Here is a 57671-nt window from a genome sequence, read left to right as displayed (position 1 = left end):
TTCGGTCCACAGCAGGTGGTTAAAGCGGTGGACGGTGTTTCTTTTGAGATTATGCCTGGTGAAACACTTAGTATTGTTGGAGAATCTGGCTGCGGTAAATCAACGACAGGTCGCTCTATTTTAAGATTAGACGAACCTACATCTGGAGAAGTGTTATTATTCGGCAAAAATTTAGTAACGATGAATAAAAAAGAGCTGCGAGTAGCGCGCAAGGACATTCAAATAATTTTCCAAGATCCGTATGCATCTCTGAACCCAAGACGCACTATTCGCAAAATGTTAACAGAGGCCATGTCTATTCAAAAAATAGTTTCTCCAGAGCAGCAAGAGGCACGCATGATCGAATTAATGTCACTTGTCGGACTGCGACCAGAATATTTGGAGCGTTATCCACATGAATTCTCTGGTGGACAACGTCAACGTATTGGGATCGCAAGAGCACTTGCCGTCAATCCCAAAATTATTATTTGTGATGAATCGGTTTCTGCCCTGGACGTATCTATCCAAGCACAAATTTTAAATTTATTGAAACAGCTACAAAGAGATTTAGATTTAACCTTTTTATTTATCTCACATGATTTAAGTGTAGTGCGCCATATATCAGACCGGATAATGGTTATGTATCTTGGAAAAGTCGTAGAAATTGCTGATAAGCAATCCCTTTTCACCCAGCCGCATCACCCTTATACAAAAGCACTGTTTTCGTCGATTCCAGTTATTGATAAGGAGCATCGTAAGGAGCGTATTATTTTAAAGGGAGATCTACCATCACCGTTAAATCCCCCTACAGGCTGTAGCTTCCATACACGTTGTCCGTTCGCTACAGATAAATGTAAAGCAGAGGTGCCCGCTTTACGGGAAATTACGGCGACCCATAAGGTAGCTTGCCATTTTGCAGAAAATTTAGTTTAATGTAACTTACACTTATAAATTCAATGGAGAGGTCATTATGTTACAACTAGAAACCTTCAACATATATATTCTCCTATGTGTAATCGCTCCAATTATTGGAGCTTTTCTGCTTACTTTTATATTTATTTTCGAAAAACAAATTGATAGCCTAGAGGAAGAAAAAAGAAATTTAGAGCTAAAGCAAGATTTACAAAGAGCCAATATTCTTCAGCTAAATCAGCAAATACAGCCCCATTTCTTTTTTAACGCATTAAATTCATTACTGAGCCTAGCCCGCATCAATCGAAAGGAAGATTTGGTAGCGGGCATTGAGGCCTTAGCAACGTTTTTTAAATTTAAATATAATAATCATGAGGTGTTAATTGCTTTAAAAAACGAGGTGCTATTTGTCGATAGCTATTTAAATATTCAACAGCTACGCTTTGGACATCGTTTGACGGTCCATAAGTATGTTGATGATGCAGCATTATCTGTACAAATACCACCATTTATTCTCCAGACCATTATTGAAAATGCATATAAACATGGCTTTGAAAAGCATATAGGACCTGCTGAACTTTTCATTTATATAAAGAAAATGGACAAGTTTTTATTAATAGAAATAAAAAATACACAACCATCAGAAAAGATAGAATCGGCTATTGAGCAAGTAGAAGATGAATTGCAGCAAGGTTATGGTCTTGAAAATATTAAAAAACGTCTCGAGCTTATTTATGGACTCGAAAGTATTTTATTTTCAATTCAAAACGATCAACATTTTTACACTGTAACGATCCATGTTCCCGCTTAGGCTTTCTACTAATTTGAATATGAAAGGAGAACCTCAACATGAATATATTAATCGCAGATGATGAGCCTTTAGAGCTTGAGCAAATGATTTATTTATTAAAGCCACATTTCCCTAATTGGACATTCCATACTGCTCAGGACGCTTCACAAGCTCTGCAATTAGCTAAAAAGCACCGTATGACTATCGCCTTTTTGGATATTCAAATGCCTGGGAAAGATGGAATCACTTTAAGTAAAGAGTTAAAAGAACTTTATGATGTAGATATTATAATGGTAACAGCCTATCAAACCTTTGAATATGCGCAGCAAGCGTTACGTATTGGAGTAAAGGACTATCTAACAAAGCCTGTTATTGCTAGTGAATTAAATGCTATTGTGGAGAAATATAAAGTATGGAGCTCTAACCATGATGCGATCCAAAGCGCTCTTTCCTATATTCATGAAAACTTTCATGAAAAACTGAGTTTAAATATTATTGCTGAAAAAATCCATTTGAACCCTAGTTATTTAAGTCGTAAGTTTTTGGAGGAGCAATCCATCGGCATTAATGAATATATTAATAATTATCGCCTAGAGATGGCCGTGAAGAAAATAAGTGAAAATCTGGATGCTAGTATGTCAGCAATTGCGGAGAGCTGTGGTTTTAATAGTCAACACTATTTTAGTGTAGCTTTTAAGAAAAAATATAATCAATCACCTCGTCAATACAAATCCTCTAAAACGAGTAAAGGTAATTGAAGATATGCTAAAGAAATTTTCATTGCTCGTACCATTTGCAAGTTTAAGCACAGCAGCAGGTGTCATCATACTTTTAGCGAGATGGATTAATGGTAATTTACTATTGTCCTCTCCTTCTGCCCTAATTTCGTATGGCTTTATGGCGGGCATTTGTTATACATTAGCGACAGCTATTTCATTTGTCATACTGGGCTCATTATTAAAAAAGAGTGATTACACACAAAACCAGCATACCCAAAGCTTTTTACTCTTTACGATACAGAAAAAATTGAGTGGTATGAATTTAAAAGTCATACGATTTTTTTACCTTTTAACAGGCATTGAACTTTGGTTAATACAATTAATAAGCATTAGTGTGTTATCTGAAATTATGTTAACCATACCAGTCCCCATCACCATTTTTTTATTTTTGGTGGGAATGTTACTTCTGGATCGCATGATGTCAGTGAAAAGTATATTGTGGCTAGAAATATTATTTATCATCGCTTTATTTTCTTTACTTATTTTTATCCCTATTTATTATTTTGTACAAAATGGTGCTAGCACCGTTTATGAAGGTATTCGCTTGTATCACCCTTATTTATTTTATTTTAAAAATAGTGAAATCCTGCTGTTCTATGTCATTATTCAACTAGCCGTTTTAGGACAAGTTCTCTTTGATAAATCCACATGGTATTTAATCGCCTTTATTAAGCCAAAAAAAGTACGTCGCAGCCTGTTTTCTTCAGGTGTGATTTTAGCTTTATTAACGCTATCCTTTACAGCAATTTTAATGATTGCTTTATACAGTGGCTCATTTGGTCAGTTTCAAATTCTAATTTTCACGTTTTTATATGAAGTACAGCCCGGGTTTCTGACATTTGCTTTCCTTGTCATTGTACTGTTGGCCATTGTCACAACCTTACTTGTAGATTTGCGGGCAACCAAACGATTTTTTGTGAAGAAAAGGCCCTATTACTTTTATTTAATTGGTCTACTCATCCTTTTATTTACATTTTTCTTATCTATCGATTTAACGATTTTAGGAGTTATTTATTCTTTCGCATTTCTTCATATTACCATGCTACCATTTATGTTTATTCTTTTATTTACGAATCGTCATATTCATAAACATAACTGGCTTGTCATACTGTTTTCCATCATCATAGGGATCGGTGTTGGTTTAAGCTTCAATGCCCTTTACGGATTAGCAGCTAGCTTTATGATATCTAGTATTTATCAATTAATGCTACAAACAGAAACGGAAGATAAAAACGCCTGAATTCGCAAAATAGCGTGTTCAGGCGTTTGTCTTCTTTTAACTGATATAAATAATGAATATGCCAAATAATAGTAGACTAACAATGGCTGAACTAATGGAAATATAATGTCTTTTTTCTTCTCTACCATAGTAATAGTCAATGAAAATAGAACTGAAAACTATAACAGTTAGATAGCCTATTATTACGACGGTCAATAGGATCAACCCTTTCAGTACGAACAAACAGACCAAAACAATATTTACAATTTTAATGATCCAACTGACTCGCTGATGACCTTTATTAACATACCCTTTTGGAATGTTGAACTTTTTTCTCATTAATTTTTCGACAAAAAAATGACTAACGAATAAGACTACTAGAAATATAGATAAGCCCTTCATTCCAAAAGCTATATCATCTTCTTTTAGGGCAAGGTCTAAATAAGCCTTTGCCAAATCTTCATTATTTACTCGATAAAAGGATTTATTGTGATAATCCTCTATAACGATATATTCCTCGTTTAAAAATATTTTCATTTTAATTACTTGGCCATTTGCAAACTCTGCCCATACATCACGCATGGCTCCAAATCTAAATGGATTATCCCCATACATCTGTGTCACAGTGGCCTGCTGTAATAACTGTTGTAATAAATCCTTGTCATCATTCAGCTCAAATATTTTCTGGCCAATCGTCCATCCAGGTCTCCCTGCCATAAAGGTCTCCATATCCGCGTTGAAAATCATTGTATACCTTTTTATTGTTTCTTGCTGTGCTAACTCTACAAATGAAGTTTGTTTAGCTTGTTCGCCCCGTCCTAGTGGACCGAGTTCTATGATAAACAATAGTATAACAATCGTACCTAAAATAATTAATGGATATTGCCAGCGTCTTGTTGTAGGATTTACTCGGTGTACCTGTTGTGAAATATTTTTCTGTAATGACTGTGTAAATCGTGGCGTTGTGCCAAGCTCTTTATCCAACCTCTCCTTAAAAGCTGTCATCCATTAACACCTCCCAATCACTAGGGTTTAATTTAGACTGCAACATTTTCCTTGCTCGATGGAGCCTAGTTTTAACTGTATTTTCTGCACATAAAAGTATGTCAGCTATCTCTCGAACCTTTAATTCTTGATAATAATAAAGAATAATGACTTCTCTAAAAGTAATAGGTAAAGCAAATAATGCTATCGTTAATGTATTTTGCTCATCCTTCGCTAATAATGTCATTTCTGGTGTACGTTTATTTGCCCCTATATGTATTTTTTCAAATAATTCATGTCGCTTATTTTTCCAACTTCTTAAATAGTCATGACTTTTATGTACAGTGATTTTTACTAAATACGTCTTTAGAGAAGATCTTTGTTCGAAGCGATCCCGTTGACGATAATAGGCAAAAAATACATCTTGAACAATTTCCTCAGCTATCGCCCAGTCCTTTACATATAAATACGCCACTCGTAAACAATATTCTCCATGCTCCTCCATGACCTCCTCTAAATGCTCACTCACTGTAACACCTCCCATGTATATTCACTTTATAGTCGTAGTGAAGGGCCATTTGGTTTCCAAAAAAGAAATAATCTTTTCAAAAACTATGTTTCATTTAAACGATGGACATAATATTTCAAAAACATCACACAATAAAATGTGTTTCAACATTTGAAGGTGATGTTATTTTGAATAGATGTGAATAACTTATGCAAGAAGTAGTTTTGAGTTCATCCATTCAGGGAAATCATCATGTAAATAAGTATTATAAAGATTTGATTTAGTTGTTTTGATAGTGGATTTGTCCTTTTCGTATGCCAAGTCGCATACTTTTTTTCTTTTAACTCTTGAATAGCTAGTTAAAAAACTGTTATAGTGAGATTGTTTGTCTGACGTCTGACAAATTAAGTTCTTTGGTTGTTCTGCAAATTTTTAGATAGAACATAATGAACAAAAGAATATTTGTTGTCTTGAATTCAAACGCCCTAAATTATACTTATGGAGGAATTTATGAAATACTTAATATCCCTTTGTGGATTGCTACTTGTTTTTGGTTTAGCTCTGTTAATGAGTAAAAACAAAAAAGAAATAAAATATAAATATATATTGATTATGTTAATCATTCAATTTATATTAGCGGCTTTACTTCTAAATACAACGATTGGTTATGTTCTAATCAAAGGTATAACAAATGTATTTGATCATTTATTATCCTACGCAAATACAGGTATATCATTTGTTTTTGGTGGTTTAGCGAATGAAGGAGAATCCCCATTTTTCTTAGGTGTTTTATTACCAATTGTCTTTATATCTGTGCTAATTGGGATTTTACAGCATTTCAAAATCCTTCCTTTCCTCATGAGATGGATCGGTTATTTTTTAAGTAAAGTAAGTGGCATGGGAAAATTGGAGTCCTATAATGCTGTTGCTTCTGCAATGGTAGGTCAATCTGAGGTATTCATTACAGTCAAAAAACAACTAGACAAGGTCACTCCTCAGCGTATGTATACATTATGTGCATCCGCGATGTCGACCGTCTCGATGTCAGTTGTTGGCGCGTACATGACGATGATTGAACCAAAGTATGTCGTAACGGCGATTGTTTTAAACTTATTTGGTGGTTTTATAATTGTTTCCATCATTAATCCGTATACGGTAAAAGAAGAGGAAGATATCTTAACCATTGAAGATGAGCAGAAGCAAGCTTTCTTCCAAATGCTTGGTGAATATATTATGGATGGCTTTAAGGTAGCCATCATTGTTGGAGCCATGCTAATTGGTTTCGTAGCATTAATGGATTTAATCAATTCATTGTTTGATATGATTATCGGTGTTTCCTTCCAAGAAATATTAGGCTATATTTTTGCACCAATAGCTTTCCTAATGGGTATCCCATGGGCAGACGCTGTTTCAGCTGGTGGAATAATGGCCACTAAATTAGTAACGAATGAATTTGTTGCTATGATCAACCTTGGAGAAATTGAGAACACAATGAGTGAACGTACGTTAGGTATTATTTCTGTATTCCTAGTATCCTTTGCTAACTTTTCATCCATTGGTATTATTTCTGGGGCAGTCAAAGGGTTAAATGAAAGACAAGGAAATGTTGTTGCACGTTTCGGCTTAAAGTTGCTTTATGGAGCGACACTGGTAAGTATTTTAACGGCAATAATTGTTGGCTTGATTATTTAAGTGGATAGTCATTTTATTGCTTACACTGCACCTATCTTGTAGGTGCAGTTTTTTTATTGCCTTATGATTTTCTCCAACATAAAAAAATGTACATCACTAAAATTTAATTTAGCATGTACATTTTTAACATTTATATCTCTTTATTTAACGACAATATTTACAAGTTTGCCTGGAATAACGATAACTTTTACTAAGTTCTTTCCAGCCATATATTCTTGTACTTTTTCATCTGCTAGCGCTATTTTTTCAATGTCTTCTTTTGAAGCATCTTTAGCTACGACGATTTTTGCACGAACTTTACCAGCAACTTGCACCGCTACTTCCACTTCATCATCTACAAGTTTTGACTCATCGTATGTTGGCCATTGCTCATACGAAAGTGTTCCTTCATGACCTAATAGCTTCCAAAGCTCTTCTGCGATATGAGGAGCCATTGGTGCCAACATTTTAACAAAGCCTTCCGCATAAGCTGTTGGGATTACTTCAGCTTTATAGCAATCGTTGATAAATACCATCATTTGTGAAATAGCCGTATTAAAGCGGATACCTTCATAATCCTCTGTCACTTTTTTCACTGTTTGGTGGTATGATTTTTCTAGTGTTGTATCATTAGACACTTGAATTTTCGCTGAAATCGTTCCATCCTCTTCATTGACAAGTAGACGCCAAATACGATCTAAGAAGCGACGTGCCCCATCTAAACCATTTGTAGACCAAGCTACAGAAGCCTCAAGTGGCCCCATGAACATTTCATAAAGACGTAATGTATCTGCACCATGTGACTCAATGATTTCGTCTGGGTTCACAACATTCCCCTTAGATTTAGACATTTTTTCATTACCTTCACCAAGAATCATACCTTGGTTAAATAATTTCTGGAATGGCTCTTTCGTATGAACAACGCCTAAATCATATAACACTTTATGCCAGAAGCGTGCGTATAGTAAATGCAATACAGCATGCTCTGCTCCACCAATATAAATATCAACTGGTAACCAGCGTTTTAGTAATTCTGGGTCTGCAATTGCTTCTGTATTGGTAGGATCGATATAGCGTAAGAAGTACCAGCTAGATCCTGCCCATTGCGGCATTGTATTTGTTTCACGGCGTCCTTTTTTACCTGTCTCTGGATCTACAACATTGACCCATTCTGAAATGTTTGCTAATGGTGATTCACCAGTGCCTGAAGGACGGATATTATCTGTTTTCGGTAGCATTAACGGTAATTCCGATTCTGGAACTGCTGTTATCGTACCATCTTCCCAATGGATCATTGGAATAGGCTCTCCCCAGTAACGCTGACGAGAGAATAGCCAGTCGCGCAGACGATAAGATATCTTCTTCTCTCCAACGCCTTTTTGCTCTAACCATTCAATAGCTTTAGCAATACCCTCTACTTTATTTAAGCCATTTAGGAAATCAGAGTTAATATGTTGCCCATCACCTGTAAATGCTTCTTTACTAATGTCCCCACCTTCAAGAACAGGAACAATGTCTAAGTTGAATGCTGATGCAAATTCATAGTCACGCTCATCATGTGCAGGAACCGCCATAATAGCACCTGTTCCATAAGACACTAATACATAGTCTGCAATCCAAATTGGCACTTTTTTACCGTTAATCGGATTTACTGCATAGGCACCTGTAAATACGCCAGTTTTTTCTTTTGCTAAATCTGTACGCTCTAAATCAGACTTCATTTTAACTTTTTCTAAATAAGTTTCAACCGCTTGACGCTGATCAGCTGTCGTTATTTGTTCCACTAATTTATGCTCAGGTGCAAGCACACAATATGTAGCGCCAAATAATGTATCAGGGCGAGTTGTGAACACGGTAAAGTTCTCATCAGTCCCATCGATACCAAATGTTACTTCTGCTCCTTCTGAACGTCCAATCCAGTTACGCTGCATATCTTTAATAGATTCTGGCCAATCAACTTCCTCTAAGTCATCAATTAAACGATCTGCATAGGCAGTAATTTTAAGCATCCATTGCTTCATTGGTCGACGTTCTACTGGATGCCCACCACGCTCTGATTTGCCATCAATTACTTCTTCATTCGCCAATACCGTACCAAGCGCTGGACACCAGTTAACAGCTACTTCATCCACATAAGCTAAACCTTTGTTATAAAGCTGAATAAAAATCCATTGTGTCCATTTATAATACTCTGGGTCAGTCGTGTTAATTTCACGATCCCAATCATAGCTGAAACCTAGCTCTTGAATTTGACGTTTAAATGTTGCAATATTTTTCGCTGTAAATTCCGCCGGATCATTGCCCGTATCAAGTGCATATTGCTCCGCTGGTAAACCAAACGCATCCCAGCCCATTGGATGTAATACATTATAGCCTTGCATACGTTTAAAGCGTGATAGAATATCTGTCGCCGTATATCCTTCTGGATGTCCTACGTGTAGTCCAGCGCCAGATGGATATGGGAACATATCTAATGCAAAGAATTTAGGCTTTTCTGTTTCATTTTCAGTTTTGAATGTTTTGTTATCAGCCCAATATTGCTGCCACTTTTTTTCAATTTGTTGATGATTAAAACTCATTTTTTTTCCTCCTTCAATGAATCTTGCTGCTCTTCATTAGAATTAACAAAATATTTAAAAAATAAAAAAACTCGCCCCTTCCTTATAGAAGGGACGAGAGAATTTGCACTCCCGCGGTACCACCCAAATTAGTGATTACACTCGGCTCAAGCTTCCTTAACGCGGAAGAAACGACACGCGCTATTTCACGCGGGCAGACTCAGTAGGCGAGTTCGATTTGCTTTCCTACTAGCTTTCACCAGCCGCTAGCTCTCTAAAAAGACCAACAAATCTACTATTCCTCATCACAGTCTTTACATGATATTGCATTTATTCTAATGGAAAGTATTGAAAAGCACAAGCCTTTGTTTACAGCTTACCCATTACTGAACAATTAATTCCTTTTTTTCCTCAGATTTAGAGAATTCTTTGCATTCATGAAAAGCAAAATGCTGACATCCAATACATCGATTTCTATCCAAATAGTTGAAGGCTCTTGTAATCGCTTCTCCTGTATGCTGATAAAAATGATGGGCTCCTATTTTATTGTAAAGGCCATTTTGCTGAAGGGCTATCTTTAAGTCATCCTGTACCCCTGTTACCAAAATGTTGCCACCCTGTGCTGTAAAATTGTCAATGATATTGCTAAAATATGCTTCACCCGTAGAGTCCATAAAGGGCACTTTCCCCATGCGTAATATCAAAACTCTAGATTGCTGTTGCAAAGTGCTTGCTATCGTCTGTTCAAATCTTTGTGCTGCACCAAAGAACAGTGGACCTTCAATAGTATACAAGCTAATTTGTGGACAATCATGCTGTTGGTGAACGACATGAGGCTGTACCTTCTCGCTTTTATTCGAATGGTCTGGTAGTACCTTTGTCACAACAAGCTTTTCACTCATTCGTTTTGCAAACAATAGCACGGCTAACACAAGCCCTATTTCTACAGCTAATGTAAGGCTAGTAAATACGGTTAATAAAAAGGTAATTAATAATACGAGCGAATCACCCGATTTCAATTTTATAATATGAGCAAAATGCTTACGTTCACTCATATTCCAGGCGACTACCATTAATACGGGCGCCATACTTGCTAAAGGTATATGGGAAGCATATGGTGCTAATAACAATAAGGTGATTAATACAAACACACCATGGATGATACCCGACATTGGGGATACTGCCCCTGTTTTAATGTTAGTTGCAGTACGAGCAATCGCTCCTGTCGCAGGTATTCCTCCAAACATCGGCGTTACGATATTGGCAATCCCTTGACCGATTAGCTCTCGATTACTATTATGCTTGCTATTCGTCATCCCGTCTGCCACGACTGCAGATAATAACGACTCGATACCTCCAAGCATCGCGATGACAAATGCAGGTCCAATAAGCTGTTGTAGGCGCTCGATTGTAATAGTAGGTATTGCGAAATTGGGTAATGTATTAGGTATTTGACCATAGGCTGTGGCAATCGTAGCCACTTGACCTGAAAAAAAGAAAGTCGCCACAAGAGTGGAGACTATAATCCCCACTAATGCACCGGGCACCTTTGGAAACAATTTAGGTGTCATCATTATTGTTATGAAACAAATGACTGCTGTTAAAATACTGAAAATATTAGTAGTCCCAATTTGCTTTCCTATCTCTTGAATATTCGCTATAAAATACTCATGTCTTATCATATTGGTTAGTCCTAAAAAATTGGCAATTTGACCTGTAAAAATAATTACTGCTATACCTGCTGTAAAACCAATTGTTACAGGACGGGGAATAAATTTTATTAAGGTCCCTAGCTTAAAAATGCCCATTAAGCAAAGCAATACCCCCGCCATTAAACCTGCCAGTAATAAATCCTCATAGCCATACGTTAGGACAATTCCTAAAAGAATCGGCACAAAAGCCCCTGTAGGTCCTCCAATTTGATATTTTGACCCACCAAAAATGGAAATCAAAACACCTGCAATACAAGCCGTATAAATACCATATTCAGGCTTTACACCTGATGCAATAGCAAAGGACATAGCAAGTGGAATAGCAACGATTCCAACAATGATTCCGGACAATAAATCCTTTTTAGCATGATGGACTGAATACCCTTCAAAACGTCCTGTAAACAGTGACTTCATAGATAAATCTTCCCTTCCCAATAATAAGCAAAGCATAACTTTTCCACATTATGGAGGTTACTTATTTTCTTCGTCACTATCATTACTTGTCATTTCCTCTAATCTTGAAATGGTATGAACTAAATGGTTATTAAAAATATCCTTGGCCACACCAAGTAATTCACCAATCATCGGATCGCTTAAAGAATAGTAAACTTTCTTGCCTTCTTTCACTCCATAAACGATATTTTTAGCGCGTAATACACTTAGCTGCTGAGAAACGGCGGATCCCTCTTTCTCTAAGCAATCTTGAATCTCATTGACACTCTTCTGACCTTCTACAAGAAGTTCCAGTATTCTAATACGCAATGGATGTGCTAACGCTTTAAAAAAATCTGCCTTAAACTGCTGCAATCCTTCTTCCATAAAATAAATCCCCCCATACAACTACATATTCAAATATTTGAATATGTATGATTGTAAGCCTATATTAATAATTTTTCAATATCCACTATGAAAAAAAGAGCAAACCAAGAGTGTAACACTCGATTTGCTCTTTGCATTTATTCACTATGAATCTACTACTATGTTGTTCTTCTTGAGAGGATAATCATAAATAAGACATGGTATAATCGCGAACAGCACAATGACTACTAAAGTTAAAACGAGAGGAATCATGCCATATTGATCCACCATAATTCCGCCAAACAAAGGACCGATCATACGTCCACCAGTCGCAGCACTGTTAATAATACCCTGATAGAAGCCTTGTCGACCTTTTGGCGCAAGTTGATTTGCAATAGTTGGTAATGCTGGTGTATAAAACATTTCTCCGAAAGTTAAGACAAGCATGGCTACACCAAACATTTTAAAATCACTCGCAAACGCGATAATACCAAAGGATATGGCGATTAAGATGACACCAAAAACCAATTGACGTTTTAACTGATGCTCCCAACGTTTGATAAGCGGTGCAATGAGCGGCTGCCCTATCACAATTAGCAGACCGTTAATCGTCCATAGTAAACTATACTGCTTTAATCCTAAACCTAAATCTTGCGTATAGGATGAAATTGTTGCACTCCATTGCGAATAGGCTAGCCAACATAAAACGGAGGATGAACTAATAATTAATAAGGCATAGAATGGTGCCTTGTTAATGATTCGCTTACTTTCACCAACCACATTCTTCGGTGCAATACTCCCTACCTCTAAACGTTTAAATGTCAGCAAAGCAATAATAAAGAATAAAATATACATCCCTAAATTGACCTTAAACACGTAGTCAAATTGATAATCGGCCACGATACCTGCAAGTGCAGGACCTACAGCTACACCGACATTTTGAGCCAAATAGATGGCATTAAAGGCCTTGCGTCCACCCTCTGGCCAGGCTGCCCCAGCCAATGCAAACATACTAGGAAAAACAATCCCCCCACTAAAGCCTAATATCGTTAAAAACCATACATAATGCGGCCACCCGTGCCAAAGCGTTAAACCTATTAATGAAGCAATTGTTAAAAGGATTCCAAGCATGATGGCTTTATAGCCACCTATTCTATCAAATAGATAACCACCTAATAGATTGCCTAAAACACCTGCAGCAGAATTTAGCATCAGCACAAAGCCAGCCATCGCCAGCGTTTTCCCTAAATAATCATGCATATATATGGCATTTAAAGGCCATAAAAATGAGTTGCCTGTTGTGTTCACAAGCATTCCGATAATTAAAAACCAAACACGTTTTGGCATTTGATGTCCTCCATTATTTCGCGTCTCTAAATAGCTAGTTTATGCTGAAATACTTAAAAGTACAAGGAAAATAATTTTACCCTTTTTACAATTTATTAACGGCTATAAATAGCTATAATTCACTAGATCCAAGCGAAAATTGGAGCAACATCTTTCATGATATATCCTTACCCCATGACGGAACGAGATGCTCATGATAAAATAAGGCGTTAGAGGAGTGAAATAAATGACAGAAATAAATTTTCCTTTTCCTTCTGAAGGGAAAAGATACTATACATGGAACCGCTATTTACGCGATCAATTTGGTCACAAAGTATTTAAAGTAGCATTAGATGCTGGCTTTGATTGTCCAAACCGTGATGGTACGGTTGCCTTTGGCGGCTGTACATTTTGCAGCGCTGCAGGCTCAGGTGATTTTGCAGGCAACAAGGTTGATCCGATTGAAGTTCAATTTGCTGAAATTCGGGACAAAATGCACCAAAAATGGAAAGATGGCAAATATATGGCTTATTTTCAGGCCTATACGAATACACATGCCCCGCTCCCAGTGTTAAAGGAAAAATTCGAAGCTGCTTTGGCGCAGGAAGGTGTTATAGGTCTTTCTATTGCTACACGACCTGATTGTTTACCAGATGATGTTGTAGAATATTTAGCAGAATTAAACGAGCGTACGTACTTATGGATTGAGCTTGGTCTTCAAACCGTTCATGAAAAAACTGCCAATCTTATTAATCGCGCACATGATTATACAACCTATGTGGAGGGTGTTGAAAAACTTCGGAAGCATGGTATTCGTGTTTGCTCACATATTATAAATGGTCTGCCGCTTGAAGATTATGACATGATGATGGAAACTGCACGAGCAGTGGCAAAGCTAGATGTCCAAGGTATTAAAATCCACTTACTTCATTTATTAAAAGGGACACCAATGGTGAAGCAATATGAAAAAGGGATGCTTGAGTTTTTAGATCAGGATGTTTATACAAAACTAGTCGCTGATCAGCTAGAAATTTTACCACCTGATATGGTCATTCATCGCATTACAGGTGATGGACCTATAGATTTAATGATTGGTCCAATGTGGAGCGTTAATAAATGGGAAGTATTAAATGGCATTGATGCCGAATTGGAGCGCCGTGGTAGTTGGCAGGGGAAATTTTATAAGGCTGAGGTTGCTAAATGAAACTACAACGAGTTTTACAATATGCTCAACAGCTATTAAAAGATAGTGTGGGAGATGGAGATACAGTTGTTGATGCCACTGCCGGCAATGGCCACGATACGCTATTTTTAGCTCAGCAAGTCGGGGATGAAGGACAAGTTTATGCTTTTGATGTTCAAAAAGAAGCAGTCGACGCAACACTACATCGTCTACTAGACCATGGTTTAGAACATCGCGCCCTTGTTTTAAATAAAGGGCATGAAGAAGTAGCCAATTTCGTACACAAGCCAGTAGCCGCAGCCATCTTTAATCTCGGCTATTTGCCGGGTGGCAATCATGATATTATTACCAAGCCTAGTACAACGATTCAAGCTATTGAAGACTTGCTTAAGCTTTTAAAGGTTGGCGGTTTAATCATCCTTGTAATTTATCATGGTCACCCTGGTGGCAAAGAAGAGCGAGATACTGTAATAGACTTTGTCAGCCAACTTCCACAAAAATATGTCCATGTCTTAAAATACGAATTTCTCAATCAGCAAAATGACCCTCCATTCGTCATTGCATTAGAAAAGATGAAGGATTATCCTAATTTATAGACAATTTTAAAAGGCTAACTAATAGTATAGTAGGAACTATTAGTTAGCCTTTCTCTTTACCTATTTATTTTTACGTTTTTCATTATAGTCTACCCAGAAATCTGCGCCTTTAATGCCTAGTTTACGAGGATCAAAGACAGGGTCTTTTCCTTCTTTTTTCTGCTTCTCGTAATCTTTTAAAGCAACGATAGCTGGTTTCATAATAATTAAAATCGCTAGAACGTTAATCCATACCATCAGACCAAGGCCTACATCTCCCATAGCCCAAGCGAGTCCAGACGTACGGATTGTGCCATAGAATGCTGCAATTAAAATCGCTATTTTCGCAATCCAAATGAAGACCTTTTCGGTACTACCTCTAAATAAATACGCCACATTTGTTTCAGCGATATAGTAATACGCCATAATCGTTGTAAAGGCAAAGAAGAATAGTGCGATAGCTACAAATGGTGCACCAAGTCCAGGTAAGGATGATTCAACTGCATATTGCGTATACGCAGCACCTTCCTGAATACTCTTAGCAAATGTCATTTGCTCATCACCCGTTAAGCCGCCTTTATTGAATTCCCCAACATGGATAAATGGATCTGTTCCTTCGGCTGCTTTTTCATCTTGTACATTATACATACCCGTAAATAAAATCATAAAGGCTGTAGCTGAACAAATTAATAAGGTATCAATGTATACTGACGCTGCTTGGACAATCCCTTGTTTAGCAGGGTGGGATACTTCTGCTGCGGCAGCAGGATGCGCCCCAGTCCCTTGACCAGCCTCATTTGAATAGATTCCTCGTTTCACACCCCAAGCAATTGCGGAGCCAATAATACCTCCAAATATTTCTTGTGCGCCAAATGCACTTGAGAAAATTAAAGCGAAGACAGATGGTACCTCTGAAATATTCATAGCGATAATAATAATAGCCATAATAATATAGGCTATCGCCATGAACGGTACAATTACCTGTGCAGCGTTGGCAATCGATTTAACGCCCCCAATAATGATAGCACCAAGTAAAACGACAATAATTAGTCCTGTAATCCAAGTTTCAATACCGAAAGCGTTTTCAACAGCCCCCGCAATGGCATTCGATTGCACACCTGGCATAAGTATTAACATAGCAATCAAAGCAGCTACAGCGAAAATCACTGCAAACCATTTTTGACCCATTCCTTTTTCTATGTAATAGGCCGGTCCACCACGATATTCAGTATCTTTCTCTTCTTTATAGATTTGTGCTAATGTTGACTCTACATATGCGGTTGCCGCACCAATAAAAGCAATTGCCCACATCCAAAAGACAGCACCAGGTCCACCCATCCCAATAGCTGTTGCAGTACCGGCAATATTCCCTGTACCTACACGTCCTGATAGTGCGATAGACATCGCTTGAAAGGAGGAAATCCCTTTTTCTGATTTCTCCCCCTTAAACATTAACACAAACATATCTTTAATAAGTCTTACTTGCAGGAATCTTGTAATGACTGAGAAAAAAAGCCCAATCAACAAGATACCGTAAATAAACCAAGGTCCCCATAATATGTCATTCAATTTGCCAACAACTACATCCATCTTACCCCTCCAATTTGAATTACCTTACTTTAAGTCACTATATTATTACACTTTTCAGAAAATTACAATATTATATTCAAGTAACAATATTTAAGTAAGAACCCTATTATTTGGAAGGTGTCAAAACTATTTTATTATATATCCAATCCGTCTAAGAGCATTATTGATAAAATCTCGAATATACATAAAAATCTCTTCACGCTCTACTTCATGAAATAAATTATGATAACAATTTGCCCATTCTTTAAATTGAAACTCGGTAAGCTCTTGTTGATGAAGCCAATTGCGCATTTGTCGAGTTTCCGTTATTTTATCTTTTTCAGCTGTCATAATTAACATAGGCATATTAGGAAATTCATGCTTAGGTAGCATAACTAAATTTTTCATCATCTGTTGAAGCTCCCGATACCATTTTACTGAAACAACAGACATAAATGGGATATCATCCTTCATTTCCTCTCTCCCCTCAACACTGCGCGTTAATGTCTCAAATGTCACCTCATGCGTCAATTTAACATTTGCTGTTAAAGCACTCAAACTCGTTAAAGCATTTGATAATTTACCTGGTAAAAGCTTCAAATGTAGCCAGGGTGATGTCAAAATAATACCAGCACATTCATACTTTTTCTTTTGCATGGTATGAAGAACTAAAGTAGCGCCTAGTCCATGCCCAATTACAAAGGTTGGTAAATTATATGAAAAGGCATTCTCAATGAGATTTCTTGTATATTTATTGTACAATTTGAAGTCCTCATCATGGACACGCGCAAATCTTGCATTGATGCCATGATTCGGTAGATCCCCCATGACTATGTGGAAGCCTTCCATTCTTAATTTTTCTATAAGCCATGCATACCAACGGTGGTTTTCATAAGCACCATGAAGAATAGCAATCACAGCCTTTGCTTGTCCATCAGCTTCCCATTTCCACATTCACATAGTCCTCCTAAAAAATAATTACAATTTGATTATATCGAAATAACAGCACATTTTAATTTTATATTTCCTTAAAGTTGCGTATTTGATACGATAATACTATATCTACAGAAAGAAAAGAGGCGATTCTCATGATTTATCCATTTAAAGATAAAACACCAAAGATCGATCCATCTGTTTTTATTGCCGATTACGCAACTGTTACTGGAGACGTAACAATTGGAGCTGAAACAACTATTTGGTTTAATACCGTAATTCGTGGCGATGTTTCACCAACCATTATTGGTGAACGGGTAAGTATCCAAGATCTTTGCTGCTTACATCAAAGTCCTAGGTTTCCACTCATTATTGAAGATGAGGTCACAGTAGGACACCAAGTAACTTTACATAGCTGTACCATTCGAAAAAATGCCTTAATCGGTATGGGCTCCATTATTTTAGACGGAGCAGAGATTGGAGAGGGTGCATTTATTGGAGCCGGAAGTCTCGTGCCTCCTGGTAAAGTCATACCTCCAAATAGCTTAGCATTAGGTCGTCCAGCGAAAGTTGTCCGAGAATTAAACGCTGAGGATAAAAAGGATATGGAGCGTATCGTACGTGAATACGTAGAAAAAGGTCAGTATTATAAATCTCTACAAAAATAAAAGCTTATAAAGAATTTATTCATTATAAAAAATCCCTCGCTTTCCATGACCATTGTTCAAGGATACAGGCGAGGCATTTTTGCAAAAAAACAAAAGGGGCAGAAAAGCCCCTTTTGTTCATCATACATTAGAATAATTTTCTAACGACTTCAGCACTTTAGCACAATAGTTTACAGACGTGCTTTTACGCGTAATGCGTCAGCTTTATCAGTTTGTTCCCATGGTACATTTAAATCGGTACGACCGAAGTGACCATAGGCTGCAGTTTGTTTATAAATTGGACGACGAAGATCTAGCATCTTAATAATACCTGCTGGGCGTAAATCAAATAGCTCACGAACCCATTCTACGATTTCGCTTTCCTTCACTTTTCCTGTACCAAATGTATCAACCGCAATGGAAACAGGCTGTGCAACGCCTATTGCATACGCCAGTTGTACTTCCGCGCGTTCTGCTAAACCAGCTGCTACAATATTTTTAGCTACATAACGTGCCGCATAGGCAGCTGAACGGTCAACTTTTGTGGCATCCTTACCTGAGAACGCACCGCCACCATGTCGTGCATAACCACCGTATGTATCAACAATGATCTTACGGCCCGTTAAACCAGCATCTCCTTTTGGCCCACCAATGACGAAACGGCCAGTTGGATTGATAAAGTATTTTGTGTTTGAATCTAATAATTCGCTTGGCACAACAGGAGCAATCACGAATTGTTTTAGATCAGCCTGAATTTGTTCAAGTGTTGCTTCTTCATCATGCTGTGTTGAAATAACAATTGTATCGACACGCACAGGTACGTTATTGTCATCATACTCAATTGTTACTTGTGTTTTACCATCTGGACGTAAATAAGCTAGCTCACCAGATTTACGAACTTCCGTTAAACGACGTGCTAACTTATGAGCTAAGCTAATTGGTAATGGCATTAACTCAGGTGTTTCATTACATGCATAGCCAAACATTAAGCCTTGGTCCCCTGCACCAATCGCTTCAATATCTGCATCTGTCATAGAACCTTCACGTGCTTCTAAAGCTTGGTCAACACCTTGAGCAATATCTGGAGATTGCTCACCAATTGCTACAAGTACCGCTAAGTTTTCAGCATCAAAGCCATATTTTCCACGTGTATATCCGATTTCCGCTACCGTATCACGTACAATACCTTTGATATCTACATAAGTAGAAGTAGTAATTTCTCCCGCTACTAATACTAATCCTGTTGTTACAGTTGTTTCACACGCTACACGTGCATTTGGATCTTCTGCTAAAATAGCATCTAAAATGGCATCCGAAATCTGGTCACAAATTTTATCTGGATGTCCTTCTGTTACACTTTCTGATGTAAACAGTCGACGGTTTGTCATTTAGTTTTCCTCCTATTACTCTTACAAATAGTATTTGAATACGGTACTCATTACCCATGTCAAGTCCGCTCCTAAGGATTGAACTCTCAAGCCGCTGTTGTTGTCATTTCACTTTACGTGAAAAAATAACTGCTACTTTTAACACGAGGATTTCGAAAGATCCGTCATTATAATAAGGAAAGAACTACATATACTTACCTTTACATTGATTTTTAACAATAAAAAAATCCTTTACTCACGTTACTATACATGAGGAAAGGAATAATGACTTCGCTACCTTTCACTCTTATCGTTCAAGGGATTTTCCCTTGCATCAGGTTGGCACCAACGCATGACGTGAAATAGTTCATGCAGGTTGCCGGGTTTCACAGGGCCTGACCCTCCACCAGCTCGGGATAAGAGTATCCGTTCAATTTTCATGTTACTGAAAAGGTCGAACATTGTCAAATATTTTCTTATGTATTACTGTATAGAAAGGAAGGAACAAATAATCATCATAAAACTTTTCATTCTTGGGTGATGATGTAAATAGAAGAAAATTAATCCCTACAACATACCTAGCATCTTGTGGTAACATATGTGTGGCTCAAATTTTAGACAATTTACTGTAGCATTGAATGTTTTCTACTCGAAAAACATTATTTTTTGTCAGTTTATTGAAAAGTAATAAAAACTCTAAAATAATTTCTTAATTAGTATAGATTATTTAACCAATTGTGTTATACTATTTTTGAAATTAAGAAAAAATCCCTCTAAATCAAGGGAATACTATAAAAAAGGATGGTATTTAATCGATGAATTCAGTAGAAATTGCAAACGAACTGAAGGAATTATTAAGCGGCGGTAACATTAACGTTCAACTTTCAGTACCACAATTAGCAGAAAAAGCTACTTCTCGTGGTGAGGCAATGTTAACAGTAGATGGCGCAGTTCGTGCAGAAACTGGCAAATACACTGGTCGTTCACCTAAAGATAAATATACAGTAGAAGAAGAAAGCACAAAAGATCAAATTGACTGGGGTAAGGTCAATCAACCAATTTCCTCTGAAGTGTTCGATAACCTGTATGTAAAAGTAATAAAATATTTAAAAGAACAAGATGAATTATTTGTATTCAAAGGCTTTGCTGGTGCTGACAAAGATTCACAATTAAGCATCCAAGTTATTAATGAATACGCTTGGCACAACCTTTTCGCTCATCAATTATTTATCCGTCCAACTAAAGACGAATTAGCTTCGCATGTTGCAGACTTCACTGTCATCTCAGCTCCTAACTTTAAAGCAGATCCTGCGGTTGACGGTACTGCTTCTGAAACATTCATCATTGTATCACTTGAAAAGAAAATTATCTTAATTGGTGGTACTGAATATGCTGGTGAAATGAAAAAATCTATCTTCGGTATTATGAATTACTTACTACCACAACAAGGTATCCTTTCTATGCACTGTTCAGCAAACGTTGGTGAAGCTGGCGATGTAGCATTATTCTTCGGTCTATCTGGTACTGGTAAAACAACATTATCCGCTGATCCAGACCGTAAGCTTATCGGTGACGATGAACACGGCTGGTCTGATAATGGTGTATTCAATATTGAGGGTGGTTGCTATGCAAAAACGATCAACCTTTCTGCTGAGAAAGAACCAGAAATCTACAATGCAATCCGCTTCGGCTCTGTTTTAGAAAACGTAGCTGTTGATCCAGAAACTCGTATTTGTGATTATGATGATGGTTCATTAACAGAAAATACTCGTGTAGCTTATCCGATTCAATACATCGAAAACATTGTTGATCCTTCTGTAGCAGGTCATCCAAAAACAATCATCTTCCTAACAGCTGATGCGTTTGGCGTATTACCTCCTATCAGTAAATTAACAAAAGAGCAAGCTATGTATCACTTCTTAAGTGGTTTCACTTCAAAACTTGCTGGAACTGAACGTGGTGTAACAGAGCCAGAACCAGTATTCTCTACATGCTTCGGTTCTCCATTCCTTCCACTTCCTGCAACAGTTTATGCAGAAATGTTAGGTCAAAAAATTGACGAACATGGCGCACAAGTATTCCTAGTGAACACTGGTTGGACTGGTGGAGAATATGGTACTGGTAGCCGTATGAAACTTTCTTATACACGTACAATGGTACGCGCAGCTATCGATGGTAAATTAACAAATGTTGAAACGACACAAGATGCTGTATTTGGTTTACACATCCCAACAGCAGTTGAAGGTGTACCTTCACAAGTGTTAAATCCTCGTGAAGCATGGGCAGATAAAGCTGCATACGATGCAAAAGCTGCTGAACTTGCAGGCTTATTCAACGAAAACTTCAAGAAATTTGCAAACGTTTCTGAAGCCATCACTACACTTGGTGGCCCATTAAAATAACAACTAGAACAAGAAAAGGGAACGAGATAATTCGTTCTCTTTTTCTTTCCCATAAAACATAAATGAAGCTAATATAGGGAGATACATATGAAAAGAAAATACAAATTACTAGTAGCAATCATTACTATATTATTGGCATTATTTACTGGTGCTGGTTTTTTTGCAGGCAACTACTTTTATAATCTGGCATTAAATCCGAATACTGATAAATCAGCTGTTCTAGATGCCCCCCATAATTTAATTGATAGCAATTCAAGTGAAGCTCAAGAGAAAGAGGATCGTGAGCAATGGTTTAACAAGCATTATGAGGAGAAGGCGATTCAATCCTATGATTCTCTTAATCTGCATGCATACGCTATCCAAAACAGCCAGCCCACGGACAAATGGGCAATTATTTTCCATGGCTATTCAAGTGATGGTACACAAATGACTAAGTATGCTAAACAATTTTATGATATGGGCTACCATGTGCTCATTCCCGATGCAAGAGGACATGGTCAAAGTGAAGGTGATTATATCGGCATGGGGTGGCATGATCGTTTGGATGTTGTTTCATGGATTGATGACATTGTAAACAGGAATAAAGATGCTGAAATTGTGCTATTTGGGGTTTCAATGGGAGGCGCCACTGTGATGATGGCTTCAGGCGAGGATTTGCCGTCAAATGTAAAGGCTATCATTGAGGATTGCGGCTATTCTTCCGTATGGAATGAATTTTCCTATCAATTACAAGCAATCTTTCACTTGCCTTCATTCCCAATTATGCAATTCTCTTCAGTCGTAACTAAACTAAAAGCAGGCTATACGCTGGGAGAAGCTAGTGCTCTTGATCAAGTGGCAAAATCAAAAACCCCTATGCTGTTTATTCATGGAGACAACGATACTTTTGTCCCTTCGACCATGTTGAATAACGTATATGAGGCAGCAAATGGTCCGAAGCAAAAATTACTTGTCGAAGGTGCTGGTCATGGCGAGGCGGAAAGCGTAGCTGGCGAGCTCTATTGGGAAACGATTCAGTATTTCTTAGAAACTTATATGAAATAATAAAGTGCCCCGTCCTTTAAAACACCTATTCATCTCCAGATGATAGCTATTTAAGGAAGGGGCTTTAATAATTTCATTTTCTAGTGTTGCTTCATCCATTCACAAAGAGCACGTACGGTTTCACGATTTTTAGCTGGCGGGTATTGATGTGCATAATGAAGGTCATACCATGTTTCGTAAGTTTTATTAGCATCCTCTAAGAAAAATGCCAGTTGTCTAGCATGCTCTATATCCACATTCTCATCCTGATAGCCATGAATAATTAACACTGGAGCTGTTATATGCTCTACTTCAAACAAAGGTGTACGAGCATCATAGGCTTCCGGTACACGGTTTGGTGTTCCTCCGATAACGCGTTTCATCATCCGTCGCATATCTGTACGTTCCCAGTAAGTGGCCGTTGCATCAGAAACCCCAGCCCATGTCACAACGGAAGTAATATCCCTTCGTAAAATTGCTGTCCATAGAGCCATGATGCCTCCACGCGAAAAGCCAAAAACATGTATATTATCATTACAAAATTGCTTCAGTACATCGACTGCAAAAACAGCATCATAACGGTCTGCCCCTGCAAACTCATCTTTGCCCTCGCCACCTCTATTTCCACGATAATAGGGTGCAAAGACGATAAAGCCTTGAGCGGCAAATTGGGCAATACGTGAGGGTCTTACCATACCTATGCTTTGCATACCCCCTCTTAAATATAAAAAGCCATCATATGTACCCTCAGTCTTCGGCTCTGCTAGAAGTCCTTTTATCCGCAAACCCTGTGACATATAAGTGATTTCTGTTAATCGTATTGCTGGATTGGGTGAAGGATAGGCACGCTTTTCAACGATATCACCATTTTTTGTCACGTCGTTTCAACTCCTCCAGCATTTTCTTCATCCCTTCATCCTTCATATGAAAGCTCAAGTTTGGATGACGGGTAAATTCCTCATCAGATAACCACAGCATACCGGATGTTTCTAAATCAAATTCAATGTCCTCCTGCCCAGCAAATTGTGCAGTAAAAACGGTTTTACAAAATAATATGTCATCATGAACCGCATATTCTGCAAACCATTGAAGATTTTTCACACGGACACCAGTTTCTTCAAATACTTCCCTTATAGCTGCATCCTCTAGCGTTTCGCCTTGCTCCAATTTGCCTCCTGGCACCTCGACACCACGTCGTTTATGAATAGTACATAGCCACTTATTTTGATGCTTTAAAAAAACAAGGACGTGTTTGGGTTCTACGGTAAATTCCCCTCTCGTAAAACTCAAATCTACGCGCAGGCCATGTAAATCTGTAAATGTTAACATATCTTCAACCTCACGTTCTTTCTTGCTGAATAACAGTAGTCATTTTTCACTGCCTTCACTTACAGGCATCGCGAATTCCTAATTTCTGTTTAGTTGGGATTGGATTTTTCACTAGGTGCAAAATCATTTAATTCCCTCTAGCTAATCTAAGTTAACTATAGAATAATCATACAGAAACAAGCAACTTTAATATAGTGTAAGCAAGCAAAAAAGCGCGCTTCAAATGAAGACACGCTTTTCATTAAATGACTCGTTCACCATCGAAATAAACAACCGGATTTTTCACTACACAATCAATATGGACATCCGCTGCATTTGCTCCACCGAATGGGACATTGCTACCGAATGCGATATGGATTGTCCCATAGACCTTCTCATCTTCTAGTACATTCCCACATAACATAGCACTTTTATTAGCTCCAATACCGAACTCTGCGATGATCCGACCATTCTCTTCGCCAAGTAATTCCAGCAATCGAGGACCATCAGGACCAATTGCTTCTACTAATCGTCCATTAGAAATTTTCAATAATAATGGTTCCTTTAAGACACCAATATTAGCAATAGAACCATCCACTAAAATTTCACCATTTGCAGATGACTCTATTGGCGCAATATAGGATTCACCGGAGGGAATATTACCATGCTCTCCTGCTTGGCGAATAACGCCAGTCGAACGAATGCCTAAACGGTTTTCTACACTAAATGTTAGCTCATGACCATCCTTAACAATTCGAATTCCTGCCGCCTTATCGAGAAGCTGGACATATTTTTCTACCATTTCCTCAATCTCTTGCGCATCTGCATGAAGCGCACCTTGTTCAAGCATCTCCAACGTAATACCTGGCATAGTCGCTACACGTCCACCTTTTTCACAGGCATTTTTACGAGCCGCTGTATGTGTCAAGGAGTGAGAGGTCAAACAAAGTGAGACATCAGCATTTGCCATCAGCGATGAAACTGCATGAATAGGCTCCTGCCCTGATTTTTCCAATAACGGCATAACCATAAGCATGGTATTAGCCGTTATTGTTAGTCCAGCCTCATAAAAGATTGTTGCTAAGTCTTGCTTTTGAACATCTGTCAAAATTAAAAGCGTTTCTGACGATTGAACATTTAAATGATCTTTTAATACCTTCAGTGCAATATCATGTAAATGCTGCATTGTAGCACCCCTTAATTAAAATTCAAATGATATCTACGAATGATTCCTTCTATTTCAGTTCTAGCCTCCGTTAAAGGCCCTAAAAATTCTGGTACTCGTTGTTCAGTAAAACGGTAGATGGGGCCAGAAACAGTGATAGAGGCTACGACCTTTTCATCACTATTAAATATAGGCATAGCGAGTGCCAATACATCAACGGAATATTCACTGTTACTGAGCGCATAACCACAGCTACGTATTTTTTCAAGCTCCAACCGTATGTCATTTGCATTCGTCATCGTATTGGTCGTATAAGCGGTTAGCGGTTCATCAATAACTTTAGAAATTTGCTCATCACTTAGGAAAGCAAGCATAGAACGATAGGAAGCACCTACATAAAGCGGAGATCTACTTCCTCTTGAAACAGTAAACTTCACCTTATTCACTGGCTCTGCTTTTAATAAAGTTAACGCTTCCAATCCATTTAAAACTGTAAATATGGCGGTTTCACCAGTAACATCCTTTAAGTTATCAAGAACAGGCATACATAGCTGATCTATGTTTAATGAATCATACATATTCATACCAATTTCCCATAATGCAATACCCAAGGAGTACTTTTTGGTTACAGGATCCTTTGTAATAAACCCATTATTCTCAAATGTTTCGAGAATGCGATACAAATTTGTATGATTCATGTTCATCGCCATCGCTAACTCTCGACCACCCCATACTGGCTTTTCCTTTGTAAACATCTTTAAAACTGCAATTGATAAATTTAACGTCTTTAGCATATCTCTCATCCTTTTGATCTATTTATCTGTACAAGCGGCTGCAAATCCCTCTCTTAAGGGGGATTAATTGAAAGATTTAACAGCCGTCAGCACCTGATATCACTTTATCAAAAGTAAGAGAGTAGCTAATCTCTTACTTTTGATAGAGGAAATCAATCGCAGCCGTAATATATACTTTTGCACAGCGTACGATATCCTCAACACGCACTTTTTCATTATACCCGTGTATGCTTGGTAAATAGGCCGGCCCGTATTGTAAAACCGGAATATCATACTGTCTGAAATGTCGAGCATCACTGCTTGCCCATTGCATAACACCATAAGCTTCTAATCCTGTTACAAATGAAATATTATCCACAATCGATTGGCAAACGGGATTTTCAGCTGGTGTATAATTGGCTACACTTTTGAAACCAAAACGTCTGATCGAATACTCAATGTCTAAGGCATCTAATTTATTCTTCAGGATTTCTGTTACTTCCTCCTGTGTAATACCGAATGGTAAGCGACAATCGACCTGTACCTTACAATAATCTGGGATAACATTGGACTTCGTACCTCCCTCAATTGTACCAATATTTACAGTAATTTTCTCTAGTACTTCTTGATATTTCAGGCGGTCTTTCTCCACTTCACGCATATATTTTTTCGATACTTCTATTAGTGGCTGTACTTCTTCAGGAATGACAATATTCATATCCCATAATGTGCGAATTTCTTGAATAGCTCGGATTGCATCATTAATTGCATTACGACCCGCTAAAGGTGATAAGCTACCATGTCCAGGTTCCCCATGCACTTCTAATTCAAACCAGTAGGAGCCTTTTTGCCCAATTGTCGGATTTAATGGAGATGAAGGCTCTGCAATTAAACATCCATCACCCTTAACTAAACCTCGCTCCAACAACCAAGGAACACCAAATTCCCCACCAGTTTCTTCGTCAGGTACAATGGCTAATGTTAATTTTCCTGGCAATTCAATATTCAATTTCTTGAGTAGTTTTGTTGCAAAAATAATACCTGCTAAACCTGCTTTCATATCGCTTGCACCACGCCCAAGCATCCAACCATCCTTCACTTCTCCAGAGAAAGGATCAAAATCCCATTTAGATAAGTCTCCAACAGGCACAACATCTGTATGTCCACAATAAACAAGTTCTTTGCCTTCATCATTTCCAATAGAAGCTACTAAATTAAACATTTTATCCGCGGCCTCATATTTTTGGTAAGCAATGCCTACATCATTTAGATAGTGCTCGATAAAGGCTGTTATTTCAGTCGTATCTCCTGGAGGATTCACACTTGGAATTTGAATGAGTTTCGAACAAAAATCAATTAACTCTTCTTGATGATTTTCCACTTCATCTACTAGTTGCATTTTTAGTGCTTGTAAGTCATTCATGTGCTTGTACCTCATTTCCTTTAGTTTGTAAATGCTTCATGCTACCGTATAAATTTTTCATATGTGTAAACTGCTTTTGATCAAAGAAAGAGCATTTATGAGCACCGTACGTTTTCGCCACTTCTAAGACAAATCGAACAACATTCTCTACGTCTGTCACATGTGTTGCACCTGTTGCACAGCCTGCCACGATAGATTCGGTTGTAATTGCTACCCCTACAACAGGACTTGATGTCGCCACAGCAGGTTGTAAAATACTATTGATATGGAATAAACCATTCCCATATGGGGTAATGTCTTGCATTGTTAGCGGCAGTACAACTGGTGCAATACCTGCTGATTGTGTGTAAATTTGCAGCAAATCATCACTAATTTTTAATATGTAACCTTCTTTAACTGTTGGTGTAATGGCAAATCCTTTATGGTTACATACTTGGTTACCTTTTGTCGTATCAATCGAAAGAATAGCATCCATTGTTTCTTCCACTTCATTCTCGTTCATGACGCTAATATCGACTGGTGAATTCATAAATGGCACTGGCTCATGTGGTAAAGTGGGGGCAGTTGGACAAATATGAGTGGAGAAAATTACATCCCCCTCTAACTGGTCACCTTTTAAAGCCATATCAATCGCTTTTGCTGCGCCGGCCATACAGGCTAGTGCACCATCTCCATCCGATACAAAGCCCGTCATTTCAGGGCGTGCCCCGATACCGCCTAAGCGACCGATGATACCTAATGTAGGAGCATGGCCCCCTGAGGATTTACCATTTTTACCTTTCACTAGAACGCGGACAAAATCGGTTGAGCCATTTTCACCTTTAATAGTTTTAACTACTACATCTGCTGCTGGATTGATATTGTGTAAATACTCTTTCATCACCTCACCATTTACATACATACTATCCATTACCTCGTATAACTCCATAACATGCTTCAATGACATAATTAGTCCGCTCCTTTTTCTATCCAAAAATTTTATTCATTATGATTTATAAGGTTATATTGTAGATGCTTCTTGCTGAATAGCTTTCCATAAATGACATGATACTTGATGGGTTGCTGTCACCGTATCGAGTGTTGGTTGCTCTTCTGCACATTTGTCTGTGGCAAAACGACAACGTTTATGGAAAGCACAGCCACTCGGAGGATTCACGGGACTTGGAACATCCCCTGTTAAAATAATTCGTTCCTTTGTATCAAAAGGATTTTCCTTAGGGATAGCTGATAACAAAGCCTGTGTATAAGGGTGTTGAGGGTGATCATAAATTTCTTTATATGTGCCCATTTCAACAATTTTGCCTAAATACATCACTGCAATGCGATCACACATATAATTCACGACATTGAGATCATGTGAAATAAAAATATAGGTTAAACCAAAATCTTTCTGTAAATCTTTTAATAGATTGATGACTTGTGCCTGTACAGATACATCTAAGGCGGATACAGGTTCATCACAAACAACTATATCCGGTTGAAGTGCAAGCGCCCGTGCAATATTAATGCGTTGCCTTTGTCCTCCTGAAAACTCATGGGGATAGCGCTTTGCATGATAAGCACTCAACCCTACTGTTTCAAGTAGCTCCATGACACGCTTTTTACGTGATGATTCATCACCTATCCCATGTATCACTAATGGTTCAGCAATTAAATATTCAATCGTTTTACGAGGATCTAGTGATGCATAGGGATTTTGGAAAACCATTTGTATCGATTTTCGAGCAGAGCGAATATCCTTCGTATTTAAGCTTGCTAAATCGGTTCCCTTAAACTCAACGATACCCTCAGTTGGTGCTATTAATTGGTTGATTAAACGAGCAACCGTCGATTTCCCACAGCCCGATTCACCCACAATCCCAAGTGTTTCTCCTTTAAATAATTCAAAGCTTACTCCATCTACTGCTTTCACAAATTGTGTGGACTTTCTAAAAGGAATTGAGCTCTTAATAGGAAAATGCTTTTTTAAATTATTTACCTTTAAGATCAATTCATTGGGCTGTTGCATGAAAAACCCCCACCTTTCTAGCGACAATTTGATCTTTTGATTGCAAATGGCAGGCTACAAAATGATTGTCCTGAACTTCCACTAAATCGGGTATTGTACTATGGCATAGATCCGTTGCTAAAGGGCAGCGAGCTGCAAAATGACAACCACTTTGTGGCATGGTTAGATCGGGTGGACTTCCTGGGATGGCTGGCAACCTTTGCTGTCCTTGAGTCCCCATCGTAATCTGCGACTCTAATAAACCCCAAGTATAGGGGTGTAATGGTTTTTCATAGAGCTGCCTTGTTGTAGTCGACTCCACTGTACGACCTGCATACATGACATTCACTTTGTCACAAAGCTCCCAAACTACACCTAAATCATGCGTAATCATAATAATGGCCGTATCATGTTCTTGCTGTAATTTTTTCATCAAATCAAGAATTTGAGCCTGTACAGTTACATCCAATGCTGTAGTGGGCTCATCAGCAATAAGTAGCTTTGGATTACAAGCAAGCGCGATAGCAATCATGACACGTTGACGCATCCCACCTGAAAATTCATGAGGATACATTTTCAAACGCTTTTCCGGCTCCGGTATCCCTACCATTTTCAGCATATCCACAGCTTTTATTGCTGCATCCTTCTTGGATATATGCTCATGCGCTTGGATCACTTCTAAAATTTGATTGCCCACTGTTAAAACGGGATTTAGACTCGTAATAGGGTCTTGAAAAATCATCGACATTTCATTACCTCTGACATTCCGCATTTCCTTTTCTGAAATCCCTATTAAATCACGCCCATTAAAACGAATTACTCCGTTCGTTATTTTTCCTGGCGGAGATGGAATTAAACGCATGAGAGCAGTGGCAGTAACACTTTTTCCCGATCCAGACTCGCCAACAATTCCTAGCGTTTCCTTCTTATTTAATTGTAAATTAACTCCATTAACAGCTTTCATTGTAGAGCCACCACTCTTAAATTCTACTGTCAAGTTTTCTACATCTAGTAAACGTTCAGTCATGACGCCATCCCCTTTCATTAAACTTTCATTTTCGGATCTAATGCATCACGTAATCCATCTCCTAACAGGTTTATACCAAGGACTGTTAATAAAATACAGATACCTGAAAATGTCGCCATTTGAGGATTTAATACTAAAAAGTCTTTACCATCCTTTAAAATGCTACCCCATGAGGCTGTTGGAGGCTGTACCCCTAACCCTAAAAAGCTAAGTGCAGCCTCCGAAATAATAGCGCCTGCTGTACTCATCGTTCCATAGACAATCAATGGAGCTAAACAGTTGGGGAGTATATGACTAAAAATGATTCGTGAATGTGTAGCCCCTAAAGAATGCGTCACCTCAATAAACTCTTCTTCTTTTACACTTAAAACCTGACCACGAACAAGCCTAGCAAACCCCGGAATATTGGCTATACCAATAGCAACTATAACGTTTACAAGTCCTTGTCCTAATACTGTCATTAGCGTAATAGCTAATAAAATGAATGGAAAGGCGAAAAGGCCATCCATCGTGCGCATGATAATGGAATCACTACGCCCTCCAAAATATCCCGCAACAAGACCGAGTAATGTCCCAAACACAGCACCAAATAACACTGCTGCAATTCCGACAATCATAGATATTCGCGTTCCATAAACTAAACGACTAAACAAATCTCGACCATAGTTATCCGTTCCAAGCAAATGTCCTTCGGTATTCATGGGTAAAAATGATTTACCAACAGTCATTTCATTTGGTGGATGGGTTGCAATTAATGGAGCGAAGATAGCAACAATGGCCATCAAGGATACAATCACTAACCCAATAGTTGCTAATTTATTTTTAAGCAACTTTCGTAACAATGTATTTCTTTTTCTAGTTTCATTGACAACTGCTTGAGTCATTGTTATTTCTTCCCTCCATTCGATTCAAGATTGACCTTTGGATTCACAACCTTATACAACACATCAACGATTAAGTTAATAAGGACAAAGATAAAGGCAATGAAAATAACTGTACCTTGTACAACGACAAAGTCACGTTTATCTATCGCATCTACAATCAGTCGACCCATCCCAGGCCAGCTAAAAATCGTTTCTGTTAAAACGGCACCACCTAGTAAATTAGAAATTTGCATACCTAGTACCGTTAAGATTGGCGTTAAAGCATTTTTAAACGCATGCTTCCCAATAACCAAATATTCTTTTATGCCCTTAGAGCGTGCTGTTTTAATATAATCTTGTGAAATGACCTCTAGCATACTCGAACGTGTAATACGAGCGAAAGTCGCCATTGGAATTGTTGCTAAAGCAAAGGCTGGTAAAATTAAATGCTTTAAATATGACCAAAAACCTTCACTCATATTCCCCATTCCAGTCGCAGGGAACCAGCCAAGATTGACACTAAAGAATAAGACAAGCATGATTCCTAACCAAAAAATTGGCATGGATACTCCTACTAGTGACACAAGCATGACCACATAATCAATGATCGTATTTTGTTTTCTAGCTGCCAATATACCTGCTGGGATTCCAATTACGACAGCTATTAATAAGGCTGCTAGTGCAAGTACAACTGTATTTGGGAATCTTTCGATAATAAGTCCCAAAACAGACTCACTATAAGAATACGAATAACCCAAATTTAACTGCGCTAAGTCGCCTACATATGAAATAAATTGTGAAGGCATTGACTTATTTAATCCTAGTTCTTCTCTTAAATTCTCTACATCTTCCACACTAGCCTGGGGACCAAGCATGACAGAAGCCGGATCACCGGGAATCATTCGCGTAATAATAAATACGATGATACCCACTACTAACAGTGTTGGAATAAGGTTTACTAACCTTCTTAATATAAATGAGCCCATCTTATTAAGACCTCCTTTTCATTATTAGAATCAGTGGTTCATATTGTGAATAACTAAATACTACACCTAGCGATAATTATTTGTAAATATATTTTTTCTGAATTTTTTTAATTTTATATTTACTTCCTGTTTACAAATGTGCTACTTTTATTTCGAACCTACCATTTTTGAATCAACGGTTCATATTGTGAAACAAAATAAAGGAGGCTAGCACGGATGAAGAAAATAAACGTAAAAAAATCTTTCCTACTTTTCTTTTTAACTTTAATGATTGCTGTTTTAGCTGCTTGTGGTGGGAATACAGAAAAAAATGACTCATCAGATGAAAAAGATGGAGAAGTGACTTCTGGAGGCTCATTAAATGTTGGTCTTTCAGCGAATGCCAAAACGTTTGACCCGATCAAATATACGGGGGTTTATGAATCACAGGTAATGCGTCAAATGGGTGATACTTTAGTTGTGTATAACAAAGATCTGTCGGATATTATCCCCTCTTTAGCAACGGAATGGAAAGTATCAGATGATATGTTAGTGTATACGTTCCAATTACGTGAGGGAGTAAAATTCCAAAAGGGACAATACCAAGATGGTCGTGAGATGACAGCTGAAGATGTGAAATATTCATTAGAACGTTCTGCTAAGGAATCGGCTATGAATCGGCTTAGTGGCGTGACAGAGGTTAAGGTACTATCTGATTATGAAGTAGAGATTCACTTAGCTACTCCTAATGCTGCCCTACTTGCTATGCTAACTGATGCTGGGAATATCATTATTCCAAAAGAAGAGATTGAAGGATGGGGCGATAAATTTTCTGAGCATTTCGTTGGTACCGGTCCATTCCAGCTAACTGAATGGAAAAAAGACCAGGAAGTAAAACTGGCACGCCATGAAAATTATTGGGGAGACAAGCCAAATCTCGACCATTTAACAATGAAATTTATATCCGACCAGAATATGATGACCAATGCATTACGTTCAGGTGATATTGATATCGCGATGGACGTAAAAGGCCAAAATCGAGAAATTATCAATCAAGATAGTAATCTTGAGCTGTTAACAAATCCGGGCTTATCCATTGTTTACCTGGATCTCAACAATAAAGTAGGTCCAACTGCTGACAAGCGTGTACGTGAAGCCATTTATATGGCAACAAATGTTGAGGAAATCATTTCAGGTGTTAATCAATGGGGTGGTGGTGATGTTTCCTATTTACCATTACCTCCAGGTTCTTGGGGCTATGATAAATCCTTAGTCGATATGGTACCGAAATATAATCCTGAAGAAGCTAAAAAATTATTAGCGGATGCCGGCTATGCTGACGGCTTCAAAACAGAAATTTACGTATCAGAGGCACGTGTTCCTTACGCAACGATTTTCCAAAGTCAATTGAAGAAAAATTTAAATATAGATGTTGAAATTAAAGTCCTTGAATGGGGTACTTACAGTGATACAGTAGCAAAGGGCAATGCTCCAATGAATATTGGTGGGTGGACTTGGTATCCAGATCCATATTTCTTCCTCTATCAATTATTCCACACAAATCAAATCGGAGCGTTAGGTAATGGTAAAGGCTACAGCAATCCAGAGGTTGATAAATTATTGGAGCGTGCTGTATCCGAAACAGTCGTACAAGAAGAACGAGCAAAATTATACCAAGAGGCATTAAAACTAATACTAGCGGATGTTCCTCGTATCGAATTAGAAGCAACGCAAACTGTTGCAGGCGTAAATAAACATGTACAGGGCTTTGAAGTTTCAGCTGATAACTCTGTTCAAATTGTTCATCCAAATGGTACGAACGTATCCATTTCAAAATAACTCAACTAGAAAAGTGGAGATTCTTGTCTCCGCTTTTCTCTTCATAAGGAGAGATCTGATCCGATGACTCGATATATAAATGGGCTTGTCTTTAACTCTGACACGCGTAGCTTTGATAAACAGTCATTCCAAGTGCAAGGAGAATATTTCGAACAAGCTACACATACTGCCGAGAATGAAATAAATTTAGATGGCTATTATATTACTCCTGGCCTTATCGATAGTTGTTCACAAATTGGTTTAGCTGAAATTGGCATTCGATGGGAAGGTGATGATAGCTATGAATTTGATTCGCACTTACAATATTCAGTTATTGATGGCATTTACCCCTTTGATGGTGCCTTTCAAAAGTCTGTCTCACATGGGGTTACAGCATCGCATATTGTTCCTTCTCCCAAAAGCTTAATTGGTGCCAAAACGGCTATCATTCATCATACACATACAACGGTAGATGAAATGATGATTGCAAAAGATGTTGCATATTCCTTTTCTATCGGGCACCAAGCAAAAAGTACATTTTTTGCTGAAAAGAAAAAGCCATTGACTCGTATGGGCATTGCTAAAATCTTAAGGGACACACTCCAACAAATTCAACAACAGGAACCTTCCATCCATAAAATTGTTGTACGGGCCCATAAAGCTGTCGATATTGAATTAATTCATCGACTACAACAAGAATTTAACAATGCTTTTGACTTTCATATTATTCATGGCACGGAAATTCCTCTTGTTGAAGAGACAGCTTTCCATACGGTTATTGCTGGGCCGACATTCCGTTATATTGAGCATAATGAGATGATGGAGCTTTCACCAAAACTGTATCGTCAGCTATTCACTCAAACAATTCCATTTGTTTTTTGTACAGATCATCCAGTTAGTAGCACATCCCATCTAACATTAGAAGGTTGTTTAGCTGTAAGAGAAGGTATGTCACGCTCCGATGTTCTCTATACATTGACAACGGGCGCTGCTAACTTCCTTGGCATTGCCCATAAAACTGGTGCTATTCGTGATGGCCTTTATGCTGATTTTGTAATCTGGGATAAACATCCATTAAATTTAGATGCACAGGTTATCGCTACTTTTATTAAAGGGGAAAAAGTTTATGCAACGGAAGAAGGTATGTCAAAATGAACATTTATCATCATGCAACGTTTCTCACAGTTAATGAACAAAATGATATTTTTGAACAGCTATGGGTTGAAGACGGACGCATTGTTTATGTAGGGCCAGCCAAAGAAATCCCCCCTTATGCGCACTTAATCGATCTACAGGGAGCATATGTCACACCAGGATTAATTGATATCCATGCACATGTAGGAACATGGGCAGAAGTAACTGAAGATATTAATGATGCTAATGAATATAGCGAACCATTTACGCCGCTTATGCATGCTTTAGACAGTGTTGATATTCGCCATTTCTCCTTTCAACATGCCCTTGAAGGTGGCGTGACAACTGTACAAACTGGTCCGGGTAGTGCCAATGTTATTGGTGGTATTTGGAGTATCCTGAAAACAGCAGGTCCCACTCTCGCTTCTCGCGTCCTAGTAGAACGAAGTGGATTAAAAGGAGCCTTAGGGGAAAATCCAAAGAACGTCTTTGGCAATCAATATAAACGAAAGCCAATGACCCGTATGGCGATTGCTCAGCTGCTACGGGATGGCTTCCAACGGGCTAGTCTGCTGAATGAACAGGAGCAAGCTGAAGAGGTATCCCAAAATTCCGAATTACGACCATTTATTGAGGTACTCCGTGGAGAAATGCCCCTTCGTCTTCATTGCCATAGAGCAGATGATATTATGACCGCTATACGAATTGCCAAAGAATTTAATGTGAAGCTCCATTTAGAGCATTGTACAGAAGGCTATCTTATTATTGATGCAGTAAAAAATAGTGGATTCCATGCAACACTTGGTCCCTATATGTTAACCCCATCTAAATATGAAACCCGGCATTCTACACCAGCTATTGCTGCGATATTTAAGGAGCATAGTATTCCTTTTGCTATCATGACAGATCATCCCTTTGTACCCATTCAGTACTTAAAGTATTGCGCCTCTGAAGCAATTCGTTATGGGTTAGATGAACAAACAGCTTTAAAAAGCATTACGATACATGCCGCTAAGCTTGTACAGCTTGATCATCGAATTGGTAGTCTTGAGGAAGGTAAAGATGCTGATTTTGTTGTGTGGTCTCACCCTATTTTTGAAACCGAAGCGAAAGTACTACAAACATATGTAAACGGAGAAAAATATTTTGAAGCGGAGGAAGCACAATGGAACACTCAAAAATTGCCATTGTAACTATTGGTCAAGCTCCTCGTAAAGATATGGCGGAGGATATTCAGCATTTAAGACAAGATGGCCTCCATGTTCATGAATTTGGTGTCCTTGATTCCCTATCACCATCTGAAATTGCAGCGCTATCTCCCTCACAGGAAGACACTGATGTTTTAGTGACTCTCCTGACAAATGGTCAGCAGGTAAGGTTAAGTAAAGCAAAGCTCATGCCTTATATTCAGCAATGCCTTCATGATCTCCATGGCTTTACTTGGATTTTACTAATGTGTACAGGCGATTTTACCAATAAACTATCCTTTAAAAATCTTTTACTCCCGGATCGTATGATGACTAATTTAGTGAAAGGCCTTCATACGGAATTAACCATTGGTTTAATAGGCCCTGAGCCTGATCAACAAATAACGGTTGCAGAAAAATGGCAAAAAGCGCATTTTGACGTGAACTTCTCAGCAAGTTCACCTTATTACTTTAATGCACACGATTTATTAGCAAAGGCACAGCAATTAGAATATGAGGGTGCTGATTTGCTCATTCTTGATTGTATGGGCTATTCCACGCCGATGAAAAAAATGATTAAACATCAACTGAATATACCTGTCATCGTCCCACGTGAAGCTGTTTTTACTATATTAAAGGCAATATGTTAATATCCTCTACTGAGGTGATTGATTTTCACTGAGAGTGGCGACACTCAAAGTGAAAATCAATCCCCATTAGACTCTCTTATTGAAATAAGGTAGCTGCTCCACAAATGACTTCGTTTCCTCATCTCCATACTCATGAACTAATGCATAAATTTTCATCAATCTTAAATCAATTTCATCATTTTCTCTATCTAAGTGATATTGGATATACGGTAACTGTGCACGCCACGCATTGGAAATTTCTAGCAATTGCATTTGCTGAAAAATTTTCTCAAAAACATCTAATGCTTGTCGATCCACATTCAGTTCAAAATTCCAAGGCCCTGCATATGGATTCGTATAATAGGTTCTATTGGCAAGTGAAAAATATACACGCTGACGATCCATCATTACGATTCACTCCTTTTCCCATAGTATGGAGAGAATGATGTTGTTTTATTCTTTGGAATGTCAAACTTCCTTCACAATTAAAATGCCCATATCACTTATAATAAGTATGATGAACAAAGAACGGAGTGAGTATGATGAGTTTAACTACGCTCTTAATCGTCGCAATCATCATCGTTATTATTATCACTATTGCGACAGTTATCAGTGTCAACCGTGCCTATGCTTTTAAACATACCGTTGATGAAAAACCTAAACAAAGCTATCATCAAGAGGAGAACTAGCAAGTCATTCATTATTTATAAATTTTATTAATTGAATTTGGAGTGAAAGCAATGGGTGTACCATTACCAATTATTATTATGATTGCTATGATGATGTTAATGTTCGGTCTTTCTGTCATTTTCATTATCAAGAAAAAAAATACTATCTTTACGCAAACAATTGACGTAAAGCCAGAACAATTTACATCGCAACAAGAGGAAGAACAACGATGAAATATCCCTTTATTTGGCTCATTAAGTTTTACAGAAAATACATCTCACCTATGACGCCACCTACTTGTCGTTTCCATCCCACATGTTCTTCTTATGGCCTCGAAGCTTTTCAAAAGCATGGGGCGCTAAAAGGTTTTATTCTAACTATTACACGTATATCCAAATGCCATCCTTTTCATCCTGGTGGCTTTGATCCAGTGCCAGAAAAATGGCCTTCGAAAAAGAATTAATTTTCGGAGGTCATTTTTTCTTGTACTTTTTGAAGTTGTGCGTTATTATAATAACTGTTCTAAAAAATAAATCGTAATGGTTACTATTTAAGAAAGGGATTATATTATATGAAAAAAGTTTATGTATTATTGCTAGTCACAGTTCTTGCCCTGTTTACCGCTGCTTGCGGAGATCAATCATCTACTTCCCCAAAATCTTCTAATGAGACGGATAAATTAACAATTTATACTACTGTTTATCCTTTAAGCTATTTTGCACAGCGTATTGGCGGTGACTTTGTGGATGTTTCTTCTATTTATCCTGCGGGTGCTAATGAACATACATTTGAACCAACACAAAAGGATATGATGAAATTAGCAGATGCTACTATCTTTTTCTATATTGGCTTAGGACTTGAGGGCTTTGTTGAAAATGCTAAAAAGACTTTAGCCAATGAAGATGTCACAATGGTGGCAACTGCTGATGAGGTATCTGATGAAAAATTAGCTATCAGCACAGGTCATGTGCATGCTGAAGATGAACACCATGACCATGAGCATGCCACAACAGAAGAAGAACACGATCATGCAGAAGAAGATCACGGACATGACGACCATGAGCATGGAGATATCGACCCTCATGTTTGGCTGTCTCCAACAATTAGTCAGGATTTAGCACTTGCTATTAAAAACACGTTAGTTGAAAAAATGCCTGCACAAGAATCTACTTTTAATCAAAATTACGAGGCATTGGTAAAAGAATTACAAGATTTAGATGGTGAATTTAAAGCAATGGCTGATCAAGCACAAAATAAAACATTTTTTGTATCTCATGCAGCATTCGGCTATATTGCAGGTCAATACGGTCTAACACAAGTACCTATCGCTGGCTTAAATTCTCAAAATGAACCATCACAAAAAGAACTAACATCGATTGTTGATAAAGCTAATGAATTGCATATTCACTATATTTTATTTGAACAAAATGTCTCTTCTAAATTAGCAGAGGTCATTCAAAAAGAAGTTGGTGCAGAATCACTTGTATTGCATAATTTAAGTGTATTAACGGCCGACGATGAAAAAAATAAGGAAACTTACTTCACATTGATGAAGAAAAACATTCAAACATTAGATAAAGCTTTAAGCAGTCAATAATTGATTGAAAGAAGGAGGTGCCCCGAAACTGGATGGGACACCTCCTTTATTATGACGTATTTTTCTTGCGGCATTTGTTTTTCTGTTCGCTCAATCGATAGGAACCGCTTCGTTGTTTGGGACACTTGAATTTCTTTTGAATGAGGCACTAGGAAAGCCACCATACTTTCTACTAAAATCGTTGCCCATTCATTAACGTCAAAAGAATCTATAGTGTTTGAATCGTTCTGGTTTTGTGAAACAAATTTTGTAGGCTTTTCTATGAATGGTTTGTTGGCTAGCCTATTTTTGTCCATTATAGATATACCCTTATTTGGATTAAAACCTTCATGCAAAGGCGTTGTTACACTTTGTCTTTTTGTTACTTCCTGCATTTCAGAATATTTCTCACTTGTTGCAGCTGGAAAGCTTGCATAATCCCATGTATGATCCTGTGATAATTGGCGATCCGACACTAGGAAGTATTGATAACGTACTTCCCCCTTCCGGTCAGGTAATGGATCATCCCACGTCACATCGATATGATACCAATTATGATCAAGTTTCACTAATACCCAGGCATGGAGCTGCTCGCCCACTTTTCCAGGTACATATTGCACCTCAAAGCCCAGCATTTCTAGCATTCGAAAAAGCACTAATGCATATGCCTGACAGACTCCCTTATTTTCTGTCAGTAGCGTGTAAGGGGAATATTGACTTCCTTCTGTTTCTTTTGAATATTCCGCAGTTAGAACAATAAAATCATGTGCAGCCTGTAATTTTTGTATGTCGCTTAATCCTTGCATAGGTGCAATAATATCCGTCAATGTTTGCTCGACAATTGCTTCTTCTGTTTGTGAAAGATGATAGGTAAATGTAAAAGCAATAGCTATATTTTTGTTATAACCATCATACTTCCATTTAAAGCTAGAAATATTAGTATAAATATAAGAGTTTTGAATCGCACCTTTCGTAATGTCTGTTAGTTCATCTTTAATATCAGATATGTCACCAGTATAGTAAATAGAGAATTCCGTTGATAGCTGCATAACTTCTTTATTAATGAGAGATTGTAGTGTTTTAATTGAATCAGCAGTTGCTACATCATCTTTTTCATAGTTTGCAAAAACTTGCACATGACTCATTTGTAGAACAAATAATATAATGACAGCATTATATATATATTTCCTCATATGAGTCATTCTCCTTTACTAAATAGTTTATGCCTCTCCTTTTTTATTATGTTAATGAATGATTAATTTCATGCTAAAAGTTCAAATATTTACAAAATAAAAAGAAGCCTAGCGTACAAAAGGCTTCTTTTTTACGTGTATTTTATTGTAGTAATTTTCGTCTAAGCAGCTTATCTGCTCCGTTTCGTGGGAGACTGTTTGTTATAATAATTTCCTTTGGCAACTTATATTTAGCCAGCTTCTGTTGACAGAAAGCTTGTAAATGTTCGACAGATACTTGATCATTCAACACAACAAAAGCAACCGGTACTTGTCCCCATTGCTTATCATCGGCACCACATACACCCGCCTCCTTAACAGCTGGATGCATAAGCAGTACATTCTCTATTTCTGCGGGATATATATTTTCTCCACCAGAAATTATCAAATCTGCTCTGCGATCTATGACAAATAAATAACCATCTTCATCTAGATAGCCAATATCTCCCGTATACAACCAGCCATCTCGCGTGGCGCTTTTTTGTGCAAAACGGCCGATATAGCCAGGTGTAACATGGGGTCCTCTAATGCAAATTTCTCCTTCGCCTTGCGCGTTGGGTTCTACAATTTTGATTTGATTAAAAAATAAAGGCTTTCCGGCAGAGCCAATTTTCCGAATCGCATCCTCACTTGCTAATGTAGCTGTTTGTGAGGAGGTTTCCGTCATACCATATGTTTGAGCTACAGCTAAGTTTAACGTATGTGCTCGCGCTAAGTAGTCAGCTGGCACTGGTCCTCCACCAGCAAGCATTAATTTAAAATGGGAGGAAGCTTTAGCTTTATGTTGCTCTAACGTATGTAAAATTCTTTCCAACGTCACAGCTACAACTGACATATGCGTTACTTCACCATTCATAATATGATCCGTAATAGCTTCTACATCAAAATGATCATATAAATAGACTTGATTGCCATATAATAGTGAACGCACTAATATCGAAAATCCACTAATATGAAATAATGGAACAGCACATAGCCAAACATCGTCAGCCTGTAGGCCAATATTTAAAACCGAGGCCGTTGCACTAGCCTGATGGTTACCTACCGTTTGACGGACCCCCTTTGGAAAGCCTGTTGTCCCAGAGGTATACATAATTGTTGTTGTTTGATCCAAAGGCCATTCCTTTCCTATATCGAATGTACCTTCTTCCCCCTCTTCAATCGTTGAAAATAAATAATGAGCCGTATTTGCAGGCAACTTATTTACATCTTCATCCGCAATCAATACGGCAACTGCCTCAGAATCCGCTAACTGGTAGCCAAGTTCATCCTGTGACAACCTACGATTTAGCATAACCATCTCACATTGTAGATGCATGCAAGCATACATGGTAATTACAAGCTCTGGTTTACTTGGCCCCATGATGGCAATCCGATCACCCCGCTTTATACCCAGTCCCACTAATTGGCGAGCACGCTTACTAGATAAATCATTCAACTCTAAAAAAGTCCAACTTTGTTCTTTATAAGTTAATGCCTTACGTAACGGTGTTAAATAGGCACGCTGTATAATCCAATTCGGATACATATTTGTCACTCCAATCACCCTACATCTTAACGCTTTACCCTAGCGCTTGTCTATTCGTGATGCATTTGCTTTTAAAACGCTATAATTTTGTTTTATCCGTCACTTTTCTTCTATCCACCACTCCCAATTTCCCAGGCATACAAAAAAGCTCGTATCTCTAATAGATACGAGCTTTACAAGCACCCTAGCTAATAAATCAAGGGAATCTTGGGAATTGGCCAAAGTCTGGTTGACGTTTTTCTTTGAAAGCGTCGCGACCTTCTTTTGCTTCATCTGTTGTGTAGTAAAGAAGTGTAGCGTCACCAGCCATTTGTTGAAGACCTGCTAAGCCGTCTGTATCTGCATTCATCGCTGCTTTTAAGAAGCGCAATGCAGTTGGTGACATTTGTAGCATTTCTTCACACCATTGAACAGTTTCATCTTCTAATTGGTCATAAGGAACCACTGTATTAACTAAGCCCATATCAAGCGCTTGTTGTGCATCGTATTGACGGCAAAGGTACCAAATTTCACGAGCCTTTTTATGTCCAATAATACGAGCAAGATAGCCTGAGCCGTAACCAGCATCAAATGACCCTACTTTTGGACCTGTTTGTCCAAAGCGAGCGTTGTCAGCAGCAATTGTTAAATCACAAACAACATGTAATACGTGTCCTCCACCAATTGCATAGCCTGCAACCATTGCCACTACAGGTTTAGGAATTACACGGATTAAACGTTGTAAATCAAGAACGTTTAGACGTGGGATTTCATCGTCTCCTACGTAGCCACCATGACCACGAACTTTTTGATCTCCGCCTGAGCAGAAGGCATGTTCACCTTCACCTGTTAAAATAATTACACCGATATTTTTATCATCGCGTGCACGTGAAAATGCATCAATCATTTCCATAACCGTTTTTGGGCGGAATGCATTACGCACTTCTGGACGATTAATCGTAATTTTTGCGATTCCGTTATAGAACTCATACTTAATATCTTCATAAGTATGTAATGAAGTCCATTGACGTGTCATTGAATTGCCTCCTATATTCTAAATTCGTCTCGTTATTATCGAGGCGCTAACGTAACAAGTATAATATTACGTTATATACTCCTCTACTATTGTAGCAAACTCAGCGGGATTTTCCACATGAATTGCATGTCCAGCATCAATTACTGTCATATGCCTAACAGTTTTTAATAGCGCTTTCATTTCTAGTGCAATTTTACAAAATTTCTCATCTAATGAACCCGTAATCAGTAGCACAGGTATTTCTAGTTGGTCCAAGTGGTGCCAATTTGAAGGCTGGGTTCCTGTTCCAACCCCTCTTAAGCTACCAGCCAATCCTTCTTCCCTCTGTGAAAGTCTTTCTGCACGAATAGCCTTTCGCACAGTGTCAGGAAGATGACGCTGTGATGCAAAAAGCGGTATATTCTCCCATGCATTCACAAAAGAGACTAACCCATTAGTGATGATTTTTTGTGCTAAAATGTCATCTCTCTCACTACGTTCACGTCTTTCCTCTATTGTTCGTAAACCGGGAGATGCACTTTCTAAAATAAGCTTTTGAATACGTTCAGGAAACGCAATGGCATAAGATAATGCAATTCTGCCTCCCATTGAATAGCCCAACAATGTAAACTTCTCCATATGGAGCTGACAAAACAATTCCTCTAAGTCCTGTAATTGTTCCTCTATTGAAAAACGCTTAATTTGCTCTGGAGTAGCTGTTTGCCCATGCCCAATTAAATCAATCGCAATAACACGGACATCCGGAAGAGCTCGTGCCAGATTGCACCAGGTAGCCGTGCTTCCCGTAAATCCATGTAAAGCAACTAATGTATGGCTACCGTTTTCATTCCATATGTCCACATGGGTTTTAAGTCCTCGGATTAATAAGCTCTTCATGCTTTAAACTCCGCATTAATACGATTCCATAACGCTCGATGAGCCTGAACGTTCTCTGCTCTATCAGTAAATATTTCAATTAAGCGTAAAGGTCGTTTTTTGTCAGATGAAAACTTCTCTGATAATTCAGAGATAGTATCTACTCGTATATAATCCATATTATACATATGGGCAATATTATGGAATTCAAGTGCCGTCGGTGTGCCAAAAAGATCCTCGTAATGGGCTTCTACTGTTGATTGAGGTAAATATGAAAAAATACCTCCACCATCATTATTCATTACAATAATGGTTAAGTTACATTCTTGGTATCTAGAAGCAATCAGCCCATTCACATCATGTAGAAAGGCTAAATCACCAATCAATAAATAGGTTTCTCGGTCATTTCCTTCACTAAAGCCCAATGCTGTAGATACTACTCCATCAATCCCATTCGTCCCACGATTCGCAAAGAAACGTATATCCTTCGGTGTTGCTAATAAAAATGTATCAATATCACGCACTGGCATACTACTGCTAACGAATATATCGCTACCATCAGGAATCATTTTCAGTAAACGACTGACCATTGCACCTTCATCTTTTTCTATCTCTGAATACTGTTCAATATAAGTAGCAGCCAACTGATTGGCTTTTTGCCATTCGGCTAAGTATGCTTCCTCAAATGCCGTGTTAGTAATGGCTAATTGTGTTAACCATTGATCGATTTTTGCATGAATAAAATGTGTAGATACGCCAGTAGCATCTCTAAACATAGGATCTTCATCAATAATGACATAAGCATTTGGCTCTGTTTTTGTAATAAATTGCATGATAAATTTTGAAACAGGCTGTGCCCCTATACGTAAAACTGTATCCGGCTGAACAAGTGCCTTAAAATCCTCACTCTTCATAATGGCATCGTAGGTAGTCACGAGATATGGTAAGCAATCCTCTGGTACAGTTGCACGCATATTTGACAAGCTTTCTACTATGACTGGCCATTTCAACTGACGTACAAATTCCCAGACAAACGCTAGGTCCGTGCCAAGTGCTAATTCTCCAACAATAATAAAGCCTCTTTTAGTCGACGTTAAAATAGAGGAAAGTTCCTGCATAGCAGCGCTTGTTGGGATTAATTGTCCCATGCTGCTATGTTTAAATGTCATGGTTGGCAATTCATCCTGTAAATCAATTAATAAAGGCTCTCGGAAAGGAACATTCATATGCACTGGTCCAAAAGGTGCACTGGTAGCAATTGCTACTGCTCGTGCAATATGACGTTCGATAAAAGGCAATGTAGGAGCAGCGCCATCTGCTAATGGAAAATCTACACTCCATTTCACATGTGAACCATATAAATGAGGCTGATTAATTGCCTGCGGTGCACCTACCTCTCGTAATTCATGTGGTCGATCAGCCGTGATGACAATTAGCGGCACACGAGCATAGTTTGCCTCAACAATTGCAGGAAAGTAGTTTGCTGCTGCTGTACCGGATGTACATAAGAGAACAACAGGTTTAGCAGTAGCTTTCGCAAGCCCTAAAGCAAAGAAAGCAGCTGAGCGTTCATCTACTTGACGATACATTTTTATTTGTTTTGTAGAAGCGACCGCGTAGGCAAGAGGCGTTGAACGTGATCCTGGACTAACGACAACAGTTTCTACCCCAGCTTGTACTAACGACGCGACCATTTTATAAACATAATCTGTTAGAATTTTCCGTTCACTCATGTAATTGTCCTCCTAGCGCACGAAGCATTGGACGGAATTTTACTAATGTTTCATCATATTCAGATTGTGGTTCTGAATCTGCTACAATTCCGCCACCGGCATATAAATAAGCCTTATCATGAAGCAATGCAGCTGACCGTATCGCGACTGCAAATTCTCCATTTCCCTCTGCATCTAACCAGCCAATTGGTGCAGCATACAAGCCTCGATTCATCGGTTCATACTTACGAATAGCTGCCAATGCCTCCATACGTGGTACGCCTCCTAATGCTGGAGTAGGATGTAAAGTTTTTGTGAGCTGTAATATCGTAGCATCCTTATTGAGCTGTCCTTCGACAGGTGTATATAAATGTTGAATATCTCGTATTTTTAATAGACGTGGACTTTCAGGAAGGGTGATATCCACACAATTTTTTCGGAATGTGTCTGCAATCATATCGACAACATATTGGTGTTCCCCTCCGTTTTTTGGATCCTGTAACAAGCTTTGTCCATAAGCCTCGTCTTCTTCTGCTGTTTTTCCTCGCTTAATTGAACCAGCAACACATGAAGAAAATGCTCGACCACCCTCCACTTTTACAAGGCGCTCAGGTGATGCTCCGAAGAACAATAGATTTTCATGCTCTAAGCCGAACAAATAACTTTCTGGTTGTTCATGGATAATTTGCGACAGCACTTGTGGAGCAGTTACTTGCTCTTTAAATTGCAGTGCAAGTGATCGTGCAATAACAACCTTATCCGCTTTCTTTTGCTTAATTAATGCTGTCACTTGGTCAATAGAAGCTAAATAAGGGTCTTTATAAGGCTCAAAGTAGCTTGATATTTCAGGCTTTGAATACGTTTTCACTTCCTTCACCTGTGCGGCATGAACTAAATGATCTCGCTCTTTTCTCAATGCCTCAAACTGAGCCTCACCATCCCGATCCTGTGTCAGAAGATGAATGCTCACATATGCCTTATCATCTCGTATGACAAGCTGAAAAGTCGCTAATGCAAAATAAGCCTCTGGAAAACCCGTCCATTCCCCAGCAACATTATTTTGTGGATCAAATGTAAAGCCCCCGAACAAAATAGGTTGGAGCTCGCTTTGTCCTTTCAGACAGTTCTTTGTTAAACCCTTCCATTCAGCTTCTACAGCATCAAAACGATCATTTTTTTTATTATTTTGAATGGTATGGGCATGTCCTAGCCCAACTAATGTCATTGTTTTTTCTCTATTTTGCCAATAAAATCGTTCACCTTTATAGCACTCTTCACCTGCTGCATAAAATGCTAATGCAGATAGGTGACTCACTTCCATTGTTTCCATATAAAAATGAAGGCTTTGGCCCAAAGAGTCCACTTCTACTTCTGTGGCTTGGTACCACTTCTGTTGCATGAAAATTACCTCCGTTGTTGCAGTGTACATAATAAATGATGGCGAAAATACATCATTTTTGGAGCTGGCAACCGTGTCATTCGTACTGTTGCTATCCACCCTATTTTTATTTTCAGTTCATAAATGCATGTTCTATTGTATCACTTTTTTTCATTTTACAGTATGTAATAAGCTGTGAACCTACCCATTTTCTCAATCTTCGTTTAAAATAAGAAGAGTCGACAACATTTGAAGGAGAGAAAGACCTTATGACCAAAGTCATTGAAGCTGATAGGGGTTTTAAAGTTTGGTGGCATTTAACACGTCCACATACTTTAACCGCTTCATTTGTTCCAGTATTCCTAGGAACAGCAATTGCACTAGCAATTGAAAAAGAAACAATTGATTTTGGACTATTTTTTGCTATGCTCATTGCAAGTATGCTTATTCAAGCAGCAACGAATATGTTCAATGAATATTATGATTACAAATTAGGATTAGATAACGAGCATTCTGTCGGAATTGGCGGAACGATTGTCCGTCATGGTGTACAACCAAAAACGATTATGATGATTGCGCTAAGCTTTTATGCTATTGCCGTGCTACTTGGCATTTACATATGTGCCTCCACATCATGGTGGTTAGCTGCTGTCGGACTAGTTTGTATGCTGATTGGTTTCTTATATACAGGTGGGCCATATCCAATCGCCTATTCACCTTTTGGAGAAATTATTTCTGGGGCAGTAATGGGGATGGGAATCGTTTTGATTGCTTTCTATATTCAAACGCTTACAGTAACATTGGATGCCGTCTTACTTTCCGTTCCAAGTATGATTTTAGTTGGTGCTATTATGCTATCCAATAATATTCGTGATATTGTTGGCGATACAGAAGGTGGACGCAAAACATTGGCTATTTTGGTAGGACGTGATAATGCAATCTCCGTGCTATCAGGATTTTTTATCGTTTCATACTTATGGGTGATCGCCCTTGTTGCAATTGATGGCATTACTTTTTGGGCTTTGATTATTTTCTTAAGTATCCCTAAACCATTACGTGCCATTCAAATATTCAGAGATAAAAAAGAAGCCAAAGAAGTGATGCCTGCGATGAAATATACAGCGCAAACGAATACAATCTTCGGCTTCCTATTAGGAATTGGTTTGTTAATGGATTATTTCTTTTAAAATGCGGCAGCCTTATCGGGTTGCTGCTTTTTTTACATACCGTATGAAATTTTGACTAGCGATGCCATGTACCTCTTCCTCTGAAAAGCGAGTTCGTAATGCCTCTAATAAATTTTGAGCCTCTCCCGCATGAGCTAATCCTTTTACGGTCATATCTATGCCATCAAAATCTGAGCCCAACCCTATATGCTCGACACCTACTAAATTGGCTAAATGCTCCACATGATTTACCAATTGTTCTAGTGTTGCATCTTGACCACCAATAAAGAGTGGATAATAAACAACATGGATATGCCCTCCATGTTTTACAAGGGCCTTCGCTTGTGCATCAGTTAAATTGCGAGGATGATCACATAATGCTCGTGCATTACTATGACTAGCGATAATATGCTTTGCTAACGGTAACACATCCCAAAAGCTTTGTTCGTTTAAATGGGAGACATCAATAATAATATCACGGTCATTTAATAGTTGAATGACTTCTTTACCAAATGATTTCAATCCAAGACTTGCATCTTGTTCCGCTCCATGGGCAACAGCATTTTCTTCATTCCACGTTAAACCGACTAATTTGACACCTGCATCAAGTACAGCAATTAGCTTTGTTAAATCATCGCAAATTGCGCTACAACCTTCTAAGCTTAAGATAGCTCCTATTTCATGGGGAGCCAATTGTTCTAACTGTGCCCAATCTGTAATATGCACCATGCCCTCTGTTTGTAATACGTGGGTATGAAATGCTTCCATTTGGCGAATGACTTCAAGAAATTGTTGGTTTTGAGGGATTGCTGGGTCAATAAAGATGGCGAATACTTGAGCTTTAATTTGCCCTAACTGCAGTCTTTTTTGATTGACGTGTATACGCACATCCTCTGCAAAACTAGCCGCTTCAAGCGTTGTTAATTTCAAAAGTGCATCACAATGTAAATCAATAATGTTCATCTTCTCACCTCTACAGCTATTATACTGCTTTAGCAAGGAAAATACTTACTGATTTTTATCCTGTGGTGTATCAGAAGAACCAAATTCTTCAAGCTCTATAAAATCATCTGATCTTGGTGTTGAAGAAAGCACATCCTCCTCCACTGGTCGTAAATGATCCTCTTTCTTTTCCGCATGCTCAACACATGTCAGAGCTTGCGGCATAGCCTCTAAACGTCCAATTGGAATCTCTTTACCACAGACAGTACATTTGCCATATGTTCCGTCAGCCATTGCTTGAAGAGCTTCTTTTATTTCCTCTGCATTGTCGCCACGATGCTCATCAATAGCCATTTCTGTAAGCTGATCTGTTAAATCACTGGCATTATCAGCTGGATGATTATCATAATTTGATAGCTCTGTCGCTTGGGGACGCTCTGATTCATCTATTCGCTTTTCGATTTCTTGTAATTCTTGCTCCAATTGTCTTTTTAATTTTTGCATAACTTGTTGATCCAAAAAAATCTCCTCCTTATGCTTTCATTTTTTCCTAATTTATTGTTTCTAAAACATCAGCATAAGGAAGGTTTATTTATTTACTCGTATAAGCTACGATTGCATCGTGTAAAAACTGCGCAGCTCCCACTACACTACGCTCGTCGTAATAAGCGGTGAAACGTTCATCTGCTATATACATTTGAGCGAGTCCTGCATGTGCCTCTTTAGAATATTCTTTCCATGAAAAGCTCAACCATCGTTTATGGAGCTCTGCGACTTCCATTGCAATATCACTTGTTGCGTCTCCCAACTCCATTGCTTCTGTTAAACGTTCAAACATTTGCTGCTCCAATTGCTGCATTGCCTGAAATTGTTCCTCTGTCATATTCATGAGCTTAGCATTGGAAGCATCTACCGTTTTATCTCCATATTTGGAACGAATTTCTTGACCATATTTATTTTCATTATCCTCGATTAGCTTTTCTTTAAATCCATTAAATTTTTCTTCATTTGACATAGGTCTTTCCCCCTCAATTGATAATATCGTTTTTTCTACCGTCTGTAAGATCGTCTCAAGCTGTTCTTTACGTTTAAGCAGAGCAGCTTTGTGTGACTTTAGCGCCTCGGAATGTTGAAAATGAGGAGCTTGAATAATATCCTGAATAGTTGCTAGCTTCATATCCAATGCTCGGTAAAATAAAATCTGCTGCAGCAAATCGACTTCAGATTGACCGTAAAATCGATAGCCTGCCTCATTGGTTCTAGCTGGTTTTAGTAACCCAATTTCATCATAATACCGTAGAGTTCTCGTACTTACACCAGACAATTGGGCAAGCTCTTGAATTGTATATTCCATGTTTTCACCTCCATTACTGCTACTGTAAACTTTGACGCAACGTTAAGGTCAATAGGAAAAATAAATTTTTTCTCTTCCTATAATCATCCTGTCCGTTCATATAATTCCATAACTACCTATAAAACTATATTTTCCAACCGATATAAATAGTAAATATTTCATAGGAGGGTAATAGGATGAAATGTCCAAATTGTCAGCATGAGAATCTAAATGACAGTAAATTTTGCTCGGGTTGTGGTACTAAATTGACAAATACACCCTCAAAACAGGGTATCCCAACATGGGCCATTATCGTATTGTCCGTCTGTTTCATTGCAATTGGTGGGCTGGGCTATGCCTATTGGGATTTCTTCTCCAATAAAAAAAGTAATTCAGCCACTTACTCGGAAATAAATGACAATCAAAATTTAGAGACAAAGCAAGTTTCCTCTGAGGAACTGACGAAAAAGCAAGAAGCTCATGCACAGCAGGTTGATCGTGTCACTCTTATAAAGGAGATTCAGCAAAAGGTATTCACCATTCTAACTAACAATACGCAAGGTTCCGGCTTCCTCTATAAAAAAGGGGGGTATGTTATTACTAATGCGCATGTTGTCCAAGGTGAAGTCGAAGTAATGGTTCGAAATTCTATGGGTCAAGAATCACCTGGTACAGTAGTCGGTATATCTGATCGTTATGATATAGCTTTAATACATGTTCCTAGCTATCAAGACACAGCACCATTAGGTATTGAAACATCAGAATCACCTATTGGCTTAGAAGTCATTGCCTTTGGAAGTCCACAAGGCTTTGAAAATTCAGCCTCCATTGGCTATATAACAGGCAATAAACGGGATATGAAGCTTGAAAATTTTATATACAAACAAATATATCAGGTCGATGCACAAATTGATAAAGGCAGTAGTGGTGGTCCTTTGGTGGATGTCAATACAGGAAATGTAATTGGGATTAACTCACTACTTTACACAACCGAAACAAGCACACACTTCGCCTTCTCTATCCCTCTATACAGTATGGTAGACCAATTTGATGGGTGGATTGCTCAGCCTCTTTCTGCAAATGAGGTTCGTTCTGTTGCTAATCTATACGAAAGCAGTGAACAACCTGCTAGTCATACAGAAACTACTACTGAAGCAGACAATTTGTTAGCAGGGCAATTCGTGCAAGCATTCCGCCTATACTATGAAATGGCCCTTAATGAAGGTGATTTTTATTGGATTGCCGATATGCTTGCACCTAGTAGTTCTGCTTATAAAGAACTAGAAAAATATATAAATGAAATTGCGTATCAGGGCAATTACTTCTATTTTACAAACAACGAAGTGCTTGATGTACAATATTCGAATGGCCAATACTATGTTGATATGAATGAAACTTTTGATTTCTATGATGCCCAAGGTAATTATCAATTTTACGATCGGTATAAGACGTATACTGTAATCACAGATGAATACGGTGCTTATAAAATTGCCACTATTAAAATTCACTAATATCATCTTTTCTTGTACGATGAAAGCCATCGAGAGTAATTTCTCGATGGCTTTCGTCTAAATTACTATTGATATTTTCCATGCCACATTATTTGTCGATAATTTTCTTTATCCGTGTCACCCTCTGTATTAATTAATAATACTCTCGCATCGCAATTTAACTGTAACGAATCTTTTAATTGTCTATAACGATCATTTGTCATGATTTCATAAAAACAACCAAATGGAGCTGCTCCCGATTCTCCTGCTACAATGCGTGTATCGGTGTTCAATGGATTACCAAGGATACGCATTCCTGTTGCCGCTACTTCTTCCCCACAGCTAATGCTTACTTTCGTATAGGCTTTTAACACCTGCCACGCCTGAGGATTTGGTTCGCCACACGCAAGCCCTGCCATTATCGTTTGCATGTCGCCACCAACAGTTACAAATTCATTGGTCCCCGCTTTAAAGCTTTTATAATAACAATTAGCTACATGCGGCTCCACTAAAACAATCGTCAGTTCCTGCTCATAGTATTGTCCTAAAAAGGCAACTACTGCTGCTGCAAAAGACCCTACTCCAGCCTGTAAAAACACATGAGTCGGTGCTTGTTCTAACTCTTCAACAGCCTCTTGTATTAGAGTTGTATAGCCCTGCATAATCCATAATGGGATTTCCTCATAGCCATCCCACATTGTATCCTGAATTAAAACCCAATCATGCTCTTCAGCTAGCTGTGAAGTATAACGAACAGTATTATCATAATTCATTGCGGTGATTTCACCATAGGCTCCCTCATTGATAATGTTTTGTAATCGTTCCTTGGCGCTACCAGCAGGCATATAGATTCTAGCTTGAAAACCTAGCTCTCGAGCTGCCCAAGCTACCCCTCGACCATGGTTCCCATCAGTTGTTGAAATAAACGTTAACTCACCCAACTGATCTTTTATTTCTGATGACTTTAATTGTTCAAAGGAAAGATCTTCAATATCTTTATTGAGCATATTGGCAACATATTGTGCGATAGCATAAACGCCTCCTAGTACTTTAAAGGCATTCAAACCAAATCGAAACGATTCATCTTTTATCCAGATTTTTTCTACATCCATATAGGACGCCAATGATGCTAAATGATGGAGTGGTGTCTTTTCAAACTTCTCATATGTACGTTGGAATTGACTAACTTTCTTGACTTGTTCTAGTGTAAAATTCGAAAGCAAGGCTGTTATTTGTTCATCATTATCTTGCCCTACATAATGTTGATTAGGAACCCATTTTAATTTTTCATTCATATCTATCCCCCCCTCCCACATCTTAGTCTATCTCGCTAAAAAATACAAAACGCTCTTACGGAAATAAAAAAACTATACACTCATCTTATTTCGATGAATGTATAGCTTATCTATTAATTATTTCGCAAAGATTTCTTCTACTTGATCTAGCATAATATCAGCAGCTAGAATTCCTCCAGCTGTATTCCAAATGACATCATCTACTTTATGTGCATTACCTTTTTGGACAGCAGAAAGGTTTTTCCAAAGAGGATCTTGTGTCCACTCTTGTTCAGTTGCTAATGCTGAATCATCACCTGTTGGCATGTATGTGAAGTAGAAAATAACATCCCCATCCATTTGAGGAATTACTTCTTTCCCTACCTCTACAGCTAAGTTTCCTAGCTTTGCATTATCTTTAAATAAATCTGCTTGTGCTGGAACACGTTTAAATCCTAACGCATCAAAAATAATACCTGAGAATGAATCTGTGTAATAGATACGAGATTTATCTGCCATAAAGCGGACAAATGAAACTTCTTGGTTTGTTTGATCACCAAGTTTTTCTTTTAACGCTTGTAGCTTATCATCGTAAGCTGTTAACACTTCTTTACCTTTTGATTCTTGATTTACTGCTTTTGCGTATAACTCAAAGTTCTCTTTCCAATCACCACGTAGTGTTTCAGAGAACACGGTTGGCGCAATTTTGCTAAGTTTCGCATAATCTTTTTCTTGTCGTAATTTATTACCAATGATTAAATCTGGTTTTAATGAAGCAATTTTTTCTAAATTAATTTCATGTTCAATGCCGACTACTTCGACACCTTCCATCTGATCCTTAATATGATCATACCATGGATCACCTGTCCATGATTGTACCGCACCAACTGGCTTAATACCTAACGCTAAAAGCGCCTCTGTTCCTTCATTTGTTAAAACAACAATGCGCTTTGGTGTGTCTTTTACTTCAGTTGTTCCCATAGCATGTTCTACACTGTAAGTATTGCTTTCTTTTGAACTTTCTTCTTTCTTATCATCGTTAGAATTACCGCATGCTGCCAAAACAAAAATAGCAACAATAGCTAGCAAAACTAAGAGTTTTTGAAATTCTTTTTGCACCTTTTCTTCCCCCATTGTATATGATAAAATGTTTAAGCATAATTGACGAGAATGAAAATCAGTTTCATTTGTCTCTTAGAACGTTACTAATCTTATTGTATGAGCTTATCAGTGTCAATACATATTTTAATAATTATGAAAGAAAAGAGTATAGTTTAAACATGATTTTAAAAAATAATTATTCTAAAACGTTCGCTTTAATCTTAGGGGTTTTGCTATTACTTCTTTGCATGGGCATTAGTATTGTCTATGGCTATGCAAATACTTCTATTCAAACTACCCTTGAATCTTTTTTTCATTTTAACCATTCAAATGAGCATATCATTATTCAAAATGTTCGTATTCCAAGAGCACTTATAGCCAGTTGTGTTGGAGCATCGTTAGCGATTACGGGTGTACTTATGCAAACTTTAACGAAAAATCCTTTAGCTTCTCCTGGAATATTAGGGATAAATGCTGGAGCAGGGTTTGCCGTTGTCTTTGCCATGATTTTTTTCCATATTTCAGGTTTACAATCATTTGCATGGATCGCCTTTCTAGGTGCTGCCATCGCGGCACTAGCTGTTTATGCAATCAGTTTCTCCGGAAGAGATGCCGTAACACCCGTAAAAATTACTTTAGCAGGAGCTGCCATTAGTGCACTTTTTGCATCATTTACACAAGGGTTACTCGCTACAAATGAAGCAGAACTTGAGCAAGTATTGTTTTGGCTAGCTGGCTCTGTCCAAGGGCGAAAACTCGAAATTCTGCTCTCAGTTCTCCCATATTTAATCATCGGGTGGATAGCTGCTCTAATCATTTCCCCTAAAATGAATACTCTTGCGCTAGGAGATGATGTGGCTAGAGGACTTGGATTACGTATAGGGTTAATGAAAATAACTGTAGGTTTGATTGTTATTTTTTTAGCAGGGGGTGCTGTTGCTATCGCTGGCCCCATTGGTTTTATTGGCATTGTAGTTCCTCATTTTGCGCGTAAGTTTGTCGGCACAGATCATCGATGGCTTATTCCGATGGCTGCCATACTTGGAGGCATTTTATTATTGTTAGCAGATGTCGCAGCTCGATATATCATCATGCCACAAGAAGTACCAGTCGGAGTCATGACCGCAATGATTGGCGCGCCATTCTTTATTTACCTTGCGCGAAAAGGTGGAAAAAAATAATGAAAAACATACGAACAGTCCGTTTATTTCAGAAAAAAATATCTTTTTTATTAGATGTACAAGCTATGAAAAAATTACTAGTGATTAGCTTTTTAACACTCGCGGTTTTCTTTCTTAGCGCATCATTCGGTGATTCTTTTATTAGTCCTATTAAAGTTGTACAAACTCTCTTCGGCCAAGGCTCTGATTTTGATCAGTTGATCATTATTGATTTTCGAATGCCCCGAATTTTTATGGCCATGTTTACTGGCATGGCGCTAGCTGTAGCAGGGGCCGTTTTACAAGGAATCATTAAAAATCCACTGGCCTCTCCTGATATTATTGGAATATCTGCTGGGGGCGGTGCAGCTGTTGTTGGTTTCTTAGCCATTTTCAGTGATTCTAATCACTCTTTAACAGTCAGTATAGAATGGATGCCATTAGCAGGTTTTATTGGTGCGACTGTAGTTGGGTGTTTGGTTTACCTATTTGCATGGAAAGATGGTGTTACGCCCAATCGTCTTGTTTTAATCGGTATTAGTGTATCCGCATTGATGCAAGCCGTTACGACCATGCTAATGATTATTGGTCCAATCTATCAAGCAAGTGAAGCAAATAAGTGGATTACTGGGAGCGTCAAAAGCGCAGACTGGGATCAAGTTCAAATCGTTGTGCCCTTAATACTAATACTCCTACTTGTCACGTTCTTTACTACACGTCAGTTAAATGTACAAGAATTAGGTGATGATACAGCAGCAGGATTAGGACAATCCGTTCAAAAAACTCGTCTATATTTAATTCTTTTATGTTGCTGCTTAGTAGCAAGTGCCATTTCCTTTGCGGGGGCAATTGGATTTGTAGGGTTGATGGCCCCTCATATCGCACGTCGTATCGTTGGTTCATCGTTCGGAGTACTTGTGCCAACATCCGCAGCCATTGGAGCATTGCTCGTAATGGTTGCGGATATTATCGGTCGTACTGCGTTTAGCCCTTTAGAAGTGCCAGCTGGTGTCTTTACTGCTGCCATCGGTGCTCCTTATTTTATCTATTTATTATTTAGAAATCCTAATAAATAAAGGAGTCCATACAACATGACTGAATCCTTATTAACTAAATCCCTAACACTAAGTTATGGTGATTCCAATATTATCGAAGATCTCAATTTATCTATCCCTTTGAATGAAATTACTGTCTTAATTGGAGCGAACGGCTGTGGAAAATCTACACTTTTACGCTCTATTGCTCGATTATTAAAGCCCAAAAAAGGATCTGTGTTATTAGATGGCGAAGATATTTTTAAACTATCTACAAAGCAAGTAGCTAAAAACCTTTCTATACTTCCTCAATCACCAGTAGCACCAGAAGGCTTAACGGTCCTACAGCTCGTTAAACAAGGACGATTTCCTTATCAAAGTTGGCGCCAGCAATGGACGGAGAAGGACGAGGAAATTGTGCTAAACGCCTTAAAAGCAACAGGTACGGAGCAATTACGAGATAAACCAGTAGATGAGCTATCAGGTGGGCAACGTCAACGTGCATGGATTGCTATGACACTTGCTCAAGATACAGATATTATTCTTTTAGATGAGCCTACAACCTATTTAGATCTAACTCATCAAATAGAAGTGTTAGATTTATTATTTGAATTAAATCAACAGCAAAAGCGAACAATTATTATGGTCTTACATGATATAAACCTTGCTTGTCGTTATGCCGATCATATCATTACTGTACGTGATCGAGGAGTTTATCGCCAAGGTAAGCCTGAAGAGATCATGACGACAGAATTAGTTAGCCATGTATTTGATCTTGAATGTCAAATGACATCAGATCCAATCTTTGGAACACCTTTATGTATTCCTTATGGTAAAGGACGAAATATTACGTAAGTCTTCAAAAAACAACAAGCCTTCGCAGATTGATTATCTGGCGAAGGCTTTATTGTTACCTTTTCTTTTCAGTTCATAAAAAAAGTGCAGTAGATGTAAATTCATCTACTGCACTTAGTATGACCCGTACGGGATTC

Annotated in this window: 54 protein-coding genes, 1 riboswitch and 1 other annotated feature (1 of these 56 running past the window's edge); of the genes, 23 read left to right on the top strand and 31 right to left on the bottom strand. The window is 38.2% G+C overall.

Going from position 1 to position 57671, the window contains the following annotated elements; genetic code table 11:
* The 4 genes in view from PI85_RS00260 to PI85_RS00245 are tightly spaced (at most 38 nt apart) and all read left to right on the top strand, a layout consistent with a single transcriptional unit that may run on beyond the window.
* Positions 1 to 912: the 3' portion of an ABC transporter ATP-binding protein gene (locus PI85_RS00260; RefSeq protein ID WP_036119699.1), read on the top strand. 81 nt of this gene lie to the left of the window's left edge; only the last 912 of its 993 coding nucleotides appear in the window; its start codon lies off the left edge, out of view; its stop codon occupies positions 910 to 912.
* 37 nt (positions 913 to 949) lie between these two features.
* Positions 950 to 1702 (top strand): sensor histidine kinase, encoded by a 753-nt coding sequence (locus PI85_RS00255; protein ID WP_008176667.1) that lies wholly within the window; start codon positions 950 to 952, stop codon positions 1700 to 1702.
* 38 nt (positions 1703 to 1740) lie between these two features.
* A complete protein-coding gene (locus tag PI85_RS00250) occupies positions 1741 to 2439 on the top strand; it encodes a response regulator (RefSeq protein WP_036119703.1) in 699 nt (232 codons plus the stop codon).
* 4 nt (positions 2440 to 2443) lie between these two features.
* Positions 2444 to 3700 carry a hypothetical protein gene (locus tag PI85_RS00245; protein ID WP_036119705.1) on the top strand — a complete coding sequence of 419 codons (1257 nt, stop codon included), beginning with the start codon at positions 2444 to 2446 and terminating at the stop codon, positions 3698 to 3700.
* A gap of 36 nt (positions 3701 to 3736) precedes the next feature.
* Here PI85_RS00245 and PI85_RS00240 read toward each other — a convergent pair whose 3' ends face one another.
* Together PI85_RS00240 and PI85_RS00235 are read right to left on the bottom strand one after the other, a co-directional pair.
* Positions 3737 to 4684, bottom strand: a complete 948-nt coding sequence (locus tag PI85_RS00240) for a DUF4181 domain-containing protein (RefSeq protein ID WP_036119708.1) — start codon at positions 4682 to 4684, stop codon at positions 3737 to 3739.
* The gene (locus PI85_RS00235; RefSeq protein ID WP_052059889.1) at positions 4671 to 5192 is read right to left on the bottom strand and encodes a sigma-70 family RNA polymerase sigma factor; all 522 of its coding nucleotides are present in this window, start codon (positions 5190 to 5192) and stop codon (positions 4671 to 4673) included. Before PI85_RS00235 ends, PI85_RS00240 begins: the two co-directional genes overlap by 14 nt.
* A gap of 489 nt (positions 5193 to 5681) precedes the next feature.
* Here PI85_RS00235 and PI85_RS00230 point away from each other — a divergent pair, with 489 nt between their 5' ends.
* The gene (locus PI85_RS00230; RefSeq protein ID WP_036119714.1) at positions 5682 to 6863 is read left to right on the top strand and encodes a NupC/NupG family nucleoside CNT transporter; all 1182 of its coding nucleotides are present in this window, start codon (positions 5682 to 5684) and stop codon (positions 6861 to 6863) included.
* Positions 6864 to 7003: 140 nt separating this feature from the next.
* Here PI85_RS00230 and leuS read toward each other — a convergent pair whose 3' ends face one another.
* The 4 genes from leuS to PI85_RS00210 form a co-directional block, all read right to left on the bottom strand.
* Positions 7004 to 9421, bottom strand: coding sequence for a leucine--tRNA ligase (gene leuS, locus PI85_RS00225; protein WP_036119717.1), 2418 nt, complete (start codon positions 9419 to 9421; stop codon positions 7004 to 7006).
* A gap of 86 nt (positions 9422 to 9507) precedes the next feature.
* Positions 9508 to 9718 (bottom strand) — a binding site (T-box leader).
* Positions 9719 to 9783: 65 nt separating this feature from the next.
* Positions 9784 to 11526: a SulP family inorganic anion transporter gene (locus PI85_RS00220; protein ID WP_036119720.1), complete on the bottom strand. Its 1743-nt coding sequence runs from the start codon at positions 11524 to 11526 to the stop codon at positions 9784 to 9786.
* A gap of 57 nt (positions 11527 to 11583) precedes the next feature.
* A complete protein-coding gene (locus PI85_RS00215) occupies positions 11584 to 11931 on the bottom strand; it encodes a helix-turn-helix transcriptional regulator (protein WP_008176651.1) in 348 nt (115 codons plus the stop codon).
* A gap of 144 nt (positions 11932 to 12075) precedes the next feature.
* The gene (locus PI85_RS00210) at positions 12076 to 13257 is read right to left on the bottom strand and encodes an MFS transporter (RefSeq protein ID WP_036119723.1); all 1182 of its coding nucleotides are present in this window, start codon (positions 13255 to 13257) and stop codon (positions 12076 to 12078) included.
* 226 nt (positions 13258 to 13483) lie between these two features.
* Here PI85_RS00210 and PI85_RS00205 point away from each other — a divergent pair, with 226 nt between their 5' ends.
* Positions 13484 to 14440, top strand: coding sequence for a TIGR01212 family radical SAM protein (locus tag PI85_RS00205; RefSeq protein ID WP_036119726.1), 957 nt, complete (start codon positions 13484 to 13486; stop codon positions 14438 to 14440).
* Positions 14437 to 15015, top strand: a complete 579-nt coding sequence (locus tag PI85_RS00200; protein ID WP_036119729.1) for a class I SAM-dependent methyltransferase — start codon at positions 14437 to 14439, stop codon at positions 15013 to 15015. The genes PI85_RS00205 and PI85_RS00200 overlap by 4 nt, the downstream gene beginning before the upstream one ends.
* Positions 15016 to 15075: 60 nt before the next feature.
* Here PI85_RS00200 and PI85_RS00195 read toward each other — a convergent pair whose 3' ends face one another.
* Together PI85_RS00195 and PI85_RS00190 are read right to left on the bottom strand one after the other, a co-directional pair.
* The gene (locus tag PI85_RS00195) at positions 15076 to 16584 is read right to left on the bottom strand and encodes a sodium:alanine symporter family protein (RefSeq protein WP_008176644.1); all 1509 of its coding nucleotides are present in this window, start codon (positions 16582 to 16584) and stop codon (positions 15076 to 15078) included.
* Between the two features lie 126 nt (positions 16585 to 16710).
* A complete protein-coding gene (locus tag PI85_RS00190) occupies positions 16711 to 17517 on the bottom strand; it encodes an alpha/beta hydrolase (protein ID WP_036119732.1) in 807 nt (268 codons plus the stop codon).
* A 134-nt stretch (positions 17518 to 17651) separates the two neighbouring features.
* Between PI85_RS00190 and PI85_RS00185 the strand changes: the two genes are divergently transcribed.
* The gene (locus PI85_RS00185) at positions 17652 to 18164 is read left to right on the top strand and encodes a gamma carbonic anhydrase family protein (protein ID WP_036119735.1); all 513 of its coding nucleotides are present in this window, start codon (positions 17652 to 17654) and stop codon (positions 18162 to 18164) included.
* A gap of 170 nt (positions 18165 to 18334) precedes the next feature.
* Here the strand turns inward: PI85_RS00185 and metK are convergent, their stop codons facing one another.
* Positions 18335 to 19531 (bottom strand): methionine adenosyltransferase, encoded by a 1197-nt coding sequence (gene metK, locus PI85_RS00180; RefSeq protein ID WP_036119737.1) that lies wholly within the window; start codon positions 19529 to 19531, stop codon positions 18335 to 18337.
* Between the two features lie 283 nt (positions 19532 to 19814).
* Positions 19815 to 19933, bottom strand: a riboswitch (SAM riboswitch).
* Between the two features lie 392 nt (positions 19934 to 20325).
* On the opposite strand from metK, the gene pckA reads away from it, so the two are divergent.
* Positions 20326 to 21912: a phosphoenolpyruvate carboxykinase (ATP) gene (gene pckA, locus PI85_RS00175; RefSeq protein WP_036119740.1), complete on the top strand. Its 1587-nt coding sequence runs from the start codon at positions 20326 to 20328 to the stop codon at positions 21910 to 21912.
* Between the two features lie 87 nt (positions 21913 to 21999).
* Positions 22000 to 22956, top strand: coding sequence for an alpha/beta hydrolase (locus PI85_RS00170; protein ID WP_036119743.1), 957 nt, complete (start codon positions 22000 to 22002; stop codon positions 22954 to 22956).
* 80 nt (positions 22957 to 23036) lie between these two features.
* Here PI85_RS00170 and PI85_RS00165 read toward each other — a convergent pair whose 3' ends face one another.
* The 10 genes from PI85_RS00165 to PI85_RS00120 all read right to left on the bottom strand — a co-directional run bounded on the left by PI85_RS00165 (position 23037) and on the right by PI85_RS00120 (position 32467).
* Positions 23037 to 23813: a S9 family peptidase gene (locus tag PI85_RS00165; protein WP_008180377.1), complete on the bottom strand. Its 777-nt coding sequence runs from the start codon at positions 23811 to 23813 to the stop codon at positions 23037 to 23039.
* The gene (locus tag PI85_RS00160) at positions 23797 to 24264 is read right to left on the bottom strand and encodes an NUDIX domain-containing protein (protein ID WP_036119746.1); all 468 of its coding nucleotides are present in this window, start codon (positions 24262 to 24264) and stop codon (positions 23797 to 23799) included. Before PI85_RS00160 ends, PI85_RS00165 begins: the two co-directional genes overlap by 17 nt.
* Positions 24265 to 24505: 241 nt before the next feature.
* Positions 24506 to 25429 carry an aminopeptidase gene (locus PI85_RS00155; RefSeq protein WP_036119748.1) on the bottom strand — a complete coding sequence of 308 codons (924 nt, stop codon included), beginning with the start codon at positions 25427 to 25429 and terminating at the stop codon, positions 24506 to 24508.
* Positions 25430 to 25440: 11 nt separating this feature from the next.
* Positions 25441 to 26202: an IclR family transcriptional regulator gene (locus tag PI85_RS00150; protein WP_036119751.1), complete on the bottom strand. Its 762-nt coding sequence runs from the start codon at positions 26200 to 26202 to the stop codon at positions 25441 to 25443.
* Between the two features lie 133 nt (positions 26203 to 26335).
* Positions 26336 to 27604 (bottom strand): M20 family metallopeptidase, encoded by a 1269-nt coding sequence (locus PI85_RS00145; protein ID WP_036119752.1) that lies wholly within the window; start codon positions 27602 to 27604, stop codon positions 26336 to 26338.
* The gene (locus PI85_RS00140) at positions 27597 to 28550 is read right to left on the bottom strand and encodes a DUF1177 domain-containing protein (protein WP_036119755.1); all 954 of its coding nucleotides are present in this window, start codon (positions 28548 to 28550) and stop codon (positions 27597 to 27599) included. The genes PI85_RS00145 and PI85_RS00140 overlap by 8 nt, the downstream gene beginning before the upstream one ends.
* A gap of 54 nt (positions 28551 to 28604) precedes the next feature.
* The gene (locus PI85_RS00135) at positions 28605 to 29612 is read right to left on the bottom strand and encodes an ABC transporter ATP-binding protein (protein ID WP_036119758.1); all 1008 of its coding nucleotides are present in this window, start codon (positions 29610 to 29612) and stop codon (positions 28605 to 28607) included.
* Entirely contained in the window at positions 29596 to 30618 is a 1023-nt protein-coding gene (locus PI85_RS00130; protein WP_036119761.1) for an ABC transporter ATP-binding protein, read from the bottom strand. The genes PI85_RS00135 and PI85_RS00130 overlap by 17 nt, the downstream gene beginning before the upstream one ends.
* A 17-nt stretch (positions 30619 to 30635) precedes the next feature.
* The gene (locus PI85_RS00125) at positions 30636 to 31502 is read right to left on the bottom strand and encodes an ABC transporter permease (RefSeq protein WP_025117467.1); all 867 of its coding nucleotides are present in this window, start codon (positions 31500 to 31502) and stop codon (positions 30636 to 30638) included.
* A gap of 2 nt (positions 31503 to 31504) precedes the next feature.
* Positions 31505 to 32467, bottom strand: coding sequence for an ABC transporter permease (locus tag PI85_RS00120; protein ID WP_008180362.1), 963 nt, complete (start codon positions 32465 to 32467; stop codon positions 31505 to 31507).
* A gap of 216 nt (positions 32468 to 32683) precedes the next feature.
* On the opposite strand from PI85_RS00120, the gene PI85_RS00115 reads away from it, so the two are divergent.
* The 4 genes from PI85_RS00115 (at position 32684) to PI85_RS00100 (ending at position 37235) form a co-directional block, all read left to right on the top strand.
* Complete coding sequence (locus tag PI85_RS00115; protein WP_036119769.1) at positions 32684 to 34285, top strand: ABC transporter substrate-binding protein; 1602 nt, start codon at positions 32684 to 32686, stop codon at positions 34283 to 34285.
* Positions 34286 to 34348: 63 nt separating this feature from the next.
* Complete coding sequence (locus PI85_RS00110) at positions 34349 to 35419, top strand: amidohydrolase family protein (protein WP_036119772.1); 1071 nt, start codon at positions 34349 to 34351, stop codon at positions 35417 to 35419.
* Complete coding sequence (locus PI85_RS00105) at positions 35416 to 36591, top strand: amidohydrolase (protein ID WP_036119775.1); 1176 nt, start codon at positions 35416 to 35418, stop codon at positions 36589 to 36591. Before PI85_RS00110 ends, PI85_RS00105 begins: the two co-directional genes overlap by 4 nt.
* The gene (locus PI85_RS00100) at positions 36564 to 37235 is read left to right on the top strand and encodes an AroM family protein (RefSeq protein ID WP_036119777.1); all 672 of its coding nucleotides are present in this window, start codon (positions 36564 to 36566) and stop codon (positions 37233 to 37235) included. The genes PI85_RS00105 and PI85_RS00100 overlap by 28 nt, the downstream gene beginning before the upstream one ends.
* Before the next feature lie 66 nt (positions 37236 to 37301).
* Here the strand turns inward: PI85_RS00100 and PI85_RS00095 are convergent, their stop codons facing one another.
* The gene (locus PI85_RS00095; protein ID WP_008180353.1) at positions 37302 to 37619 is read right to left on the bottom strand and encodes a hypothetical protein; all 318 of its coding nucleotides are present in this window, start codon (positions 37617 to 37619) and stop codon (positions 37302 to 37304) included.
* 134 nt (positions 37620 to 37753) lie between these two features.
* Here PI85_RS00095 and ytzI point away from each other — a divergent pair, with 134 nt between their 5' ends.
* The 4 genes from ytzI to PI85_RS00085 all read left to right on the top strand — a co-directional run bounded on the left by ytzI (position 37754) and on the right by PI85_RS00085 (position 39480).
* Complete coding sequence (gene ytzI, locus PI85_RS24165; protein WP_225316113.1) at positions 37754 to 37903, top strand: YtzI protein; 150 nt, start codon at positions 37754 to 37756, stop codon at positions 37901 to 37903.
* A 51-nt stretch (positions 37904 to 37954) separates the two neighbouring features.
* Entirely contained in the window at positions 37955 to 38116 is a 162-nt protein-coding gene (locus PI85_RS24565) for a hypothetical protein (RefSeq protein WP_200878362.1), read from the top strand.
* A complete protein-coding gene (gene yidD, locus PI85_RS00090; protein ID WP_008180348.1) occupies positions 38113 to 38346 on the top strand; it encodes a membrane protein insertion efficiency factor YidD in 234 nt (77 codons plus the stop codon). The genes PI85_RS24565 and yidD overlap by 4 nt, the downstream gene beginning before the upstream one ends.
* 108 nt (positions 38347 to 38454) lie before the next feature.
* Positions 38455 to 39480, top strand: a complete 1026-nt coding sequence (locus tag PI85_RS00085; protein ID WP_036119780.1) for a metal ABC transporter solute-binding protein, Zn/Mn family — start codon at positions 38455 to 38457, stop codon at positions 39478 to 39480.
* Here the strand turns inward: PI85_RS00085 and PI85_RS00080 are convergent.
* The 6 genes from PI85_RS00080 to PI85_RS00055 all read right to left on the bottom strand — a co-directional run bounded on the left by PI85_RS00080 (position 39474) and on the right by PI85_RS00055 (position 47200).
* Positions 39474 to 40652 (bottom strand): transglutaminase domain-containing protein, encoded by a 1179-nt coding sequence (locus PI85_RS00080; RefSeq protein ID WP_036119782.1) that lies wholly within the window; start codon positions 40650 to 40652, stop codon positions 39474 to 39476. The genes PI85_RS00085 and PI85_RS00080 overlap by 7 nt on opposite strands.
* Before the next feature lie 142 nt (positions 40653 to 40794).
* Positions 40795 to 42219 carry an o-succinylbenzoate--CoA ligase gene (locus tag PI85_RS00075; RefSeq protein WP_036119785.1) on the bottom strand — a complete coding sequence of 475 codons (1425 nt, stop codon included), beginning with the start codon at positions 42217 to 42219 and terminating at the stop codon, positions 40795 to 40797.
* 196 nt (positions 42220 to 42415) lie between these two features.
* Entirely contained in the window at positions 42416 to 43234 is an 819-nt protein-coding gene (gene menB / locus PI85_RS00070) for a 1,4-dihydroxy-2-naphthoyl-CoA synthase (RefSeq protein WP_008180343.1), read from the bottom strand.
* A gap of 66 nt (positions 43235 to 43300) precedes the next feature.
* The gene (menH, locus tag PI85_RS00065) at positions 43301 to 44110 is read right to left on the bottom strand and encodes a 2-succinyl-6-hydroxy-2,4-cyclohexadiene-1-carboxylate synthase (protein WP_036119787.1); all 810 of its coding nucleotides are present in this window, start codon (positions 44108 to 44110) and stop codon (positions 43301 to 43303) included.
* Positions 44107 to 45822, bottom strand: a complete 1716-nt coding sequence (gene menD / locus PI85_RS00060; RefSeq protein WP_036119790.1) for a 2-succinyl-5-enolpyruvyl-6-hydroxy-3-cyclohexene-1-carboxylic-acid synthase — start codon at positions 45820 to 45822, stop codon at positions 44107 to 44109. The genes menH and menD overlap by 4 nt, the downstream gene beginning before the upstream one ends.
* Positions 45815 to 47200, bottom strand: coding sequence for an isochorismate synthase MenF (locus tag PI85_RS00055; protein ID WP_036119793.1), 1386 nt, complete (start codon positions 47198 to 47200; stop codon positions 45815 to 45817). Before PI85_RS00055 ends, menD begins: the two co-directional genes overlap by 8 nt.
* A 248-nt stretch (positions 47201 to 47448) precedes the next feature.
* On the opposite strand from PI85_RS00055, the gene PI85_RS00050 reads away from it, so the two are divergent.
* The gene (locus PI85_RS00050) at positions 47449 to 48366 is read left to right on the top strand and encodes a 1,4-dihydroxy-2-naphthoate polyprenyltransferase (protein ID WP_036119796.1); all 918 of its coding nucleotides are present in this window, start codon (positions 47449 to 47451) and stop codon (positions 48364 to 48366) included.
* Between the two features lie 12 nt (positions 48367 to 48378).
* On the opposite strand, the gene PI85_RS00045 is transcribed toward PI85_RS00050, so the two are convergent.
* The 3 genes from PI85_RS00045 to PI85_RS00035 all read right to left on the bottom strand — a co-directional run bounded on the left by PI85_RS00045 (position 48379) and on the right by PI85_RS00035 (position 50641).
* Entirely contained in the window at positions 48379 to 49308 is a 930-nt protein-coding gene (locus PI85_RS00045) for a dipeptidase (RefSeq protein ID WP_036119799.1), read from the bottom strand.
* Positions 49309 to 49353: 45 nt separating this feature from the next.
* Positions 49354 to 49806: a TraR/DksA C4-type zinc finger protein gene (locus PI85_RS00040; protein WP_036119801.1), complete on the bottom strand. Its 453-nt coding sequence runs from the start codon at positions 49804 to 49806 to the stop codon at positions 49354 to 49356.
* 73 nt (positions 49807 to 49879) lie between these two features.
* Positions 49880 to 50641 carry a MerR family transcriptional regulator gene (locus tag PI85_RS00035; protein ID WP_036119804.1) on the bottom strand — a complete coding sequence of 254 codons (762 nt, stop codon included), beginning with the start codon at positions 50639 to 50641 and terminating at the stop codon, positions 49880 to 49882.
* Between the two features lie 176 nt (positions 50642 to 50817).
* On the opposite strand from PI85_RS00035, the gene PI85_RS00030 reads away from it, so the two are divergent.
* The gene (locus tag PI85_RS00030) at positions 50818 to 52131 is read left to right on the top strand and encodes a trypsin-like peptidase domain-containing protein (RefSeq protein ID WP_036119807.1); all 1314 of its coding nucleotides are present in this window, start codon (positions 50818 to 50820) and stop codon (positions 52129 to 52131) included.
* A 65-nt stretch (positions 52132 to 52196) separates the two neighbouring features.
* On the opposite strand, the gene PI85_RS00025 is transcribed toward PI85_RS00030, so the two are convergent.
* Positions 52197 to 53405 (bottom strand): diaminopropionate ammonia-lyase, encoded by a 1209-nt coding sequence (locus PI85_RS00025; RefSeq protein WP_036119810.1) that lies wholly within the window; start codon positions 53403 to 53405, stop codon positions 52197 to 52199.
* A gap of 117 nt (positions 53406 to 53522) precedes the next feature.
* Positions 53523 to 54518 (bottom strand): ABC transporter substrate-binding protein, encoded by a 996-nt coding sequence (locus PI85_RS00020; protein ID WP_036119813.1) that lies wholly within the window; start codon positions 54516 to 54518, stop codon positions 53523 to 53525.
* A gap of 146 nt (positions 54519 to 54664) precedes the next feature.
* On the opposite strand from PI85_RS00020, the gene PI85_RS00015 reads away from it, so the two are divergent.
* The 3 genes from PI85_RS00015 to PI85_RS00005 are packed head-to-tail and all read left to right on the top strand — an operon-like array spanning position 54665 to position 57534.
* On the top strand, positions 54665 to 55666 hold the full coding sequence (locus PI85_RS00015; RefSeq protein ID WP_036119816.1) for an iron ABC transporter permease: 1002 nt from the start codon (positions 54665 to 54667) through the stop codon (positions 55664 to 55666).
* On the top strand, positions 55666 to 56721 hold the full coding sequence (locus PI85_RS00010) for an iron chelate uptake ABC transporter family permease subunit (protein WP_042737434.1): 1056 nt from the start codon (positions 55666 to 55668) through the stop codon (positions 56719 to 56721). The genes PI85_RS00015 and PI85_RS00010 overlap by 1 nt, the downstream gene beginning before the upstream one ends.
* Before the next feature lie 15 nt (positions 56722 to 56736).
* Complete coding sequence (locus PI85_RS00005) at positions 56737 to 57534, top strand: ABC transporter ATP-binding protein (protein ID WP_036119819.1); 798 nt, start codon at positions 56737 to 56739, stop codon at positions 57532 to 57534.
* Positions 57535 to 57671 lie beyond the last annotated feature (137 nt).

It is taken from the genome of Lysinibacillus sp. A1 (genome assembly GCF_000801965.1).
Classification (GTDB): Bacteria; Bacillota; Bacilli; order Bacillales_A; family Planococcaceae; genus Lysinibacillus; species Lysinibacillus fusiformis.
The sequence above is the reverse complement of the archived record's forward strand: the minus strand, read 5'-3'. Positions and strand labels throughout refer to the sequence as shown.

Excerpts from the sequence above, each read along its gene's own strand:
- PI85_RS00255 (WP_008176667.1), top strand. The coding sequence starts at position 950 with ATGTTACAACTAGAAACCTTCAACATATATATTCTCCTATGTGTAATC.
- PI85_RS00250 (WP_036119703.1), top strand. The coding sequence starts at position 1,741 with ATGAATATATTAATCGCAGATGATGAGCCTTTAGAGCTTGAGCAAATG.
- PI85_RS00245 (WP_036119705.1), top strand. The coding sequence starts at position 2,444 with ATGCTAAAGAAATTTTCATTGCTCGTACCATTTGCAAGTTTAAGCACA.
- PI85_RS00240 (WP_036119708.1), bottom strand. The coding sequence starts at position 4,684 with ATGACAGCTTTTAAGGAGAGGTTGGATAAAGAGCTTGGCACAACGCCA.
- PI85_RS00230 (WP_036119714.1), top strand. The coding sequence starts at position 5,682 with ATGAAATACTTAATATCCCTTTGTGGATTGCTACTTGTTTTTGGTTTA.
- leuS (WP_036119717.1), bottom strand. The coding sequence starts at position 9,421 with ATGAGTTTTAATCATCAACAAATTGAAAAAAAGTGGCAGCAATATTGG.
- PI85_RS00220 (WP_036119720.1), bottom strand. The coding sequence starts at position 11,526 with ATGAAGTCACTGTTTACAGGACGTTTTGAAGGGTATTCAGTCCATCAT.
- PI85_RS00215 (WP_008176651.1), bottom strand. The coding sequence starts at position 11,931 with ATGGAAGAAGGATTGCAGCAGTTTAAGGCAGATTTTTTTAAAGCGTTA.
- PI85_RS00210 (WP_036119723.1), bottom strand. The coding sequence starts at position 13,257 with ATGCCAAAACGTGTTTGGTTTTTAATTATCGGAATGCTTGTGAACACA.
- PI85_RS00205 (WP_036119726.1), top strand. The coding sequence starts at position 13,484 with ATGACAGAAATAAATTTTCCTTTTCCTTCTGAAGGGAAAAGATACTAT.
- PI85_RS00200 (WP_036119729.1), top strand. The coding sequence starts at position 14,437 with ATGAAACTACAACGAGTTTTACAATATGCTCAACAGCTATTAAAAGAT.
- PI85_RS00195 (WP_008176644.1), bottom strand. The coding sequence starts at position 16,584 with ATGGATGTAGTTGTTGGCAAATTGAATGACATATTATGGGGACCTTGG.
- PI85_RS00190 (WP_036119732.1), bottom strand. The coding sequence starts at position 17,517 with ATGTGGAAATGGGAAGCTGATGGACAAGCAAAGGCTGTGATTGCTATT.
- PI85_RS00185 (WP_036119735.1), top strand. The coding sequence starts at position 17,652 with ATGATTTATCCATTTAAAGATAAAACACCAAAGATCGATCCATCTGTT.
- metK (WP_036119737.1), bottom strand. The coding sequence starts at position 19,531 with ATGACAAACCGTCGACTGTTTACATCAGAAAGTGTAACAGAAGGACAT.
- pckA (WP_036119740.1), top strand. The coding sequence starts at position 20,326 with ATGAATTCAGTAGAAATTGCAAACGAACTGAAGGAATTATTAAGCGGC.
- PI85_RS00170 (WP_036119743.1), top strand. The coding sequence starts at position 22,000 with ATGAAAAGAAAATACAAATTACTAGTAGCAATCATTACTATATTATTG.
- PI85_RS00160 (WP_036119746.1), bottom strand. The coding sequence starts at position 24,264 with ATGTTAACATTTACAGATTTACATGGCCTGCGCGTAGATTTGAGTTTT.
- PI85_RS00155 (WP_036119748.1), bottom strand. The coding sequence starts at position 25,429 with ATGCAGCATTTACATGATATTGCACTGAAGGTATTAAAAGATCATTTA.
- PI85_RS00150 (WP_036119751.1), bottom strand. The coding sequence starts at position 26,202 with ATGCTAAAGACGTTAAATTTATCAATTGCAGTTTTAAAGATGTTTACA.
- PI85_RS00145 (WP_036119752.1), bottom strand. The coding sequence starts at position 27,604 with ATGAATGACTTACAAGCACTAAAAATGCAACTAGTAGATGAAGTGGAA.
- PI85_RS00140 (WP_036119755.1), bottom strand. The coding sequence starts at position 28,550 with ATGTCATTGAAGCATGTTATGGAGTTATACGAGGTAATGGATAGTATG.
- PI85_RS00135 (WP_036119758.1), bottom strand. The coding sequence starts at position 29,612 with ATGCAACAGCCCAATGAATTGATCTTAAAGGTAAATAATTTAAAAAAG.
- PI85_RS00130 (WP_036119761.1), bottom strand. The coding sequence starts at position 30,618 with ATGACTGAACGTTTACTAGATGTAGAAAACTTGACAGTAGAATTTAAG.
- PI85_RS00125 (WP_025117467.1), bottom strand. The coding sequence starts at position 31,502 with ATGACTCAAGCAGTTGTCAATGAAACTAGAAAAAGAAATACATTGTTA.
- PI85_RS00120 (WP_008180362.1), bottom strand. The coding sequence starts at position 32,467 with ATGGGCTCATTTATATTAAGAAGGTTAGTAAACCTTATTCCAACACTG.
- PI85_RS00115 (WP_036119769.1), top strand. The coding sequence starts at position 32,684 with ATGAAGAAAATAAACGTAAAAAAATCTTTCCTACTTTTCTTTTTAACT.
- PI85_RS00110 (WP_036119772.1), top strand. The coding sequence starts at position 34,349 with ATGACTCGATATATAAATGGGCTTGTCTTTAACTCTGACACGCGTAGC.
- PI85_RS00105 (WP_036119775.1), top strand. The coding sequence starts at position 35,416 with ATGAACATTTATCATCATGCAACGTTTCTCACAGTTAATGAACAAAAT.
- PI85_RS00100 (WP_036119777.1), top strand. The coding sequence starts at position 36,564 with ATGGAACACTCAAAAATTGCCATTGTAACTATTGGTCAAGCTCCTCGT.
- PI85_RS00095 (WP_008180353.1), bottom strand. The coding sequence starts at position 37,619 with ATGGATCGTCAGCGTGTATATTTTTCACTTGCCAATAGAACCTATTAT.
- ytzI (WP_225316113.1), top strand. The coding sequence starts at position 37,754 with ATGATGAGTTTAACTACGCTCTTAATCGTCGCAATCATCATCGTTATT.
- PI85_RS24565 (WP_200878362.1), top strand. The coding sequence starts at position 37,955 with ATGGGTGTACCATTACCAATTATTATTATGATTGCTATGATGATGTTA.
- yidD (WP_008180348.1), top strand. The coding sequence starts at position 38,113 with ATGAAATATCCCTTTATTTGGCTCATTAAGTTTTACAGAAAATACATC.
- PI85_RS00085 (WP_036119780.1), top strand. The coding sequence starts at position 38,455 with ATGAAAAAAGTTTATGTATTATTGCTAGTCACAGTTCTTGCCCTGTTT.
- PI85_RS00080 (WP_036119782.1), bottom strand. The coding sequence starts at position 40,652 with ATGAGGAAATATATATATAATGCTGTCATTATATTATTTGTTCTACAA.
- PI85_RS00075 (WP_036119785.1), bottom strand. The coding sequence starts at position 42,219 with ATGTATCCGAATTGGATTATACAGCGTGCCTATTTAACACCGTTACGT.
- menB (WP_008180343.1), bottom strand. The coding sequence starts at position 43,234 with ATGACACGTCAATGGACTTCATTACATACTTATGAAGATATTAAGTAT.
- menH (WP_036119787.1), bottom strand. The coding sequence starts at position 44,110 with ATGAAGAGCTTATTAATCCGAGGACTTAAAACCCATGTGGACATATGG.
- menD (WP_036119790.1), bottom strand. The coding sequence starts at position 45,822 with ATGAGTGAACGGAAAATTCTAACAGATTATGTTTATAAAATGGTCGCG.
- PI85_RS00055 (WP_036119793.1), bottom strand. The coding sequence starts at position 47,200 with ATGCAACAGAAGTGGTACCAAGCCACAGAAGTAGAAGTGGACTCTTTG.
- PI85_RS00050 (WP_036119796.1), top strand. The coding sequence starts at position 47,449 with ATGACCAAAGTCATTGAAGCTGATAGGGGTTTTAAAGTTTGGTGGCAT.
- PI85_RS00045 (WP_036119799.1), bottom strand. The coding sequence starts at position 49,308 with ATGAACATTATTGATTTACATTGTGATGCACTTTTGAAATTAACAACG.
- PI85_RS00035 (WP_036119804.1), bottom strand. The coding sequence starts at position 50,641 with ATGGAATATACAATTCAAGAGCTTGCCCAATTGTCTGGTGTAAGTACG.
- PI85_RS00030 (WP_036119807.1), top strand. The coding sequence starts at position 50,818 with ATGAAATGTCCAAATTGTCAGCATGAGAATCTAAATGACAGTAAATTT.
- PI85_RS00025 (WP_036119810.1), bottom strand. The coding sequence starts at position 53,405 with ATGAATGAAAAATTAAAATGGGTTCCTAATCAACATTATGTAGGGCAA.
- PI85_RS00020 (WP_036119813.1), bottom strand. The coding sequence starts at position 54,518 with ATGGGGGAAGAAAAGGTGCAAAAAGAATTTCAAAAACTCTTAGTTTTG.
- PI85_RS00015 (WP_036119816.1), top strand. The coding sequence starts at position 54,665 with ATGATTTTAAAAAATAATTATTCTAAAACGTTCGCTTTAATCTTAGGG.
- PI85_RS00010 (WP_042737434.1), top strand. The coding sequence starts at position 55,666 with ATGAAAAACATACGAACAGTCCGTTTATTTCAGAAAAAAATATCTTTT.
- PI85_RS00005 (WP_036119819.1), top strand. The coding sequence starts at position 56,737 with ATGACTGAATCCTTATTAACTAAATCCCTAACACTAAGTTATGGTGAT.